At 63.8% G+C, this 46,921-nt stretch carries 44 protein-coding genes (1 of these 44 running past the window's edge); 24 read left to right on the top strand and 20 right to left on the bottom strand.

All coding sequences use genetic code 11. The features are described from left to right. Positions 1 to 589 precede the first annotated feature (589 nt). Positions 590 to 1,933, top strand: a complete 1,344-nt coding sequence (locus Q7O19_RS00915; protein ID WP_303808096.1) for an ammonium transporter — start codon at positions 590 to 592, stop codon at positions 1,931 to 1,933. A gap of 298 nt (positions 1,934 to 2,231) precedes the next feature. On the opposite strand, the gene glnA is transcribed toward Q7O19_RS00915, so the two are convergent. The 6 genes from glnA to Q7O19_RS00885 all read right to left on the bottom strand — a co-directional run bounded on the left by glnA (position 2,232) and on the right by Q7O19_RS00885 (position 7,381). Continuing rightward, the gene (gene glnA, locus Q7O19_RS00910) at positions 2,232 to 3,641 is read right to left on the bottom strand and encodes a type I glutamate--ammonia ligase (protein ID WP_303808094.1); all 1,410 of its coding nucleotides are present in this window, start codon (positions 3,639 to 3,641) and stop codon (positions 2,232 to 2,234) included. Positions 3,642 to 3,680: 39 nt separating this feature from the next. Beyond that, a complete protein-coding gene (locus Q7O19_RS00905) occupies positions 3,681 to 4,019 on the bottom strand; it encodes a P-II family nitrogen regulator (protein ID WP_017667505.1) in 339 nt (112 codons plus the stop codon). A 138-nt stretch (positions 4,020 to 4,157) separates the two neighbouring features. Continuing rightward, on the bottom strand, positions 4,158 to 4,928 hold the full coding sequence (locus Q7O19_RS00900; protein WP_303808093.1) for an SDR family oxidoreductase: 771 nt from the start codon (positions 4,926 to 4,928) through the stop codon (positions 4,158 to 4,160). Further along, a complete protein-coding gene (locus Q7O19_RS00895; RefSeq protein WP_303808091.1) occupies positions 4,925 to 6,562 on the bottom strand; it encodes an MFS transporter in 1,638 nt (545 codons plus the stop codon). The genes Q7O19_RS00900 and Q7O19_RS00895 overlap by 4 nt, the downstream gene beginning before the upstream one ends. Before the next feature lie 61 nt (positions 6,563 to 6,623). Next, positions 6,624 to 6,977: a response regulator transcription factor gene (locus Q7O19_RS00890; RefSeq protein WP_303808089.1), complete on the bottom strand. Its 354-nt coding sequence runs from the start codon at positions 6,975 to 6,977 to the stop codon at positions 6,624 to 6,626. After that, positions 6,977 to 7,381, bottom strand: a complete 405-nt coding sequence (locus Q7O19_RS00885; RefSeq protein ID WP_303808088.1) for an autoinducer binding domain-containing protein — start codon at positions 7,379 to 7,381, stop codon at positions 6,977 to 6,979. Before Q7O19_RS00885 ends, Q7O19_RS00890 begins: the two co-directional genes overlap by 1 nt. 140 nt (positions 7,382 to 7,521) lie before the next feature. On the opposite strand from Q7O19_RS00885, the gene msrA reads away from it, so the two are divergent. Then, entirely contained in the window at positions 7,522 to 8,058 is a 537-nt protein-coding gene (msrA, locus tag Q7O19_RS00880) for a peptide-methionine (S)-S-oxide reductase MsrA (RefSeq protein ID WP_303780991.1), read from the top strand. A gap of 1 nt (position 8,059) precedes the next feature. On the opposite strand, the gene glmS is transcribed toward msrA, so the two are convergent. Both glmS and glmU read right to left on the bottom strand, forming a co-directional pair. Next, on the bottom strand, positions 8,060 to 9,883 hold the full coding sequence (gene glmS, locus Q7O19_RS00875; protein ID WP_303808086.1) for a glutamine--fructose-6-phosphate transaminase (isomerizing): 1,824 nt from the start codon (positions 9,881 to 9,883) through the stop codon (positions 8,060 to 8,062). A gap of 2 nt (positions 9,884 to 9,885) precedes the next feature. After that, complete coding sequence (gene glmU, locus Q7O19_RS00870) at positions 9,886 to 11,226, bottom strand: bifunctional UDP-N-acetylglucosamine diphosphorylase/glucosamine-1-phosphate N-acetyltransferase GlmU (protein ID WP_303808084.1); 1,341 nt, start codon at positions 11,224 to 11,226, stop codon at positions 9,886 to 9,888. Positions 11,227 to 11,330: 104 nt separating this feature from the next. Between glmU and gph the strand changes: the two genes are divergently transcribed. The 10 genes from gph to Q7O19_RS00820 all read left to right on the top strand — a co-directional run bounded on the left by gph (position 11,331) and on the right by Q7O19_RS00820 (position 21,429). Continuing rightward, the gene (gph, locus tag Q7O19_RS00865; protein WP_303808082.1) at positions 11,331 to 12,011 is read left to right on the top strand and encodes a phosphoglycolate phosphatase; all 681 of its coding nucleotides are present in this window, start codon (positions 11,331 to 11,333) and stop codon (positions 12,009 to 12,011) included. Next, complete coding sequence (locus Q7O19_RS00860; protein WP_303808080.1) at positions 12,008 to 13,165, top strand: cell wall metabolism sensor histidine kinase WalK; 1,158 nt, start codon at positions 12,008 to 12,010, stop codon at positions 13,163 to 13,165. The genes gph and Q7O19_RS00860 overlap by 4 nt, the downstream gene beginning before the upstream one ends. Before the next feature lie 124 nt (positions 13,166 to 13,289). Next, positions 13,290 to 14,360, top strand: coding sequence for a substrate-binding domain-containing protein (locus Q7O19_RS00855; RefSeq protein ID WP_369692395.1), 1,071 nt, complete (start codon positions 13,290 to 13,292; stop codon positions 14,358 to 14,360). Beyond that, positions 14,357 to 15,751: a phosphate ABC transporter permease subunit PstC gene (pstC, locus tag Q7O19_RS00850; protein ID WP_303795188.1), complete on the top strand. Its 1,395-nt coding sequence runs from the start codon at positions 14,357 to 14,359 to the stop codon at positions 15,749 to 15,751. Before Q7O19_RS00855 ends, pstC begins: the two co-directional genes overlap by 4 nt. Further along, on the top strand, positions 15,751 to 17,061 hold the full coding sequence (pstA, locus tag Q7O19_RS00845; RefSeq protein ID WP_303808079.1) for a phosphate ABC transporter permease PstA: 1,311 nt from the start codon (positions 15,751 to 15,753) through the stop codon (positions 17,059 to 17,061). Before pstC ends, pstA begins: the two co-directional genes overlap by 1 nt. A gap of 38 nt (positions 17,062 to 17,099) precedes the next feature. Further along, entirely contained in the window at positions 17,100 to 17,846 is a 747-nt protein-coding gene (gene pstB, locus Q7O19_RS00840) for a phosphate ABC transporter ATP-binding protein PstB (RefSeq protein ID WP_303795186.1), read from the top strand. A 37-nt stretch (positions 17,847 to 17,883) separates the two neighbouring features. Continuing rightward, entirely contained in the window at positions 17,884 to 18,594 is a 711-nt protein-coding gene (phoU, locus tag Q7O19_RS00835; RefSeq protein ID WP_303795185.1) for a phosphate signaling complex protein PhoU, read from the top strand. 18 nt (positions 18,595 to 18,612) lie between these two features. After that, positions 18,613 to 19,335: a phosphate regulon transcriptional regulator PhoB gene (gene phoB, locus Q7O19_RS00830; RefSeq protein WP_303782854.1), complete on the top strand. Its 723-nt coding sequence runs from the start codon at positions 18,613 to 18,615 to the stop codon at positions 19,333 to 19,335. Positions 19,336 to 19,457: 122 nt separating this feature from the next. Beyond that, positions 19,458 to 20,354 carry an SDR family NAD(P)-dependent oxidoreductase gene (locus tag Q7O19_RS00825; RefSeq protein ID WP_303808077.1) on the top strand — a complete coding sequence of 299 codons (897 nt, stop codon included), beginning with the start codon at positions 19,458 to 19,460 and terminating at the stop codon, positions 20,352 to 20,354. Beyond that, complete coding sequence (locus tag Q7O19_RS00820; RefSeq protein ID WP_303808075.1) at positions 20,311 to 21,429, top strand: hypothetical protein; 1,119 nt, start codon at positions 20,311 to 20,313, stop codon at positions 21,427 to 21,429. The genes Q7O19_RS00825 and Q7O19_RS00820 overlap by 44 nt, the downstream gene beginning before the upstream one ends. On the opposite strand, the gene Q7O19_RS00815 is transcribed toward Q7O19_RS00820, so the two are convergent. The 4 genes from Q7O19_RS00815 to Q7O19_RS00800 all read right to left on the bottom strand — a co-directional run bounded on the left by Q7O19_RS00815 (position 21,426) and on the right by Q7O19_RS00800 (position 23,837). After that, entirely contained in the window at positions 21,426 to 21,767 is a 342-nt protein-coding gene (locus Q7O19_RS00815; protein WP_303808073.1) for a DUF2794 domain-containing protein, read from the bottom strand. The genes Q7O19_RS00820 and Q7O19_RS00815 overlap by 4 nt on opposite strands. A gap of 31 nt (positions 21,768 to 21,798) precedes the next feature. Then, the gene (gene epsC / locus Q7O19_RS00810) at positions 21,799 to 22,467 is read right to left on the bottom strand and encodes a serine O-acetyltransferase EpsC (protein WP_022680576.1); all 669 of its coding nucleotides are present in this window, start codon (positions 22,465 to 22,467) and stop codon (positions 21,799 to 21,801) included. Positions 22,468 to 22,588: 121 nt separating this feature from the next. Continuing rightward, positions 22,589 to 23,107 carry a carboxymuconolactone decarboxylase family protein gene (locus Q7O19_RS00805; protein ID WP_303782850.1) on the bottom strand — a complete coding sequence of 173 codons (519 nt, stop codon included), beginning with the start codon at positions 23,105 to 23,107 and terminating at the stop codon, positions 22,589 to 22,591. A 181-nt stretch (positions 23,108 to 23,288) separates the two neighbouring features. After that, positions 23,289 to 23,837 (bottom strand): peroxiredoxin, encoded by a 549-nt coding sequence (locus Q7O19_RS00800; RefSeq protein WP_303808071.1) that lies wholly within the window; start codon positions 23,835 to 23,837, stop codon positions 23,289 to 23,291. 122 nt (positions 23,838 to 23,959) lie between these two features. On the opposite strand from Q7O19_RS00800, the gene Q7O19_RS00795 reads away from it, so the two are divergent. The 5 genes from Q7O19_RS00795 to Q7O19_RS00775 all read left to right on the top strand — a co-directional run bounded on the left by Q7O19_RS00795 (position 23,960) and on the right by Q7O19_RS00775 (position 28,633). Then, positions 23,960 to 24,865: a hydrogen peroxide-inducible genes activator gene (locus Q7O19_RS00795; protein ID WP_303808069.1), complete on the top strand. Its 906-nt coding sequence runs from the start codon at positions 23,960 to 23,962 to the stop codon at positions 24,863 to 24,865. Positions 24,866 to 24,904: 39 nt separating this feature from the next. Then, complete coding sequence (locus Q7O19_RS00790) at positions 24,905 to 25,879, top strand: NADPH:quinone oxidoreductase family protein (RefSeq protein WP_303808067.1); 975 nt, start codon at positions 24,905 to 24,907, stop codon at positions 25,877 to 25,879. Positions 25,880 to 25,890: 11 nt separating this feature from the next. Beyond that, the gene (locus tag Q7O19_RS00785; RefSeq protein WP_303808065.1) at positions 25,891 to 27,333 is read left to right on the top strand and encodes an aldehyde dehydrogenase family protein; all 1,443 of its coding nucleotides are present in this window, start codon (positions 25,891 to 25,893) and stop codon (positions 27,331 to 27,333) included. Between the two features lie 74 nt (positions 27,334 to 27,407). Then, positions 27,408 to 28,217: an outer membrane protein assembly factor BamD gene (locus Q7O19_RS00780; protein ID WP_303808063.1), complete on the top strand. Its 810-nt coding sequence runs from the start codon at positions 27,408 to 27,410 to the stop codon at positions 28,215 to 28,217. Then, positions 28,217 to 28,633 carry an MAPEG family protein gene (locus Q7O19_RS00775; protein ID WP_303808061.1) on the top strand — a complete coding sequence of 139 codons (417 nt, stop codon included), beginning with the start codon at positions 28,217 to 28,219 and terminating at the stop codon, positions 28,631 to 28,633. Before Q7O19_RS00780 ends, Q7O19_RS00775 begins: the two co-directional genes overlap by 1 nt. Positions 28,634 to 28,675: 42 nt before the next feature. On the opposite strand, the gene Q7O19_RS00770 is transcribed toward Q7O19_RS00775, so the two are convergent. Next, on the bottom strand, positions 28,676 to 29,338 hold the full coding sequence (locus Q7O19_RS00770; RefSeq protein WP_303780614.1) for an MBL fold metallo-hydrolase: 663 nt from the start codon (positions 29,336 to 29,338) through the stop codon (positions 28,676 to 28,678). 164 nt (positions 29,339 to 29,502) lie between these two features. Between Q7O19_RS00770 and Q7O19_RS00765 the strand changes: the two genes are divergently transcribed. Together Q7O19_RS00765 and Q7O19_RS00760 are read left to right on the top strand one after the other, a co-directional pair. After that, complete coding sequence (locus Q7O19_RS00765) at positions 29,503 to 31,041, top strand: SulP family inorganic anion transporter (RefSeq protein ID WP_303808060.1); 1,539 nt, start codon at positions 29,503 to 29,505, stop codon at positions 31,039 to 31,041. Positions 31,042 to 31,048: 7 nt separating this feature from the next. Beyond that, entirely contained in the window at positions 31,049 to 31,687 is a 639-nt protein-coding gene (locus Q7O19_RS00760; RefSeq protein WP_303808059.1) for a carbonic anhydrase, read from the top strand. Between the two features lie 54 nt (positions 31,688 to 31,741). Here the strand turns inward: Q7O19_RS00760 and Q7O19_RS00755 are convergent, their stop codons facing one another. The 6 genes from Q7O19_RS00755 to Q7O19_RS00730 form a co-directional block, all read right to left on the bottom strand. Beyond that, positions 31,742 to 32,212 (bottom strand): Rid family hydrolase, encoded by a 471-nt coding sequence (locus Q7O19_RS00755; protein WP_303808058.1) that lies wholly within the window; start codon positions 32,210 to 32,212, stop codon positions 31,742 to 31,744. Between the two features lie 90 nt (positions 32,213 to 32,302). Continuing rightward, entirely contained in the window at positions 32,303 to 35,029 is a 2,727-nt protein-coding gene (locus Q7O19_RS00750) for a TonB-dependent siderophore receptor (protein WP_303808057.1), read from the bottom strand. 23 nt (positions 35,030 to 35,052) lie between these two features. Next, entirely contained in the window at positions 35,053 to 35,253 is a 201-nt protein-coding gene (locus Q7O19_RS00745) for a hypothetical protein (RefSeq protein WP_303808056.1), read from the bottom strand. Positions 35,254 to 35,378: 125 nt separating this feature from the next. Further along, positions 35,379 to 35,936 carry a GNAT family N-acetyltransferase gene (locus Q7O19_RS00740; RefSeq protein WP_303808054.1) on the bottom strand — a complete coding sequence of 186 codons (558 nt, stop codon included), beginning with the start codon at positions 35,934 to 35,936 and terminating at the stop codon, positions 35,379 to 35,381. Next, positions 35,933 to 37,630 (bottom strand): amidohydrolase, encoded by a 1,698-nt coding sequence (locus Q7O19_RS00735; protein WP_303808052.1) that lies wholly within the window; start codon positions 37,628 to 37,630, stop codon positions 35,933 to 35,935. The genes Q7O19_RS00740 and Q7O19_RS00735 overlap by 4 nt, the downstream gene beginning before the upstream one ends. A 116-nt stretch (positions 37,631 to 37,746) precedes the next feature. Then, positions 37,747 to 38,877, bottom strand: a complete 1,131-nt coding sequence (locus Q7O19_RS00730) for a PEPxxWA-CTERM sorting domain-containing protein (protein WP_303808050.1) — start codon at positions 38,875 to 38,877, stop codon at positions 37,747 to 37,749. Between the two features lie 268 nt (positions 38,878 to 39,145). Between Q7O19_RS00730 and Q7O19_RS00725 the strand changes: the two genes are divergently transcribed. The 4 genes from Q7O19_RS00725 to Q7O19_RS00710 all read left to right on the top strand — a co-directional run bounded on the left by Q7O19_RS00725 (position 39,146) and on the right by Q7O19_RS00710 (position 44,040). After that, a complete protein-coding gene (locus Q7O19_RS00725; protein WP_303808049.1) occupies positions 39,146 to 40,438 on the top strand; it encodes an acyl-CoA dehydrogenase family protein in 1,293 nt (430 codons plus the stop codon). An 18-nt stretch (positions 40,439 to 40,456) separates the two neighbouring features. After that, a complete protein-coding gene (locus Q7O19_RS00720; protein ID WP_303808047.1) occupies positions 40,457 to 42,391 on the top strand; it encodes a beta-galactosidase in 1,935 nt (644 codons plus the stop codon). Next, a complete protein-coding gene (locus Q7O19_RS00715) occupies positions 42,388 to 43,416 on the top strand; it encodes a DUF2855 family protein (protein WP_303808045.1) in 1,029 nt (342 codons plus the stop codon). Before Q7O19_RS00720 ends, Q7O19_RS00715 begins: the two co-directional genes overlap by 4 nt. A gap of 192 nt (positions 43,417 to 43,608) precedes the next feature. Then, positions 43,609 to 44,040, top strand: coding sequence for a pseudoazurin (locus Q7O19_RS00710; protein WP_303808044.1), 432 nt, complete (start codon positions 43,609 to 43,611; stop codon positions 44,038 to 44,040). Between the two features lie 54 nt (positions 44,041 to 44,094). Here Q7O19_RS00710 and edd read toward each other — a convergent pair whose 3' ends face one another. Next, positions 44,095 to 45,915, bottom strand: coding sequence for a phosphogluconate dehydratase (gene edd / locus Q7O19_RS00705; RefSeq protein WP_303808042.1), 1,821 nt, complete (start codon positions 45,913 to 45,915; stop codon positions 44,095 to 44,097). A gap of 111 nt (positions 45,916 to 46,026) precedes the next feature. On the opposite strand from edd, the gene Q7O19_RS00700 reads away from it, so the two are divergent. Then, positions 46,027 to 46,921: the 5' portion of an amino acid permease gene (locus tag Q7O19_RS00700; protein WP_303808040.1), read on the top strand. The gene runs 377 nt beyond the window's last position; only the first 895 of its 1,272 coding nucleotides appear in the window; its start codon is at positions 46,027 to 46,029; the stop codon falls past the right edge of the window.

The following is a 46,921-nucleotide window of genomic DNA, read 5'->3' as shown; positions in this document are numbered from 1 at the left end:
CCGGGGCGGCGGCGGACGGGCTCGAGCCCCTCCAGCACCTCGATATGGCTGGCATCATAATCGGCGGAGCTTTGCGTGGCAGCGAACAGATCGGACATGGGCACTGTATAGGGCGCAGCCGCGCGGGCCGCCAGCGGCTAGGCCTGTTTGACCGGGTGCGACAATTTTTTTTGGCCGTACGCCATTTCGCGCATTGTTCTGTAACATTGTGCGGTGCACACGGGCCTTGCCAATATGGCGATCCTCCCCAAGGATTTACTAGGGCCGGAACTCAGGTTCCGGCCCATTTTTTTAATGTTTAACGTGGGTTGTTTGGAATCAAGGAAATGGTTCAGCGGCCACATGGGAATGGTGCGCTGCACAAAAAGGCGCGCCATCCTCGTTCTGGATGGGTGGAGCGTGATTCGTCACCCGCAGCCAGCCGGCGGCACTTTGGACCGGAGCGAGCCGGCCGCTGCATCTTCTGCATGAATGCCGCCACCGCCATTTTGCCACTATCGCCGGTCGCCTTGACCATGGTTCAGCAAACGTCTGAACGCTTTATCTGACAGGCGCCCGTCAGAGTTTGAGTGCAGAGGGAAAAATGAGGATGTTCGACAGTTTGCCGGGTTCGGCCAAGCGTGCCGCTGCCGCCCTGCTGCCTGCCCTATTGCTGGCCACGCCCGTCTTGGCTGCTGACGCAGCGCCGGTTCCCGACAAGGGCGACACCGCGTGGATGATGGTCTCCACCTTGCTGGTGCTGCTGATGATCCTGCCCGGGCTGCAGCTGTTCTACGGCGGCCTCACCCGCACCAAGAACATGCTTTCCACCATGACGCAGATCGGCGCCGCCACCTGCTTGGCCATGCTGATGTGGGTGGTGTTCGGCTATTCGCTGACCTTCGGGCCCGAAGCTGTCGGTGCGCTGAAGCCGTTCATTGGCGGCCTTGATAGGCTGTTCCTGGCTGGCATCACACCGACGTCTACCGCGGCGACCTTTACCGCTGGTGTTGTCATCCCCGAATTTGTCTTCGTCTGCTTCCAGATGACCGTTGCAGCCATCACCGTCAGCCTCGTGCTCGGTTCGGTGGTGGAGCGCGTCAAGTTCTCGGCCGTGCTGATCTTCACGCTGGTGTGGTTGCCGATCGTCTATCTGCCGATCGCGCACATGGTGTGGGCCTCGTCGGGCCTGTTCTTCACCATGGGTGCGCTCGATTTTGCCGGTGGCACCGTTGTCCATATCAATGCCGGCGTGTCGGCGCTGGTCGCCGCGATCATCCTCGGTAAGCGCATCGGTTATGGCCGGGAAATCATGGCGCCGCATTCCTTGACGCTCACCTTGGTCGGCACCGGCATGCTGTGGGTCGGCTGGTTCGGGTTCAACGCCGGCTCGGCGCTGGAAGCCAATGGCTCGGCAGCGCTGGCAATGATCAACACGTTTGTGGCCACGGCCTCCGGTGCGCTGGCTTGGCTGGCGGTGGAGAAGTTGGCCGGTCACAAACCGTCGGCGCTGGGCCTGGCGTCGGGCATCATCGCTGGCTTGGTGGCCGTCACTCCGGCGGCCGGCCTTGCTGGTCCGATGGGCGCCATCCTGCTCGGCGCCACGGCGTCAGCGGTCTGCTACGCCGCCGTGACCACGCTGAAGCCGCGCTTCGGCTATGACGATTCGCTCGATGCCTTCGGCATCCACGGCGTTGGCGGCATTGTTGGTGCAGTCGGCACCGGCGTTGTCACCTCGCCGGCGCTGGGCGGGCAAGGGGCTGCGGATTTCGACATGGCTGGCCAGATCGGCGTTCAGCTTGCCGCCGTTGGGACTACGATCGTCTGGGCGACCGTTGGGACTGTGGTGGCGGTGTACCTTGCCAAGGCTGTGACGGGGCTGCGTGTGAGCAGCGACGTGGAGCGCGAGGGGCTCGATCTGGGCGAGCATGGCGAGCGCGCGTATAATCCGTGAGTTGAGCCGGGACGTCGCCCGCCCTTTTGCCCTTTTGTTGCAGCACCCGCTCAGGCTGAGCTTGTCGAAGCCGGTTTGCGCTTGGCCCTGAAGCGCGAGCCTGCGGGAAGGGTGCGGCCGGCGGCAAAGCCGCCGAGTCTGTTTGGGCGATCAAGGTAGAAGGCATGGAAGTGCGTAGCGGAGCCACGCTGTCGGACGAATCAAAAAAGGCGGCCTATGGGGGCCGCCTTTTTCGTTCGCCGTCAGATCTTGCCGGGTTCGGCAAATAGCTGTCGCCATTTGCGCGCCCGGTTGCGATTTACGCGCTGTAGTACATGTCGAATTCAACCGGCGCCGGCGTCATCTCCCACCGCATCACCTCTTCCATCTTCAATTCGATATAGGAATCGATCTGGTCGTCGGTGAACACGCCGCCCTTGGTGAACACGGCGCGGCTCTTGTCCAGAGCAGCCAACGCTTCACGCAGCGAGGCGCAAACAGTCGGCACCTTCTTCAGTTCGCGCGGCGGCAGGTCGTACAGGTTCTTGTCCATGGCCGGGCCGGGGTGGATGCGGTTTTCGATGCCATCAAGGCCCGCCATCAGCAGCGCGGTATAGGCCAGATACGGATTGGCCAGCGCATCCGGGAAGCGCACTTCGACGCGCTTGGACTTGGTTCCGGTGCCGTACGGAATGCGGCACGAGGCCGAACGGTTGCGGCTGGAATAGGCCAGTAGCACCGGGGCTTCGAAACCGGGCACCAAGCGCTTGTAGCTGTTGGTGCCGGGGTTGGTGAAGGCGTTGCAGGCCTTGGCGTGCTTGATGATGCCGCCGATGAAGAACAGCGCCATCTCCGAAAGGCCGGCGTACTGGTCACCAGCGAACAGCGGGGTCTTGCCGTTCCAGATCGACAGGTGGGTGTGCATGCCGCTGCCGTTGTCGTCCTTGATCGGCTTGGGCATGAAGGTCGCGGTCTTGCCATAGGCATGGGCGACCTGGTGCACGACGTACTTGTACACTTGCATGCGATCGGCCGTTTCGACCAACTTGCCGAAGGTCAGGCCCAGTTCGTGCTGAGCGCTGGCGACTTCGTGGTGATGCTTGTCGCAGGGCAGGCCCATTTCCAGCATGGTGGCGACCATCTCGGCGCGCAGATCGACTGCGCTGTCCACCGGGGCGCAGGGGAAATAGCCACCCTTGGCGCGCGGCCGGTGGGCCATGTTGCCCTGCTCGTAACTACGGCCGCTGTTGGTCGGCAGTTCGATATCGTCGAGGTGGAAGAAGCCTTCGTTGTAACCCAGGCCAAAGCGCACATCGTCGAAAACGAAGAATTCGGCTTCCGGGCCGACATAGACGGTGTCGCCGATGCCGCTGGCCTTGAGGTACGCTTCGCCGCGCTTGGCGGTGGAGCGCGGATCGCGGCCATAAAGCTGGCCGGTCGACGGCTCGACGATGTCGCACACCAGGATCATCATCGGGGTGGCCGAAAACGGATCGATGTAGGTCGCATCCAGATCCGGCATCAGGATCATGTCGCTTTCGTTGATCGCCTTCCAGCCGGCGATGGACGAGCCGTCGAACATGAAACCGTCGTTGAGCATGTCTTCGTCGATCACGCCCGACACCATGGTCAGGTGCTGCCACTTGCCCTTGGGATCGGTGAAGCGCAGATCGACCCACTCGATCTCCTTTTCCTTGATCATCGCCAGAATGTCAGCAGCCGTGGTCATCGGATCTTCCCTTGTCTTCTTCTTGGTTGGCTAAAAAATTCAGATCGCGTCGCTGTCGCGCTCGCCGGTGCGGATGCGCACGGCCATTTCGATGGGGGACACGAAAATCTTGCCATCGCCGATACGGCCGGTGCGTGCTGCGTTGGTGATGGCGTCCACCACCCGTTCCACCTGGTCATCGTCCACGACAACCTCCAGTTTCACCTTGGGCAGGAAATCCACCACATATTCGGCGCCGCGATACAGTTCCGTGTGGCCTTTCTGGCGGCCGAACCCCTTGGCTTCGGTGACGGTGATCCCGGACACGCCCACTTCATGCAGCGCTTCCTTCACTTCATCTAGCTTGAACGGCTTGATGACAGCTTCGATCTTTTTCACGATCAACCCTCGCCTGTGATGGCACAGCCACCCGCGCCGCAGTGCAACAACCAGCGGCTCAACGGGATTTCAATGCGCTTTTTGGCATGGCCGCGCTACCGGTATTCTCCCCATATGCTGCCGATTTCCACACCGGAATCACACCGTCGTGGCATATCCGCCATCAACGGTGACGACGCTGCCGCACAGGAAATCGCTGGCCCGGCTCGACAGGAAAAGCGCCACGCCGGCCATGTCGTCCGGCGTGCCCCAGCGCTGCATCGGCGTGGCGGCGCGGAAGGCCTCGCGGAACTCCTCGGCGATGCCGGCGGTCATCTTGGAGGGGAAAAACCCCGGTGCGATGGCGTTCACGCTGATGTGCCGCTTGGCCAGGAATTTGGCCATCATTCGCGTCATGTGCAGCACGCCGGCCTTGGACGCGGCATAGCTGTAGGTTTCCAGATCAGAAACATGCTGGCCATCGATCGAGCCGATGTTGATCACCTTGGCCAGATTGCCAGGGCCGGCGGCGGCCTCGATCAGCGGCGCCAGTTTCTGGGTGAGGAAGAAGACGGACTTCACATTGATGTCCATCACCTTGTCCCAGCCGGCTTCCGGGAACGCGTCAAACTCGGCCCCCCACGAGGCGCCGGCGTTGTTGAACAAGATGTCGACCTTGGGCGTGACAGCGGCGACGGCGGCGGCAAACCGCTCGATCTCGGCCATCTGGCTGAGATCGGCCGGGATGGCGGTGCAGGCCGGGCCGAGCTGGGCGGCGAGGCCTTCGCAATCACTGATTTTGCGGCTGGTGATGATCACGCTGGCGCCGTTCTCGATCAGCGCGCGGGCGATCATCTCGCCGATGCCGCGGCTGCCGCCGGTGACGACGGCGGTCTTGCCGGCGACGCTGAACAGGGATTCGATCTTCACGTGGCAGAGGCTCCGATGATTTCGCCGGCGGCGCGGGCGCGATCGAGCCGAGTGGCTTCGGCCTTGGGCAGCAGGCGGTAGACGAAATAGAGGCAAATGATGGTGAAGGGGGCCATCAACAGCAACGCCAGCACCCCGGTGCCAAGGCTGCCGCTGACCTTCGACACAAAGCCGGTGAACCACGGCCCCAGGCCCAGCCCGAACAGCGTGGTGCCGATGAAGAAGGTGGCTGTTGCCGCACCGCGCATGCGCGGCATCACCAGATCCTGCGTCGTGGCGGCTGCCACACCGACATACATGGAACCAAAAACGGTGGTGGGCGCAAAGCACAGGAAGAAGATCGCCAAATCGCTGGTCGTATACTGCATCCAGATGAACGGCGCTGGCACCAACGTGGCCAGCGCACCCACCATGATGCGCCCGGAAGGATGGCGCTTCTTGGCCCAATCGCCCAGCACGCCGCCAAGGATGGTGCCGACAAAGCCGCCCAGTGCGCCGCCGCCGCCCAGGATGAAGGCCACCGACTCCTTGGTGGCATACCAGGGGATTGGGCCCCCGCTGGCCAGCATCGGTTCAGCAAAGGTGCGCAAGGCATAGGGGGCTGCCCAGAAGCCGACCGAATAGCCGACGAAACTGATCGAACCGAAGCCCAGGATAGTGAGCACGAAGGCCGGCGTGCCCCAGATCATCTCATAGGTCGGCTTGTCGCGGCGCTTGATCGATTGCGCCCAGCTGAGCACGGCATACAGGCCAGTGCCAACGGCAAGGAACTGCGGGATCTCGCCCGTGAAATGCACCAGCGTCGCCACCAGTCCGGCAACCATGGCCAGCACGGCGACATTTTCCATCAGCGCACGGCGACCGAGCAGCGCCATGTTGATGAGGGTGAGCGGCGGGATGACGCTGGCTAGATCGGCGAGGAAATTGCGGATTATCGTCTTGCCCGGCATCGGTACGGGCGGCGGCAGGCCATCTGCGCGGCCGCGGATCGGTTCGATGAGGGTCGCCACCCACAAGGCCAGCAACAGTCCGGGGATGCCCACGGCCATGAACGCCGCCTGCCAGCCGACCAAGCCCAGCGGGCCACCACCGGGATAGGCCGTGTTCCAGCCCTTCACCACCACTGCGCCGATCAGCAGCGAAACGCCGCCGCCGAGATACAGGCCGGCGGCATAAATGGAGATGGCGGTGGCGCGACGGGCCTTGGGGAACCAATCGGAAATCATCGAATAGGCCGACGGGCCGGCCGCAGCTTCACCGACACCAACGCCAATGCGGGCGAGCGAAAGCTGGGTGAAGCTGCCGGCGAGGCCCGACATCGCCGTCATCCCTGACCACAGGGTGAGGCCAAGCGCCAGCAGTCGTGTGCGCACCCAGTTATCCGCCAGCCGGCCGATCGGCACCCCGAACAACGCGTAGAACACCGCAAAGGCCGTGCCATAGAGGAAGCCCAACTGGGCATCGGTGAGATCGAGGTCGCGCTTGATGTCTTCAGCCAGGATCGACAGGATCTGCCGATCAATGAAGTTCATCACATACACTAGGACGAGCAGCGCCAACACATACCAGGCATAAGGACCGCCGACCGGTGGAACCGGCTTTCCGGTCTCAGCATCGTTGTCGTGTTCGGCCATGCGCTGTGCTCACCCCAAGGCTGCCGGGGCGTCTGCGACCCCATTTCAGCGCAAAGGCTTATCAGCCGTCCCGGCGGCTGTCACCCATCACATCGGCAAAGGAAAGCTGGCCATCGAACAAGGCGCGCACCACCAGTTCGGTGCGGGTGGCAACGCCATAGCGCGTCTTGGCGGCCTCAAGATATTTGTGGACCGTGCCGCCCGACAGGCCGAGCAACTGGCCCGCCACCCAGTTGGACTTGCCGCGCGCCGCCAACACCAGGCAATCGAGCTGGCGCTGGGTGAGCTTTGGCCCTTCGGAAGGATCATTGCCTTCCAGTTGCAGCTTCAACCGGCGTGCGGCTCCAAACGCAAAGCAGGCCAGATATTGTGCCGCTGGCAGCGTGTCCGACGGCAGTTCGCGGCCTTGGGCCATCACGAAGCTGACGAGGCCTGGCCGGGCACATGAATCGGCACGGTATAGCCCTCTGCAAGCCCGGCGGCGCGCGCCTGGGTCATGTAGGCCTTGTGGCGGCTGGACAGCGGCATGATGCTATCAAGCCTGCTCCAGGTAAAGGGAGTGACGCTGCGTTCACAGGCCAGCAGCACCGGATCATCGGCGACGCGGCCGCTTGGCACCAGATTGTCGACCCAGTGATCGGGAAAATCGGTGAGCCGCACCGGTCCAAGCCGGTTGGGCGCGTTGATTCGTTGCGCCAGCGCGAAATGGTCGAACTGAAAGGCGCGCGTGGCATCCTTCAGCACCAGACCGATGTCGGTCAGGCTGGGCGCGGTGCGCACGGCGCGCACAAACGTCTGGACATCCTGGAAACTGCTCACACACGCCCCCGTGCACCATCATGCGACGCCCTGCCCGCGCGCGATTGCCTTGCCCCGCTCTTCAGCCGGGCTTATCTCGGGTGCCCCACCACCTACAGATCACTATAGAATCAACACAAGACTTAGACAACGAGGTATATATGACGCATGATATCGCCATCATTGCCGGCGGCTGTTTCTGGTGCACCGAAGCAGTTTTCAATGAACTGAAGGGCATCGAAGCGGTTGAATCTGGCTATATCGGCGGCCACAAGGACATGCCCAACTATGAACAGGTGTGCAGCGGCACCACCGGCCATGCCGAAGCCGTGCGCATTGTTTATGATGCGGACATCATCAGCTATGCCGAACTGCTCGACATCTTCTTCCACACCCATGATCCGACCACGCTGAACCGGCAGGGCGGCGATATCGGCACCCAGTATCGTTCGGCGATCTTCCCACAGAACGGTGTGCAGGCCGGCGAAGCCGAAGCTGCCATCGCCCGCAACCAAGCAAGCTGGGACAATCCGATCGTGACGACGATCGAGCCGAACGCGCCGTGGTGGCCGGCTGAAGCCTATCACCAGCGCTATTTCGAGAACAATGGCACCAAGAACGGCTATTGCGTTGCTGTGGTCGGCCCGAAACTGGCCAAGTTCCGCAAGGGTTATGCAGCCCGGCTGAAGGGCCGGTAACTCACTCCACGGTCACCGACTTGGCCAAGTTGCGCGGTTGATCCACATCCGTGCCCTTGGCCAAGGCGACGTGATAGGCCAGCAACTGCACCGGAATGGCGGTGACCAGAGGGCTGATGAACGGATCGACGGCCGGCAGCGTCACCGCCGTCATCGTACCTTGACCGTGGGTCGCCACGCCTTCTGCATCAGACAGCAGCACCACCTGACCGCCGCGCGCCATCACTTCCTGCATGTTGGAGACGGTCTTTTCAAAGCGCGGACCGCTGGGTGCAATGACGATTACCGGTACATGTTCATCGATCAGCGCGATCGGGCCGTGCTTCAACTCGCCGGCGGCATAACCCTCGGCGTGGATATAGGAAATTTCCTTCAGCTTCAGCGCGCCTTCCAGCGCCATCGGATAATCCGGACCGCGGCCGATATAGAGAATGTCGCGTGCCTTGGCCAAGGTGGGGGCCAGCGCCGCAATCGCGTCTTCGCACTTCAGCGCATTGTTCATCGCCGCCGGCACTTCGGTGAGCAGATGGACGAGGCGGGCTTCTTCGGCCGCATCCACGCGCCCCTTGGCCTTGGCCAGCGCGATGGCGAAGGCGGCCAAAACGGCAAGCTGGCAGGTGAAGGCCTTGGTAGACGCAACGCCAACTTCCGGGCCGGCGTGGGTGGGCAGCAGCAACTGCGTTTCGCGCGCCATTGTCGAGGTGGCGACATTTATGACGGCGGCCACCATCTGCCCGCCAGCCAGCGCATGGCGCAGCGCGGCCAGCGTGTCGGCGGTCTCGCCGGACTGGCTGATGAACAGGCACAGGCCGCCATCCTCATAAACCGGGTCGCGGTAGCGATATTCCGAGGCGTTCTCGATGCTGACCGGCACCCGGGCCAGTTGTTCCAGCCAGTAACTGGCGACATGGCCGGCAAGCAGTGCCGTGCCGCATGCCACGATCTGGACGCGCTTCACATTGGCGAGATCGAATGGCAGTCCGGGCAGGGCGACGGTTTCCGCCAGTGGGTCGAGATAGGCGCCCAATGTTTGCGCCACCACGATCGGCTGCTCGTGGATTTCCTTTTCCATATAATGGCGGTGGTTGCCTTTCTCGATCACCGCGGCACTGGCCGACGAGGTGATAAAGGCGCGCTGCACAGGCAGATCATTGGCGTCAAACATGGCGACGCTGTCAGTGGTCAGCCGCACCCAATCGCCTTCTTCCAGATAGGCAATGCGGTTGGTGAAGGGGGCCAGGCCAAGCGCGTCGGAACCGAGGAACATTTCACCGTCGCCGCGGCCGACCACCAGCGGCGAGCCACGCCGGGCACCGTAGATGACGCCGCGGTGATTGCGGAACAATATGGCAAAGCTGAAGGCCCCGTGCAGCCGCTTGAGCGTTGCCGCCACCGCCGCATCCGGCGTGGCACCGCCGGCCAGCGCCAGCTCCAGCAGGTGGGCGACGACTTCGGTATCGGTGTCGCTGCTCAACGTGCGCCCGGCGGCCAGCACTTCGGCGCGCAGCGCCTTGAAATTCTCGATGATGCCGTTGTGGACCAGGCAGACATTTTCGGTGGCATGCGGGTGGGCATTGTCGCGGGTTGGTGCGCCATGAGTGGCCCAGCGGGTGTGGGCGATGCCGATGCTGCCGGGCAGGGGATCAAGCACAAGTTCGCGGGCCAGGTTGGCCAGCTTGCCGGGCGCGCGGCGGCGGTCCATCACACCATTATGGATCGTGGCGATGCCCGCGCTGTCATAGCCGCGATATTCCAGCCGCCTGAGGCCATCGACCAGCCGATCCGCCACCGGCTCACCTGAAACAATCCCGATGATGCCGCACATGGTTACTTGCCCTTTTTCGCCGACTGGAGCGTGCGGAACCGCGCCGCCCAGCCGGTCTTCTCGCTCTGTTCGGGGCGCACCAGCGCCAGCGCATCGCCGCTCACGTTGCGGGTGACGGTGCTGCCGGCAGCGACAATGGCGCCATCGCCGATCGTCACCGGCGCCACCAGCGCACTGTTCGATCCGATGAAGGCGCCGACGCCAATCACCGTCTGATATTTGAAGAAACCATCATAGTTGCAGGTGATGGTGCCGGCGCCGATATTGGCCTTGGCCCCCACGGTCACATCGCCCAGATAGGTGAGGTGATTGGCCTTGGCGCCGTCGCCCAGCACGGCCTTTTTGGTTTCGACGAAATTGCCGATCTTGGCGCCCTTGCCAAGAACCGTGCCGGGCCGCAGGCGGGCGAACGGGCCGATTTCGCAGCCCTCGCCGATGGTCGCGCCTTCGATATGGCTGTGGGCGCGGATGCGGGCGCCGCTTGCGATCGTCACGCCGGGGCCGAACACCACGAAGGGCTCGATCTCCACATCGGCGGCAATCTTGGTATCGGCGCACAGGAAAACGGTTTCGGGCGCCTGCATGGAAACGCCGGCGGCCATCAGCTCGGCGCGGCGGCGGTTCTGGAAAATCGCTTCCAGCCCTGCCAATTCGGCGCGGCTGTTGGCCCCGGCGACTTCATCGGCGGCGGTCTCGATCACCACGCAGGCGCGGCCATCGCCCAACGCCAGGCCCGCCACGTCGGGTAGATAATATTCGCCCGCGGCATTGTTGTTGGTGACGCGGGCGAGCAGCGGGAACAGATCGGCGGCACGCACTGCCATCAGGCCTGAATTGCACAAGGTCTCGGCGCGTTCGGCAAGCGTCGCGTCCTTGTATTCGACCATTTTCCGGATCGCGCCAGCTTCCGCGATCACGCGGCCATAGGCACCCGGTTCGGCCGGGCGAAAGCCCAGCACCGCTACCGCCACGTCTTCGGTGAGGGCATCCAGCAAGCGCTGCATGGTCGCCGCCGGCACCAGTGGCGCGTCACCATAGAGCACCATTATCTTGCCGTCGAAACCAGCCAGTGCGGCGCGCGCCTGCAAAACGGCATGACCGGTGCCATGCTGCGGCTGCTGCACGACCACATCTGCCTTGCCGACGACTTCGGCTTCAACCTGTTCCTTCAACGCGCCGACCACGACCACCGTGCGGGCCGGATTGAGTATTGCCAGGCTGTCGGTCAGGTGGCGCAGCATCGGCTTGCCGGCGATGGTGTGCAACACCTTGTGGCGAGCCGATTTCATGCGCGTGCCCATGCCGGCGGCAAGAATGATGGCGGCAAAGGGGGCAGTGGACATCACATCAGCAGCCCTGCCATAACGGCTGGGGGTTGAAAAGTGCCGCCACCCGGCGCAACGCCTGTAGCAGTGCTGAAACAATAGAAGTGCATGATTTTCCGTTCGTGACTTTGCCCCGATCCATCCTGTTCGATCTCGACGGCACGCTCGTCGATACCGCCCCCGATCTCGCCGGCGCGATGAACCATGTGCTGGCCGCCCATGGCCGGCCGCCGCTGCCGGTGGACGGTGTGCGCCACCTGGTTGGCCACGGTGCACGGGCGCTGGTGACGCGCGGGCTGGCTGCCACTGGCGATCCGGCGCTGCACCTGGTCGAACCGTCGATGCCGCTGTTCTTGGCACATTATGCCGCCAACATCGCCAATGATTCCCGCCCATTCGATGGCGTGGACGCAGCGCTGGATGCGCTGGCCGATGCCGGCTGTCTGCTCTCCATCTGCACCAACAAGCCCACCCATCTTGCCCGGGTGCTGGTCGATGCGCTCGGCTGGCAGGGACGCTTTGCTGCCGTGATCGGGGCCACCAGTGTCGAACGGCCCAAACCCGATGCCGGCCATGTCTTTGCGACGCTGGCAGCGGCGGGCGGCGCGGCGGATGATGCGGCGTTCGTGGGCGATTCCGCCACCGATGTGGGTGCGGCGCGCAATGCCGGCCTGGGAATCGTGCTAGTCAGCTTCGGTTACACCGGTCGGCCGGCGCATGAACTGGGCGGCGACGCGGTGATCGATCATTATGATGCGTTGCTGCCGGCGCTCAGGGGCCTTGGACGGGGACTGGCGCGTTGAGCGGGGCGCTGGAACTGGCACTGGCGGTGCTTGCTGCGCTGTTGCTGGGTTTCGTGCTCGGCCGCATGAGTGCGCCCGATCCGGGGCCGCCGGTGCTTCCCCCCGCACCGCCACCGCTGCCACCGCCGCCGTCATCGCCTGACCGTATCCACATCGAAAGCCTAAACGATGCGGCGCTTCTTACCCGTGGCCCGCTGGTGGAGGCCGCCAATGCGGCCGCCCGCGCCCTGTTCGGCAACCGGATCGTCGGCAGTGATCTGCGGCTGACAGTACGCCACCCGGCGCTGCTCGATGCCGTGGAAGCGGTGATGGCCGGGCAGACGGCCGAAGACCGTGAACTGGCTGGTCTTGGCAGCGGCAACCGCAGTTTCCGCCTGCGCGTGGTGGGGGATGGCGCCGATGACGACCCGATCCGCTGCCTGGTGCTGCTGGATGACATCACCCAGTCCAAGGTGACCGAGCGCATGCGCGTCGATTTCGTCGCCAATGCCAGCCACGAATTGCGTACCCCGCTGGCCACGCTGGCCGGCTTCATCGAAACATTGCAGGGCCCGGCGGCCGAGGATGAACCGGCGCGCCAGCGTTTCCTCACCATCATGGCCACCGAAGCCGATCGCATGCGCCGCCTGATCGACGATCTGATGAGCCTGTCGCGCATCGAGCTCGACAAGTTCGTGCGCCCCACCCAGCCGCTCGACCTGAAGGGCCTGGTGGCCGAAGTGGGCAGCACGCTGGCCATGCGGCTGGAAGGCGATAGCCGCGCCCTTCTCATCGACGAACCCTACGAGCTGCCGCGCGTGACCGCCGATCGCGACCAGGTGCTGCAGGTGCTCTACAATCTTATCTCCAACGCGCTGAAATATGGCCGCAGTGGCACCCCGATCCGGGTCAGCCTGGCCATTGCCGCCACTTCGCCGGGCGGCAGCGTAAAGGTGACGGTCGCCGATGAAGGTGATGGCATCGCGCCCGAGCATCTGCCGCGGCTGACTGAGCGTTTCTACCGCGTTGATTCCCAGCGCAGCCGCACGCTTGGCGGCACTGGGCTGGGGCTGGCCATCGTCAAGCATATCGTGGAACGGCATCGCGGCCGGCTGGAGATCGACAGCCGGCTGGGCGAGGGCACAAGCGTGTCGTTCACCCTGCCGATTGCCTGAAACCATCCACAGGCGACGTAATAAAAATGTCACTAAATCGTCATATGGCCCACATCCGACGGTCATAAAGGCCCTCCCAGCGGGGCAGAAGGACGGGGCGGCGAATCGCCCGGCCATGAGCCCCATGAGGATGAATTTCTTGCCGCCGATCCGCGTGTCTGCTGCCTTCGGCCTCGGCCTGGCTGCCCTGTTGGCGGTCGGGCTTGCGGGCTGTTCGGGCGGCAGCCGTACGCAGATCCGCATCGTTGGCTCCTCCACCGTCTATCCCTTCACCACCGCTGTCGCTGAACAGTTCAAGCGCAAGTGGACGGAATTTCCCGCGCCGATCGTGGAATCTACCGGCACCGGCGGCGGTATCAAGCTGATGTGTGCCGGCCTTGGCGCGCAATTCCCCGATGCCGCCAATGCCTCGCGCCGCATCAAGAAGAGCGAAGTCGAGGATTGCGCCAAACATGGCGTGAAGGGCCTGATCGAATTGCAGGTGGGCATTGACGGCCTGGTCATCGCCCAGGCCCGCGAAGCCAATTTCCCCTCGCTCACCGAACGCGATGTCTATCTGGCGCTGGCCGCCAATCCGTTCGGCAAGGGCCCCAACAAGGCACGGACGTGGCGCGATGTGAACCCGGCGCTGCCTGATATCCGCATTGAGGTGATCGGCCCGCCGCCGACCAGCGGCACGCGCGACAGTTTCAACGAGCTGTACATGCTCAAGGGCTGCAACAGCGAACCGGCGATGAAGGCCCTGAAAAAGAGCGACGACGACGCCCACAAGCAGATCTGCGAGAAGGTGCGCGAAGATGGCGCCTATGTCGAAGGCGGCGAGAACGACAATCTGATTGTGCAGAAGATTTCCGCCAATCCGCAGGCGCTGGGCGTGTTCGGCTTTTCCTTCATGGAAGAGAATAGCGACCGGGTGAAGGATGTGCCGTTGTCGGGCGTCACGGCCACCTATGAGAATATCTCCAGCGGCAGTTTCCCGGCCGCGCGCCCGCTCTATCTGTACGTGAAGGTCCAGCATGTGCCAGCCGTGCGCGGCATGCGCGAGTTTCTGGCCGAGTATGCGCGGGAATCGACCTGGGGCCGCACCGGCTATCTCGCCCGCAAAGGCTTGGTGGCGGCGCCGGAAGCCATTCGCCGTGCTGGCGAGGCGACCGCCCGTGAACTGACGGCGATGGACGAAGGTGGGCTGCAATGAGGCTGCTGATTGCCTTCGCGCTGGTGCTTGGTCTTGCTGGTCTGGCTTATCTGGCCGGCCGTGCCCGCGGCAATCGCATGGTAACGGTGGCGGGCGGCCGCATGGGAGCGGTGCATTCGCGCCCGGTCTATCACGGCGCCTATGTGGCGGTGCTGGCGCTGGCGCCGGCGCTGCTGGTGCTGGCCGGCTGGGGCATCATGGGCGAAGGTCTGATCGAGGGCCAGGTGCTGGGCAGCCTTTCTGCTGTCGAACGCCCGGCCTCCGGCAACGACAGTGAAGCGCTTATGAACGAAGTGCGCGGCCTGGTGAACGGCGATCTTCCGCAGGCCTTCAACCCACTGGCACCGCGGCTGGCGCCGGTTTACGCGGCGGCGCGCACCAACGGTGACCTGCTGGCTGGGGCGCTGGCAGTGGCCTTGCTGGCGATGGGCGGTCTTTGGGGTTTTTCGCGCCTGCGCCCGGACTTCCGCGCCCGCAACCGAGTTGAAGCCCAGGTGCGTGCGTTGCTGCTGATCGCGTCGGTCGTGGCGATCTTGACAACCTTCGGCATCGTGCTGTCGTTGATCTTTGAATCGATCCGCTTCTTTCAATTGGTGTCGCCAGTGGAATTCCTCACCGGTTTGCAGTGGAGCCCACAGACGGCGATCCGCGCCGATCAGGTTGGCTCCACTGGTGCGTTCGGGGCGGTGCCGTTGTTTTGGGGCACGATCTTCATCGGCGCCATCATCGCCATGGCAGTGGCCATCCCGCTGGGCCTGATGTCGGCCATCTATCTCACCCAATATGCCGATCCGCGTGTGCGGAAGTGGCTGAAGCCGATCCTGGAATTGCTCGCCGGTGTGCCCACAGTTGTTTACGGCTTTTTCGCCGCGCTTACCATCGCGCCGCTGGTGCGCAGCTTTGCCGTGGCGCTGGGGATGACCAATGCCTCCTCCGATTCCGCGCTGGCTGCCGGACTGGTGATGGGGGTGATGATCATCCCGTTCGTGTCCTCGATGGCCGATGATTCGCTCGCCGCCGTACCGCGCGCCATGCGTGATGGCAGCCTCGCCATGGGTGCCACCCCGTCGGAAACCGTGAAGAAGGTGCTGGTGCCTGCCGCGCTGCCGGGCATCATGGGCGGCGTGCTGCTGGCTGTGAGCCGCGCCATCGGTGAGACAATGATCGTGGTGATGGCGGCAGGGCTTGCGGCCAATCTCACAGCCAATCCATTCAGCAGCGTCACCACTGTCACAACCCAGATCGTCGCGCTTCTTACCGGCGATCAGGAGTTTGACAGCGCCAAGACGCTTTCGGCCTTCGCGCTGGGGTTGGTGCTGTTCGTGATGACTCTGGTCCTCAACATCTATGCGCTCGCCGTGGTGAAGCGCTATCGCGAGGCTTACGAGTGATGGCGACCCTTGCCGCTCCCGCTGCGCCCATTGCCGAGCGCCAGCCCACCGACTGGACGACGCAGGCCATGCGGTCGCGCATCGCCGCGCGCTATCGCGCCGAGCGCAATTTCCGTCGCCTGGGCGCTGCCGCGTTGGTGATCGCCGCCAGCTTCCTCGCCTTCCTGCTGTTCACCATCGTGCGTGACGGCTGGACCGGGTTCCAGCGCACCGAAACCCGCATCGAGGTGCAGTTTGATGCCGCCACGCTGGGCGTTGATCCGGCCGCTGTGGCGGGCCCGCAAGGGCAGGCGCTGCTGGCCCGTGCCGATTACCAGGCGCTTCTGCTCAAGGCCGCCGAGCAATTGGGCCCGGCCGATGACACGCTGTCGGATGCCGCCTGGATGGAACTGCGCGAAGCGCTGATGGAAAATCCTGCACTGCTCGGCAAGCGCGCCAGCCTGTGGGTGCCGGTGCGATCGTCGATCGACCTGTTGGCAAAGGGCAAATATGATCTGGCGGCACCCGCTGAGAGCCGCGGCGTAACGGATCGTGAAGTCTCCGATTGGCGCCGGCTTGAAGGTCAGGGCCGGCTGCGCACCGGCATCAACACCACCTTCCTGTCTGGCGCCGATTCCACCGAACCGGAACTGGCCGGCATCGGCGGCGCAGCGTTGGGTTCGCTGCTTACGCTGGCGGTCACCATCGCCATCGCCTTCCCGTTGGGGGTGTTTTCGGCGGTGTGGCTGGAAGAATTCGCGCCCAAGGGCCGGTTGGCCGACATCATCGAACTGTCGATCAACAATCTCGCTGCCGTGCCGTCGATCATCTTCGGCCTGCTGGGCCTTGCCTTCTTCCTCAATTTTGCCGGGATGCCGCGATCGGCGCCGCTGGTTGGCGGCATCACCCTGGCGCTGATGATCATGCCGGTGATCGTGATTGCGTCGCGGGTGGCGATCAAGGCGGTGCCACCGTCGATCCGCGATGCCGCGCTGGGCATTGGTGCCTCGCCCATCCAGGTGGTGTTTCACCATGTGCTGCCGCTGGCGCTGCCCGGCATCATGACCGGCACCATTATCGGCATCGCCCGCGCGCTGGGGGAAACCGCGCCGCTGCTGCTGATCGGCATGCGCGCCTTCGTCACCGATGTGCCTCAGGGTTTCACCGCGCCAGCCACGGTGTTGCCGATGCAGGTGTTCTTGTGGTCGGACGATGTGCAGCGCGGCTTTGTCGAGAAAACCTCGGCTGCCATCATGGTGCTGATGCTGGTGCTGATCGCCATGAACAGCCTGGCCATCTATCTTCGCAACCGTTTCGAGAGGCGCTGGTGAACCAGAACCCTGCCATTGGTCACAACACCGTCCCCAAGATGACGGCACGTGACGTCAACGTGTTCTATGGCCAGAAACAGGCTATCAAGAATGTGTCCATCGACGTGTCTGCCGAACATGTGACGGCGTTCATCGGGCCTTCGGGCTGCGGCAAGTCCACCTTCCTGCGCTGCCTCAACCGCATGAACGACACGGTGGACGGCGCCCGCGTGGAAGGCCGCATCGAGCTGGATGGCCAGGATGTCTATGCCAGCGGCATGGACGTGGTGCAGCTGCGCGCCAGGGTTGGCATGGTGTTCCAGAAGCCCAACCCGTTCCCCAAGTCGATCTATGAAAACGTCGCCTATGGCCCGCGCCTGCATGGCCTGGCGCGATCCAAGACCGACATGGACGAGATCGTGGAAAGCGCCCTCAAGCGCGCCGGCCTGTGGGACGAAGCCAAGGATCGGCTGAACGAAAGCGGCACCGCCATGTCGGGCGGGCAGCAGCAGCGCCTGTGCATCGCGCGCGCCATCGCGGTTGATCCCGAAGTGATCCTGATGGACGAGCCCTGTTCGGCGCTCGATCCGATCGCAACGGCGCGCATCGAGGAACTGATCGACGAACTGCGCGGCCGCTATGCGATCGTCATCGTCACTCATAACATGCAGCAGGCGGCCCGCGTCTCCCAGAAGACGGCTTTTTTCCATCTTGGCACGCTGGTGGAGTATGATGACACGTCATCGATCTTCACCAACCCGAAAGCGACCCGCACTAAGGACTATATTACCGGCCGTTACGGCTGATCCGCCCCCGATCAGCCGCCCCTGAAAGGCAAAAGTCATGGCAGAATTCGCCGCCCACACTGTCAAGAGCTTCGACGAGGATATCGCCCAGTTGCGCGCGGTGATCACCCGCATGGGCGGCCTGTGCGAATCCCAGATCGCTGAAAGTGTGGACGCGCTGATGAGCCGCAATGCCGAAGCGGCGCAAATCATCATCGAGAATGACAATCGCCTCGATGCGCTGGAAGCCGAGGCCGAGGCGCTGGCGGTCCGCATCATCGCGCTGCGCGCCCCGCTGGCCGATGATCTGCGTGAGATCGTGTCGGCGCTGAAGATTGCCGGCGTACTGGAACGCATCGGTGATTACGCCAAGAATATCGCCAAGCGGTCTGCGGTTATTGCCCAGTCGCAACCGGTTGGCCCAGCGGTGATCATCCCGGAAATGGCCCGGTTGGTGGTGGAAATCATCCGCGACACGCTCGATGCCTTCGTCGATCGTGATCCGGTCAAGGCGCTGGCGCTGCTGCAGCGTGATCAGCAGGTGGACGAATATTACAACTCGCTGTTCCGCGCGCTGCTCACCTTCATGATGGAAAATCCGCACTACATCACGCCGTCCACCCATCTGTTGTTCGTCGCCAAGAATCTGGAGCGGATCGGCGACCACGCAACGTCGGTGGCCGAGATGGTTTATTACTCCGTCACTGGTCAGCGTCCGGCCGAGCGGCCGAAGAATGATTTCACGTCAACAGTTTACAGCCCCGAATAACCCCCAGGAGATCGCCCCATGCGCGCCAAGATCCTGCTTGTTGAAGATGACGCCAGCCTTGTTGAGCTGGTGACCTATAATCTTGAAAAGGAAGGCTTTGACGTGGTCCGCACCGGAGATGGTGAGGAAGCGTTGACCCTGGCCGAAGAGGAGAAGCCCGATCTGGTTATCCTCGACTGGATGATCGCCAATCTTTCGGGCATCGAAGTCTGCCGCCGCCTGCGCCGCGCGCCGGCCACCGCCAATCTGCCGATCGTCATGCTTACCGCCCGCGGTGACGAGGCGGATCGTATCCGCGGCCTCGAAACCGGTGCGGACGATTACATGACCAAGCCGTTTTCCCCGCGCGAGCTCGTTGCGCGTATCCGCGCGGTGCTGCGGCGTCTGCGCCCGGCCCTGCAGGGCGGCGCGCTGGAATTTGCCGGCATCGCCATGGATACGACCGCTCATCGGGTGACCCGCGACGGCCGCACCGTGCAGCTCGGCCCCACGGAATTCCGCCTGCTGCGCCATTTCCTCGAGCATCCCGGCCGTGTGTTCAGCCGGGAACAATTGCTCGATGCCGTGTGGGGCCGCGATGTCTATGTGGAACAGCGCACCGTTGACGTGCACATTCGCCGCCTGCGCAAGGCCGTGAACGCCGGCCCGGGCGGCGAGGAACTGGCCGATCTGATCCGCACCGTGCGCTCGGCCGGCTATTCGCTGGACGCAACGCCAGTGGCGGCGCAAGTGGCCGCCTGATCGGCCCGTTCTGGCGTTTTGCCTCTGTACCGTAGTGGCGGAATCGCTTTGCAGCACCGGCCTGCTTGGTTAAACGGCCCTTCTGCGAACATGATTCCAACAATTCGAGGGTACAGCATCTCATGACCATCAGCTTTGAAGGGCGTGTTGCCATTGTTACCGGCGCCGGCGGCGGCCTGGGCCGGGCCTATGTGCTTGATCTGGCGCGGCGTGGCGCCAAGGTGGTCATCAATGATCTGGGCGGCGCCCGCGATGGTTCGGGCGCGTCGCTCTCGGCGGCGCAGGCCGTTGTGGATGAAATCACCGCGTTCGGCGGCGAAGCCATGGCCAATGGCGCCAGCGTCACCGACATGGCGGCTGTGGAAAAGATGGTCGCCAACGTCAAGGAACGTTGGGGCCGCATCGATATCCTGATCAACAATGCCGGCATCCTGCGCGACAAGACATTCGTGAAGATGGCGCTGGACGATTTCCGCACCGTGATGGACGTTCACCTGATCGGCAGTGTCAACTGCACGAAGGCTGTGTGGGAATTGATGCGCGAGCAGGGCTATGGCCGCATCTTGATGACGACGTCGTCCACCGGGCTGTACGGCAATTTTGGCCAGGCCAATTATGGCGCGGCCAAGCTGGCCCTGGTGGGCCTGATGAAGACGTTGGCGCTGGAAGGTGCCAAGTACAACGTGCATGTGAACACCATCGCGCCGCTGGCAGCGACCCGCATGACCGAGGATCTGATGCTGCCGGCCATGCTGGAAAAGCTGGGCCCGGAAACCGTGGTGCCGGCGTCGGTCTATCTGGTGTCGGAAGAAGCGCCGACCAACGTGATCCTCAACGCTGGCGGCGGTGGCATCGAGCGCGCCTACGTGACGCTCACCCGCGGCATCCATCTTGGGGCCGATGAGCTGACCGCCGAAAACGTGGCGGCGCGCTTTGCCGAGATCAGCGATCGTACCGGTGAAGTGGCGCCGGACAATGGCGGTGCGCAGGCGGCGATGGCGCTGGGCGGCGGTCGCTAACCGCTGGGTGATCGAAGAGCGCGATCTTGATGCCGCCGTGGCGGCAGGTGTGCTGGATGCCGAAACCCGCGAACGGTTGGTGACCTTCACGCGCGATTTGCGCCGCGGTACCGCAGGCGGTGACGAGGAATCGTTCCGCCTGCTCACCGGCTTCAACGATATTTTCGTGGCGATCGCCATTGGCATGTTGCTGCTGGCGATCAGCGCCATCGCCCTGCAAGTGTCTGAACTGGCATCGGCTGTGGCTGTGGCCGTGACCAGCTGGGGCCTGGCGGAATATTTCACCCGCCAGCGCCGCATGGCGTTGCCCAGCGTGTTGCTGCTGCTCAGCTATTCCGTCGCCGCCTTCATGACGGTTCTCGCGATCTTTGGCGGGCTGGCCGAGCTGCGTCTTGGCGCCACCAATGGCAATATCCTGCAAGCCAGCGCCATGTTGACTGCGGCCGGGGTGCTGACAGTCGCCGCGGCTGCCGCGCACTGGTGGCGGTTTCGCGTGCCTATCACTGTAGCGGCCGGCGCCGGCGCCTTGAGCCTGACGGTAATCAGCCTGACCGGTGGCATCATCGGCCCGGCCTTTGCCGTTGTCGGTACCAATATTCTGACGCTTTTGGTGCTGATCTGCGGCGTTGGCGTCTTCACGCTGGCAATGTGGTATGACAGCCGCGACCCCGCGCGCATCACGCGCCGTTCCGATATTGCCTTCTGGCTGCATCTGCTGGCGGCGCCCATGCTGGTGCACCCGCTGTTCACTGGCACCGGGCTGAGCGCGTCGGGAGGCCAACCAGAAACAGCCATACTCGTGGTCGTGGCCTTTGCCATTCTAACGCTGGTTGCGCTGGCCATTGATCGCCGGGCATTGATCGTGTCGGCTATTGGCTATGCTATCTACGCCATCCAGACGTTGGTAGGGCAGGGCAGTGATTTGTCGATCGGCAGCAACGTCGGTCTCCTGCTGGTAGGCTTGATGCTGGTCTTGCTCTCGGCCGGTTGGCGGCGGGCGCGGGCGCTGCTGGTGCCGCGGCTGCCGGTGGGCCTGCGGGCAAATCTGCCCACCATCGCCCAGGCTAACCGCTAACCCTCCACGGCTTTCAGCAACCGCCGTTCCACCACGGCCAGCACGCCGGCCAGTTCATGGCCGCGTTTCAGCACCACGCCGCCTTCGCCATACAGCACCCATTCGCCCTGGCGCTGCCGCAGCGAGGGGTCTTTCACCAGCCGCACCTCGGGATTTTCTGCAGAGCGGCGGAAGGCGGAGAAGCTCGCCACTTTCGCCCCCAGTTCCAGCGCATAATCGCGCCACAGGCCGGCGGCGACCATGCGGCCATACAGCGACATGATCCGGTCAAGCTCGATACGGGTGAAAGCGACCTGGCGAACGGCTGCGGTCGCGGTCAGCGGGATGACAATGCTCACGCCCAATGTTTGGCGCGGCGCTATGGAGAGGTCAACCGGCCTTGCGCGTGTCTTCGCGGGTCAATTCGTCCAGCCGGCTTTTCAGCACCTCCATCTCGCAGCGCAGGAGTTCCAGCTTCTGGGTTTCCGGATCGAATTTCTGCGCGCATGGCGTGCCATAGGGCAGGAATGGCTTCACATAGTCCTCGGCCGCCATCACCACCGGCTTGGCGGGTATGCCGATCATGGTCGCGCCTTCCGGCACATCACGCGTCACCACCGCATTGGCGCCGATACGAGCCTTCGCGCCGACGGTGATCGGGCCCAGCACCTGCGCGCCGGAGCCGACGATGGCGCCATCCAGGATGGTGGGATGGCGCTTGCCGCCCGTGCCGCCAGCCGGATCGGTGCCGCCCAGCGTCACGCACTGATAGATGGTCACCTCGTCACCGATCTCGGCGGTCTCGCCGATCACCACGAAGCCGTGATCGATGAAGAAATTGCGGCCGATACGGGCACCTGGGTGGATGTCGATGGCGGTGAGGAAGCGGCTGAAATGATTGACCAGTCGCGCGGCGAAGAAAAAGTGCCCGCGGAACAGCATATGGGCGATGCGGTGCAGCCCAAGCGCCCAGACGCCGGGATAGGTAAGGATTTCCCAGCGCGAACGCGGCGCCGGATCGCGCTGTTTCACCGAGTCGAGATAGGCGATCAAACCCATGGCGGTTCTCCGGCTGGCCAGAAAGCGGCTACCGATTTGAGCGTCACTTAATCCAATTCAAACAAAAAGGCCAGTCATCCCACGCGGGATGACTGGCCCTTCATGTTGACCAAGCAGGGCCTTACAGCGCCTGAAGCGTTCGGGCGACGGCATGCACCACGGCGGCGATGCGCACCGCGGCCTGGATCTTGTCGGCGCCGATGCCGTGTTGGGCCAGTACCTTGTCATGCGCGTCGATGCACATGCCGCAGCCATTCACGGCCGAAACCGCCAGGCTGTAGAGCTCGAAATCGGCCTTCTCGATGCCCGGAGTGCCGATCACGTTCATGCGCAGCTTGGCCGGCATCGTCTTGTAGTCCGGCCGCGACGCCATGTAGGTGAAGCGATAGTAGATGTTGTTCATCGCCATGATGCTGGCAGCGGCCTTGGCAGCATTCAGCGCTTCGGGGCTGAGCTTGGCGGCGGCTTCGGCTTCGGCCGCATCAATGAGCGGCTTGTGCGCGCAGGCATGGGCCACCGCCACGATCGTGCCCCACTTCTGCTGATCGCTGAGCAACTGCTCGGTCAGCAGGCTGGAGACGTTGAGGCGCAGATCCTTGGCGTAATCCGGCAGGGTTTTTGCGAGTTCGGAAAAGATCATGGGGGTTCCTTTCCCCTCGGTGGGGGAGGGCAGAATTGAGGGGAAGGGGGCCGCGGCAAAGCCGCGGCCTGACGTCAGACGGGTCACGGTTGGCGGCTGAGGCCGCCACCCGCGCCCGCTGGCCGGCCTTGCTGGAGTCGGTGGATAGCGCCGGGGCACTATCCACTCGCCCGGCAGCGGCTTACGCGGCTGGCTTCAGCGTGTCCTGGCCTTCGGTCCAGTTGCACGGGCACAACTCGTCGGTCTGCAGCGCGTCGAGGATGCGCAGCGTTTCGGCCGGGTTGCGGCCGACGTTCAGGCCGTTCACGGTGATGTGCTGGATCACGTTTTCCGGATCGATGATCAAGGTGGCGCGCAGCGGCACACCGGCGCCAGCAACGATGATGCCCAGCGCGTCGGCCAGCAGCTTGCTGTTATCGGCCAGCCACGGGAAATCGCAGGCGGCCAGACGCTCGTCGCTCTTGCGCCAGGCGAAGTGCACGAAATCGGTGTCGGTCGAAGCGCCGATCAGCACGGCGTCACGATCAGCAAAATCGCCCTTCAGATCGCCATAACCGATGATTTCGGTCGGGCAAACGAAGGTGAAATCCTTCGGCCAGTAAAACAGGATCTTCCACTTGCCAGGATAAGCCGTGGTGATGTCCAAAGATTCGCCGTTCGGCAGCGCCGCAACGCCCTGCTGCACGGGGAGATCGAAGGACGGAACTTTATCGCCAACAGTGAGAGCCATGAGATGAATCCTTGGTTTGGGGGGGTGTAAACGGGAACCAGCGAGCGCCAGCACGGTTCCATTGGCCTTGCACGAGATAGAAATCCAATCGATAATATCGCTATTATCAATCGAGTTTGTCGATGACGGCATTCCTGCCCACACTGAAACAGCTGCAGTATCTCACCGCGCTGCACATCCACGGCCACTTCGGCCGCGCCGCCGAAACCTGCTTTGTCACCCAGTCGACCTTGTCGGCGGCTCTGGCCGAATTGGAATCGCTGCTGGGTGTGCGGCTGGTGGAGCGCAACCGTCGGGTCGTGCGCTTCACGCCGATGGGCGAACGGGTGGTGTCCAAGGCCTATGTTGTGCTGCGCGAGGCCGATGAACTGGCCGGGCTCACCGTGGGTGGAGACAAGCCGCTTTCCGGCCCGCTGCGCCTTGGCGTCATCCCCACCATCGCGCCCTATCTGCTGCCACGCGCGCTGCCCAAGGTGCGGGCCGATTGGCCCGATCTGAAACTGCACTTGCGCGAGGAGATGAGCGGCCCGGCGACCGAAGCACTGGCGCGCGGCATGCTGGATGTGGTGCTGCTGGCGCTGCCGTGGGACACGGCGGGGCTCAGCGTGATGCCGCTGTTCGATGATCCCTTTTTCTTGGTGTTCCGTCCCGGCGATCGGCCCGATCCGCCGCCGGCCGTCGCGCCTGATGCTATTGATCCGCACCATCTGCTGCTGCTGGAAGACGGCCATTGCCTGAAGGAACAGGTGCTTTCGGCCTGCGGCCGTCCGGAGTTGCGCGCCGATCCCGCCCATCGCGGCACCAGCCTGGTAACATTGGTGGAAATGGTGGCCGGCGGCCTGGGCCAGACCCTGCTGCCGAAACTGGCGCTGGATGCCGACATCCTCACCCACGGCAACCTGATCGCGCGGCCGGTTTCGGGCAACGCCGCGCGCACCGTGTCGCTGGTGTGGCGTCACGGCTCCCCGCGCGAAGCCGAATTCCGTCTGATGGGCGAATCATTAGTGGCAGGATTGGCGCTGTCGTAAGCCGCGGCTATTGTCGGGCGAAACTTGGGAGAGCATCACATGAAGGCCGTGCTGTGCGTTGAACATGGGCCACCGGAAAAGCTGGTGGTGAGGGACGTGCCAACGCCGGAGCCGGGCCGTGGCCAGGTGCGCATCAGCGTGAAGGCGGTGGGGGTGAATTTCCCCGACACGCTGATCATCCAGAATCTCTATCAGTTCAAACCGGCGCTGCCGTTCAGCCCCGGCGGCGAATGCGCCGGCGTGGTGAGCGCGGTGGGTGAGGGCGTGGCTGATATCGCCGTGGGCGATGAAGTGATCGCCATGACCGGCCACGGCGCCATGGCCGAGGAAGTGATCGCCAATCGCGGCCAGATCGTGAAGATGGCGCCGGGCATGCCGTTCGACGTCGCCGCCGGTTTCACCATGACCTATGGCACCAGCCACCACGCGCTGAAACAGCGCGGCGCACTGAAACCGGGCGAGACGCTGCTGGTGCTGGGCGCGGCGGGCGGCGTCGGCCTTACTGCCGTTGAACTCGGCAAGGTGATGGGCGCCAAGGTGATCGCCGCAGCATCGTCGGACGAGAAACTGGCGCTGTGTCGCGAGATGGGCGCCGACGAGGTGATCAACTATGCCACCGAAGACCTGAAGGAGCGCATCAAGGCGCTGACCAATGGCCGCGGGGTTGATGTGATCTACGATCCGGTTGGCGACCGTTATGCCGAACCGTCCTTCCGCGGCATCGCCTGGAATGGCCGCTATCTCGTCATCGGCTTTGCCGCCGGCGCCATCCCGGCACTGCCGCTCAACCTGCCGCTGATCAAGGGCGCCAGCATCGTCGGCGTGTTCTGGGGCGCGTTCACCCAGGCCGAACCGGCGCTGCACCAGCAGAACATGGAAGAACTGCTGCGCTGGTATGCCGAAGGGAAGTTGAAGCCGCATGTCTCGCGGCATTTCGCGCTGGATGAAGGCGCTGACGCCATCCGCTGGATGATGGACCGCAAGGCGCTGGGCAAGATCGTCCTGACCGTCTGAGGAGAGAAGCGATGGCGCTGCGCGACACCTATCCGCTCTATGTGGCCAATGTGCCGGAGCAGCCCAATGCCGATCTGGTGGTGACCGACAAGTTCACCGGAAATCCCGCCACGCGCGTCGCCATGGCCGATGCCGCCACCATCGATCGCGGCATCGCGGCGGCGGTGGCAGCGGCCGAGCCGATGGCCCGCATGGCGAGCTTTGAACGGCAGGCGGTGCTTGCCCATTGCGTGAAACGCTTTACCGAACGCGCCGACGAACTGGCGCAGGCCCTTTGCATCGAGGCCGGCAAGCCGATCCGCGATTCGCGCGGCGAGGTCGGACGGTTGATTGATACCTTCCGCATCGCGGCGGAAGAAAGCGTGCGGATGACGGGCGAGGTGCAGCCGCTCGACATTTCAGCGCGCGCCAAGGGCTATCAAGGGATGTGGAAACGCGTGCCGATCGGCCCGTGCAGCTTCATCAGCCCTTTCAACTTCCCGCTGAACCTTGCCGCGCACAAGATCGCGCCGGCCATCGCGGTGGGCTGTCCGTTCGTGATGAAACCGGCCAGCCGTACGCCACTCGGGGCCATCATCATCGGGGAAGTGCTGGCTGAAACCGATCTGCCGCCCGGCGCTTTTTCGATCCTGCCGGCCCACCGGGAAGGCGCGGACCTGTTCACCACCGACGACCGGTTGAAACTGCTCAGTTTCACCGGATCGCCCGATGTGGGCTGGGATCTGAAGGCCCGCGCCGGCAAGAAGAAAGTGGTGCTGGAACTGGGCGGCAACGCGGCTGTGGTGATCATGCCCGATGCCGATCTGGATGATGCCGCCGATCGCACCGTGTTCGGCGCCTTCTACCAATCCGGCCAGTCCTGCATCGGCGTGCAGCGCATCCTGGTGCATGATGATGTGTACGATGCGTTCAAGGCCAGGCTGGTCGAACGCACCGCCAAGCTGATCGCCGGGAACCCCAGCGACGAGAACACCTTCATCGGCCCGATGATCGACGTGAAGGAAGCCGCCCGACTGGACGACTGGATCAAGGAGGCGGTGGCCGGCGGCGCCAAGCTGCTGTGCGGCGGCCAGCGCGACGGCGCGATGCTGGCGGCGACCCTGCTGGAAGATGTGCCACGCGGCGCGAAGCTCAACACCGAAGAAGCCTTCGGCCCGGTCGCCTTCTTCACCCGCTTCAAGACGTTCGATGAAGCCCTGCACATCGTGAATGATAGCAAGTTCGGCCTGCAGGCTGGCATCTTTACTCGCGATCTGTTCCAGATGCTGAAGGCTTGGGACGTGCTCGATGTCGGCGGGGTCGTGATCAACGATGTGCCCAGCTACCGGGTCGACAACATGCCCTATGGCGGCGTGAAGGATTCTGGCCTGGGCCGCGAAGGCGTGCGGTTTGCCATGGAAGACATGACCGAGATCCGGAACCTGGTGATCAGGCGGCGGCCGCAGGACATGTGAGGCGGCAGCCAGCCCCCATTCATCCTTTCACACGCACCTTCCCCCCCAACATCCATCCTGCTAGTGGTGCTTTCATGCCCCGTCTGAACCGCTCCGCGCTTGCCTTGCTGCTGCTCACACCGCTGGTGCTCACCGCCTGCGGAGGCGGCCGCAAGGCCAAGAAGGACCAGAGCTATATCGCGCAGGATGTGGAGACGCTGTATAGCGCCGCGCGCGAAACGCTGGCGAAGCGCCAGTATCGCCTTGCTGGTGCGCAGTTCGACGAAGTGGAGCGTCAGCATCCCTACAGCGTGTGGGCCCGCCGCGCACAGCTGATGTCGTCCTTCGCTTATTATGCGGCGGGCGAATATCAGGAAGCCATCGGCGCCGCTCAACGCTTCCTGTCGCTGCACCCCGGCAGCCGCGAGGCGCCCTATGCCTATTACATGGTGGCCTTGAGCCACTACAACCAGATCATGCCGGTCAACAAGGATCAGAAGACCACGCAGCAGGCGCTGGACTCACTGGGGGAGCTGATCCGCCGCTATCCCAACACCGATTATGCCGCCGATGCCCGCTTGAAGATCGATCTGGCCCGCGATCACCTCGCCGGCAAGGAGATGGAGATCGGGCGTTTCTACCAGAGCCAGGGCCTGTATCTGGCGGCGATTGTCCGGTTCCGCACCGTGATCGACAAGTTCGACACCACCAGCCATGCACCCGAAGCGTTGCACCGGCTGGCCGAATCCTACCTCGCCATGGGCATCCCGGAAGAGGCCACCAAATCGGCCGCCGTGCTGGGCAATAATTATCCGGAATCCAAGTGGTACCAACGCAGCTACAAGCTGATCGGCCGCTGGGTACCGGAAGCGCCCAGAAAGTTGGCCAATCAGGGCGGTCGTTGATGCCGATACCGGCGACCCTGATCACCGCCGGGCTGCTTGGTCTCGTTTTCCTGGCGCTCACCATCCGCGTTGTTGGACGCCGCGTCTCTGGCAAGATCATGATCGGTGATGGCGGCGACAGCCAAATGCTGGAACGCATCCGCGCCCACGCCAATTTCACCGAACATGTCCCGCTCACCCTCCTCCTGATGGCGGGTATCGAGATCGCCGCCGGCCATCATGCGCCGTGGCTGTGGATTTCGGGCGGCCTGTTGGTGCTGGCCCGCATCGCCCATGCCATTGGCATGAGCCGGCCATCGCCCAACCCGTTCCGGGCCGGCGGCGCACTGATCAGTTGGGGGCTGATCCTGGGGCTGTCCTTATGGGCGCTGTGGTTGGGGTTGGGGCTTCAGCCGCCATCTCCCAACTATATTTAACTTTTGCGGATCGCATTTTCCGAGCCGCGAAGCTGAAAATGCTCAGCCAAGCATCCGATCCGCCACAAAGGCATTGGCCTGGCGTTCGCGGCCAAAGGTGCTCATCGGGCCGTGGCCGGGCACGAACGCCGTTTCATTGCCCAACGGCCACAACTTGGTGGTGATGGCTTCCACCAGATCGTTGAAATTGCCCTTGGGGAAATCAGTGCGGCCGATGCTGCCCTGAAACAGCACATCGCCCACAATGGCGAGCTGCGATGGCGCGTGGTGAAACACGACATGGCCGGGCGTGTGGCCGGGGCAGTGATAGACATCCAGCACCAGCTCGCCCACCGTCACCTGGTCGCCATCGTGCAGCCATCTGTCGGGCGTGAACGCCTCGGCGCCGGGCACGCCGTAAGCGGCGCCTTGCGCGGGGTTCATGTCGATCCAGAACTTGTCATCGGGGTGGGGGCCCTCGATCGGCACGCCCAGATCGCGCGCCAGCACCGCGGTTAGACCGCAATGATCGATATGGCCGTGGGTGACGAGCAGTTTCTCGATGGTCACGCCATTGTCGGCGGCGACCTGCTTCAACCGATCTAGATCGCCGCCCGGATCGGTGAAGGCGCCGCGCATGGTTTTCGTGCACCATATCAAGGTGCAATTCTGCTGGAGCGGCGTGACCGGCACGATGATGGCTTGCAGGGGCGGCTTGGCTGTCATGCCGCCATCAGTGGCGAATCCGTCGGCCCCATGCAAGTCGGGACGAACATTGCGGTTCCGTAATGACGAATTGCGGCACAGGGCTGCTATCCATTGCTTGTCTGTAATGAACGAGGCGCTGGATGCAGGAAAAATCAGGTGTGCTTTCCAGTTGGCGGCAGGACGTGCCGGCTTCAATCGTTGTGGCGCTGGTGGCGCTGCCCTTGTGCCTGGGGGTGGCGCTGGCGTCCGGTGCGCCGCTGATGGCGGGGCTGGTGGCCGGTATTGTCGGCGGCATCGTGGTCGGTGCGCTCAGCGGCTCGCCCCTGTCCGTGTCCGGTCCGGCGGCCGGCCTCACCACCATCGTGCTGGCCGGAATCACCAGCCTGCCCAATTTCGAGGCGTTCCTGCTCGCTGTCTGCCTGGCCGGGGTGCTGCAACTGATCTTTGCCGCGACGCGCGGCGGTGTGATTGCCGAATTCGTGCCGGGCGCGGTCATCACCGGCATGCTGGCGGCCATCGGCCTGATCCTGATCCTCAAGCAATTGCCGCACGCCGTCGGCTATGATCGCGATCCCGAAGGTGACATGGGCTTCGTGCAGCCCGATGGTGAAAACACGCTCACGGCGCTCAGCCATATCCTCAGCAACAACATCCTGTGGGGCGCTGCGCTGATCGCAGTGGTCAGCCTGGCCTTCCTGTTCTGGTGGGACAAGGCCAAGCCCAAGGATGGCCCGCTCAAACTGTTGCCCGGCCCGTTGGTGGTGGTGCTGTTTGCCGTGGGTTCCAACGAAGCCTTCCGCCAGTTTGCGCCCGAACTCCATATTGCCGCCAGCCACCTGGTGCAGGTCCCAGTTTCGGCAACGCCCTGGGCGCTGGCCGATCAGATCCGCCTGCCGGATTTCGGCGCCATCACCAATCCCAAGGTGTGGACGCTGGCACTGACATTGGCCATCGTGGCCAGCTTGGAATCGCTGCTCAGCGTCAAGGCCGTCGATGAACTCGATCCCAAGCGCCGGGTGACCGACAAGAACCGCGAACTGCTGGCGCAGGGGGCGGGCAATCTCGTCTCCGGCATGCTCGGCGGCCTGCCGGTCACTTCGGTGATCGTGCGGTCATCGGCCAATGTCGAAACGGGGGCGGATTCGCGGCTGTCCACCATGTTGCACGGCACCTGGCTGCTGCTTGGCCTGGCGTTGATGCCGGCCATCCTCAACCTCATCCCGCTGTCGGCGCTGGCCGCGGTGCTGATCGCTACCGGCTACAAGCTGGCCAAGCCGGCGCTGTTCCTGCAACGCTGGAAACAGGGGCTCAGTCAGTTCATCCCTTTCGTGGTGACGGTGCTTGCGATCCTGTTCACCGATCTGCTGGTGGGCATCGCCATCGGGCTGGTGGTGGGCATGGGCTTTGTCATCTGGCGGTCCACCGGCAACATCATCACCTATGTCGAATATGGTGAAACCGTGATGGTGCGGGCGCGGCGCAATCTCTATTTCATGCACAAGCCGGCGTTGCAACAGGCGCTGGAACGGGTGCCGGAAGGTACGTCGCTGCTGATCGATCTGTCGGCCACCTCCTATGTCGATCTCGATTGCATCGACATCATCAACGGTTTTGCCAAGGCAGCCCAGTATCGCGGCATCGACGTGAAGATACGCGCCGATCACACCCGCAAAGCGGCCGACAAGATCAACGCCCCCATCACCCGCGCCCGCGCGACCTGAGGATCCCATGAAGGAAGTCGATCAACTGCTGCTGTCGAACCGGGCCTGGGCCGCCGAAATGCTGGCCGAGAACCCCGAGTTCTTCAACCGCAACGTCAACTGGCAGCGCCCGGCCTTTCTGTGGATCGGCTGTTCCGACAGCCGGGTGGCGCCAGATCAGATGACCCAGGCGGTGCCCGGTGGCCTGTTCGTGCATCGCAACATCGCCAATCTTGTCTATCCTGATGATCGCAACCTGATGGCCGTGCTGTATTATGCCGTGAACGTGCTGGAAGTGGAGCATGTGGTGATCTGCGGCCATTATGGCTGCGGCGGTATTCAGGCGGCGTTGGACGGCGCGCCAGAAGGCGCGATTTCCCACTGGCTGGAACATGCCCGCCAGGTGCTGAACGATCACCGCAGCGAGATCGAGGCGCTGCCGGAAGGCGAGGAGCGGGTGAACCGGCTGGTGGAAGTGAATGTGCGCGACCAGTTGCTGCATTTGGCCGGCGCCGGCCCGGTGCAGAAGGCATTCCAGGCCGGCCGGTCGCTATCCCTGCACGGCTGGGTTTATGATCTGCGCGATGGCCATATCAAGCCGCTGATGCGCATCGATAAGGACACGGTCCTTTCCGAAGTGCCCAAGCCGGAACGCGTGCTGGTGTAATGCAAAGGGGCCGCCGCGTCGCCGCGACGGCCCCTGAATTGCGTTGTGCCGCGGTTACTTGGCAGCGATCACCGTCAGCTCCACCAGGAACTGCGGGCCAGCCAACGCGCTGATCTGCATGGTGGTGCGGGTGGTGGTGGTCGGGTTCTCGGCATTGTTGAAGAACTCGGCGAACCCGGCGTTGAAGCCGGCGAAGTCCATCTTGCCGTCCATGCCGGGCGCGGCGACCAGATAGGCATCCATGCGCACGATGTCCTTCATGGTCATGCCGTGCGCCGCCAGCAGTTCCTTGATCTTCTTCAGCGTGCTGATCGTCTGGGTCTTGGTGTCACCATAATCGCTGCCGCCCGGCGCGGCTGGCGATGCGAGGTTGCCCGACAGATAGACGGTGGTGGCGCCGGCCTTGACCTTGGCGGCGGTGAGAATGCGGCCGCCGGCGGGGCCGACCTTTTCGACGTTCTGGGCGAACGCCGGTGCGGCAATCGCCATGGCCAGGGCGGCAGCTGCAAGCGTGAACAATTTCATGGATCAGGTCCTCTTCGGTTGCAAAAAGAAGCGGGCGGCAGGATTGCCCTGCCGCCCGCTGTTGGCAAGCGATATCGCTTGCGCCTCCGCTTAGAACTTGGCAGTGGCGCGCACGTACCAGAAGCCGCCCGCCTGACCCAGCGGCGAGGAGCCGGGGTAGAGCGAACCGTTGGCCTGGCCGCCGGTGGACGGATAGGCGTTGCGGGTTTCGACATCCGGGTAGTTGTTGAACAGGTTTTCGACGCCCACCGCGAGACGATAATTCTCGGCGATGGTGAACCCGGCTTCGAGATCGATGCCAATTTCGGCACCGAAGGTCTTGCCCCATTCAGGTATACCCGCGGCGGCATTGGGCGCCGGATAGCGGGCGCGGAAGGCAACCGGATCAACGCCAGCGGGCACCGAACCCACCGGCAGGAAGTAGGAGGTGAACTTGCCGAAGTAGTTGGCACGCATGGTCAGATCAAACGCACCGCTGGTGTAGTTGGTGCTCAGCACAGCGCGCCAGCGCGGGTTGCTGTCCTCGATGTTGCCCTTGCGGGTGTTGTCGATCAGGCTCAGCACCCGGGTGTCCGTCGGCCGGATCGCCGACAGGACGATGGACCGGCGATCGATGACCTTGGTCTTGTTGTAGTTCACCGCCAGGCTGCTGTTGAAGCGGCCGATGCCCGTATCCATCCGGTGCGACAACACAATGTCGAAGCCCCGGGTGCGGGTGCGGAAGCCGTTGGTGAAATAGTTCACCTGGCCAAGATCAAGCGCGGTGGGCAGGCCCAGCGCCAGCAGCGCCTGCTGGTCGGCGCCGGTCACGGTCACCGAAGAGGTGATGCCGATCCGATCCTTCACGACGATGTTGTAGGCGTCGAACGTCAGGTTGAAGCCGCTGCCCGGGGTGATCACGAAACCACCCGAGAAGCTGGTCGATTTTTCCGGCTTCAGTTCCCGGGCGCCGTAAAATTGCGCCGAGATGCTGTCCGGACGGGCGGTCTGTGTGGCCACCGGCACCGGGCTGCCGGACGGGAAGCCGGTCTGGGTGTTCTGGGTGAACTGCTGGCCCGGCGTCGGCGCGCGGAAGCCAGTCGACGCGGCACCGCGCAAAGCGATGACATCGTTGATGGCCCAACGGGCGCTGAACTTGCCGTTGAAGGTACTGCCGAAGTCGTTGAAATAATCGTAGCGGGCAGCCAGGCCGAGATCGAGGCCTTCAACCGCTTCGGCTTCGAAATCGAGGTAGGCCGAATAGTTGTTGCGGCCGCCTTCAGCCACGTCGCTTGGACCGAAGCCGGGGAAGCCGTTGGCGCCCACGGCCTTGGTCACGTTGAAGGTGGTGCCGTTGGCGCGCTGCACCAGCTGCGAACCGAAAATGCCCGGTTCCCACGAGGCGCGGTCACCTAGGCCGACGGCGAAAGCTTCGCGGCGGAATTCAAGACCGGCGGCTATGAACAGCGGCTTGTAGAAGCCTATATCGGTTTCATAGCTGAAATCGGCGTTCAGGTTGTATTCCTGCTGCGTGACCTTGCCGAGGTAGAAATCGGTCGGCGACGACGGGCCCAGCGACGGGTTCAGCGTGTCATACATGAAGTAACGGATCTGGTTGCGTCCGTAAGACGCAGTCACATCATATTTCAAGCCGCCTTCGGTGGAGCCCTTGTAGCCACCGACGATCGACAGATCCTCGATCGAAGCTTCGAACACCGGCACGAAGCCGTTGGGGAATATTGAGGTTTCCGTGAAGGTGCGGCCGGTTTCGCTGAAGATGGCGCGACCCGACACCGGATCGGTGCCGATGCGATCGAGATACCACAGCGAGTTGATCGACTTGGAGAAGGTGCCAGTGCCCGGACGCAGTGGGATGTCCGCCGCGCTTACGGCGATCGGGCGGCGATAGTTGAAGTCGTTGGACTGGCGTTGCCAGCCATAGTTGCCGAAGGCATAGACTTCATCACCATCGCCAACCGGCACGGCGGCGTTCCACACCACGCGATAGGCGCGGTTGGACGGCTGGCCGAGCTGGTTGCCCGTGGGACGCGGCGGCTTGATGCCTGCAGCGATCAGCGGGGCGATTTCCGGACGCGGCACCGAACGATCGAACACGTTCTGATCGATGAATTCGCCAGTGATGTTAAAGAAACCGCCATCACCCAGCTTGAAACCGGCGTTGGCGCTGATCTGCAGGTCTTCACCGTCGCCACGATAGGTCTGACCATAACGCGCAGCCAGGTTGTAGCCGGAATCGGCGCGGTTGAGGCCGATGTTAATCACGCCGGCGATGGCGTCCGAACCGTACTGGGCGGCGGCACCGTCGCGCAGCACTTCAATGCGGCTCACTGCCGGCGAGGAAATTTGCGAGAGATCGGGGCCCTGCGAACCCGCGTTCAGCGAATCGCCGGTCACCTGCACAAGCGCCGAACGGTGCATGCGCTTGCCGTTGATCAGCACGAGGATCTGGTCAGCCGGCAGGCCGCGCAGGTTCGGCGGACGCACGAAGGCCGACGCATCGCCCAAGAGGTTGCGGTTCTGGTTGAACGACGGCACTAGCGTTTTCAGGATGCTCTGCAGCTGCGGCGACGGCTGGGCCTTGAAATCGTCGGCGCTGAACACGTCGATCGGCACGGCGCTTTCGGCCACGGTGCGATCGGTACGGCGGGTGCCAGTCACGATGATCGTGGTGTCTTCCTTCGAACCTTCTGCCGCGGCGGCTTCCTGGTCATCGGCTGCAGCGAGGGCCGGTGCGGCCATGCTCGCCAGCACAAGGGCGACCATCGAGGTGGCCAGCTTCAGATCAACCCTTTGGGTCTTGTCGTTCAATCGCATCATGTTAGTCCCCTGGTTAAAATTCGTCATGCCCAGTCGCCGGTTGCTGCGAAGCGATCCTTCCCGCCGCTCAGCAGTTCCGACCCTTTCAGGCCGCACCGAATCGGCAAACGGTCATGGCCGCCGCCGATCCCCGTTACCAACTCACTGGCAATGCCCACAGGTATTTTCCCGAGAGACCCGAATTTGAGCCCTGCAAGCAAATGCCGATGGGCGTTTTCAAGCACCAATATCTCCTTGCCTGACATACGCCACTCGCGCACCCCGATAAATGGCCGCAGGGCTGTTGCCGCAATGATACAGTTGGCGAGCGTTGCATTGGCGCAACAGTTCGCTTCTGCAACGGGCCATTTCAGGCAGGGAATGTCTTTCCCATTGGCACGAAGCGCACCGCCACCCCGCCGTAATCCAGATCGATTGGCGCCTGGCCGGCATAGCCATGGGCGGCATAGAAGGGCTCGCCGGGCAAAGTTGCCATGAGTTCTGTGCGGGTGAAGCCGGCGGCTGCGGCTGCGTCTTCGCAGGCCTTGAGCAGTGCCGCCCCCACTCCGCGCCGGGCGGCGTGCGGCGCCACGAAGAAGGCGCGGATCTTGGCGGCATCGCGCGACGGATCGAGCAGGCCGGATTTGCGTCCGGCAAATTTGTCCCCACCAAAGAGCGTCGCGCGCTTGCTCCAGCCGCCGCAGCCCAGCAGGTCGCCCGCGCTGTCTTCCACCAGCAGATAGGTGCCATCCGCCACCAGTTCCGAATCGACGCCGAACACATGGGCGATGGCGGCTTCGGTTTCCGCAGGCGTATAGAAGCCCTGGCTCAGGATGCGGGCCGAAGCGGTGATGATGGCTTCCAGCGCCGGGATTTCGGCGGGCTGTGCCGGACGAATGTGCAGATTGGTCATGGTTGCAAGGCTCATGCCCGATACTGGCTGCGCCCGTCCACCACGGTTTCGATGATGGGAATATCCTTGATCCGTTCGGGCTTCAACACCGTCGGGTCCTCGGCCAGCACGACATAATCGGCCAGCTTGCCGGCGGTCAGGCTGCCCTTGATGGCTTCTTCCTTCGCTGCCCAAGCGCCGTTGAGGCTGTTGATACGGATGGCTTCCAGCACGGAAACGCGCTGGTTGGCACCCCAGGTTTCGCCGTTCCAGCCGGTGCGGGTCACCATGCCCTGAATCCCCATCAGCGGCGCGAACGGGCCGGGGAAGAAATCGCTGCCGGCGCAAACCTTGATGCCGTGATCAAGGAAATCGCGGAAGGCCATGGCGTTGGCCATCCGGTCGGCGCCGTAAAATCCGAACTTGTCGCTGTTGTAATAGGCGTAACTCGTGAACGGTGCCGGCACCGCGCCCAACGCCGCCATGCGCTTCAGCAGTCCCGCGTTGACCAGCGTGCAGTGGGTGATCTTGGGCCGCAGATCCTTCACCGCCAGTTTCGCCTGCGCGCGTTCAAAGGCCGTCAGCGCCATGTCGATCGCCACATCGCCATTGGCGTGGATATTGGGCTGGATGCCGGCGCGCACCACCTTTTCCACCCACGCATCCAGCACGTCCTGCGGTTCCGTCACATTGCCATAATAGGCCGGGGTGCGGCCGGCATAGGGCGTGGACAGCGCCATGGTGCGTTCCGAAAAACTGCCATCGGCGGTGTGTTCGGCGGTCGCGCCCAGCCGGATCCAGTCATCGCCGAACCCGGTTTTCAGGCCGGCGGCGATCATCTGGTCCACCATCTTGCCTTGCGCTTCATAATTCACCCGGTGTTTCAGCCCACCGGCCGTGCGTACATCCTGGATCGCTGCCAGATCGCCGCCCTGGTGGTGCACCGTGGTCAGGCCATAACGGCTGAAGGCGCCGCTGATGTGCGCCATGCCGGCCCGCATGCGCTTGGCCTTTTCGGCGGCATCCAGCACAGGGCGCTGGCCCTTTTCTTCCACCAGATCGATGGCGTTATCGGTGATGCGGCCCGAAAGCCGGCCATCGGGCAGCCGATCGAAGGTGCCGCCGGGCGGGTTGGGCGTGTCCTTCGTCACCCCGGCCAGCGCCAGCGCCAGGTTGTTCACGAACACGGTATGGCCGCCGCGATGGCGCACCATCACCGGGTGCGTGGTGCTGATCTTGTCCAGATCATCCACCGTCAACTGCCGGCCATCCTTCACCTTGGTATCGTCGTGGAAAAAGCCTTCCACCCAGAAACCGGCCGGTGTCTTCGCGGCCTTGGCCTTCAACTTGTCGATGATGGAGGCGATGGTGACGAATTCCACCTCGAACGGATTGCCCACCAAGGTTTCATACAGCAGGACGTCGCCGATCGGGTGGTTGTGGCAATCGATGAAGCCCGGCACCACGCAGGCGCCCTTCAGATCGATCATGCGCGTGCCGGTGCCAGCCAGGCCCTTCACCGCATCATCGCCCACCGCCATGATGCGGCCGCCCTTGATCGCCATCGCCGTGGCGGTGGGCAGGGCATCATCCATGGTGATCAGCCGGCCATTGTGCAGGATCGTATCGGCATCCCGTTCATGCGCGGCGGCACGGGCGGCCCAATTGGCCCACAGCGGCGTGGCCATGGCGACTGCAAGCAGGTGGCGGCGATTGGCGTGGATGGTCATCGGCTGGTCCCCCAAGTCGGCATCGTCGCCTCGCAATCCATGAAGTGCAAGAGGCAAGAAAAAGGGCGGAGCCGGCCCCCGCCAACCCCGCCCACTTCGCGACGAGCGAAATCAGTTCAGCCGGGCTGCCCCACGGCGCGGCGGCGGGCGATGCTGCCGACCAAGCCAAAGCCCAGCATCATCATCCAGCTGGCCGGTTCCGGCACCGGATCGAACACATTGCCAGACACGGCCAGGTTCAGCTGATAGCTGCGGGCGCCCACGCTGCCGGCCGGGGCGAAATCGATGAAATTGAAGGTGAAGATGTCGTTGACCGCGCCCACGGCGAGCGGATCGAAGGTCATCGAATAATTGTTGGTCAAGCCGCCATCTAAGCCATTGTTGAACGTGGTGATGTTGCTGGTCAACTGGCTGTTGTTGGTCGATCGGCTGATCGAGGTCAGGCTGAGCCCCGCCGAATTGATGTTGCCGATGTTGGTGATGGTGAAATTGAGCAAGGCCGGGCCGCTGTTGACCAGCAGCGTGCCAAAGTTCAGTGAGCTGCTGGTCACGGTCGATCCGGTGCTGAACGACGGATTGGCGAAGTTCAGATAATCATAGGCAATGCTGTACGTGTTGTTGGCCGTGGTGGTGCTGCCAAAGGTCATGAACGATTGCGCCGTGCCGTTGGCGGCGTTGGCGTTGGTGGTGACCCGGGTGCTGCCCGTGGCCGCGTTGGCGAAACCGATGGTGCCCGTGCCGGCATAGGCGGCCAGATTGGCGGTGGGCACGGCCGTGGTGCCCGAAATCGTCGCGGTGGTGGATGTGGCGGTGTTGTTGCCCGGGCTGTTGGCGCAGTTGCCGCCCCAGCACGACCGCGACACGGTTTGTGCCGTGGAGTTGAAGGTGACACCGGCGATCGTTACCGAACCGGTTTGCGTGACGTCGGCCGTGACCGTGCGGCCACCGGTACCGCCGGTGCTGCCGCCAACCTGCGCCGTGGTGAACACGCTGGTGTTCACCGTTGCGCGGGCACCGACCAGGATCCCGGTGTTGGTGTTGAACTGGGCCACGTTGACCGTTGTGCCGGGGCTAGAGCCGATCGCGGTGAATGTTGAGCTCGGCGCGTTGACCGTGGCCGTCTGCAGATTGGTGGAGAACCGTGCCTTGGTTGTCGAAACCGTGGTGGTCAGCGGCGTGACCGCCATCGCCGCACTTGCCATGCCGACAACCGCCATGGCCGAAATAATCTTCGCGAAACTGTTCACTTGACCCGTCTTTCCTGGTCCCGACCCCTTGGGACTTGCCCGCAGGAAAGCAAGAAACGTGCCAAGCGTGATAAATCAGCTAAAGTATTGAGAAAAAACAATAGTTAAGAAAGGATTTACATCCATTGTGTAAGCCAGCCCGACAAAACTTGCGCCAGAATGACGCAAAGTCCGCCGTTGCCGCCGCCGCTTGCACTCCCCCAATCAACCAGTTTTGCCGCGGCGGCTGCCGGCCCACAGTGGCGGGGAAAAAAGGGAGGAACGACCCATGGATTTCGCGTTGCCCGCCGATCTGATTGGCTATCTGGCCGAGCTTGACGCCTTCATCGAAGCCGAGATCAAGCCGCTGGAGCAACAGGACGACAATATCCGTTTCTTCGATCACCGCCGCGAATGGGCGCGCACAGATTTTGAGCACGGTGGGTTGCCAAGGCGCGAATGGGAATTGCTGTTGCGCGAAGCCAGCATGCGGGCCGACAAGGCCGGCCACTGGCGGTTTTCGGCGCCGAAGAAATATGGCGGCAAGGATGGTTCCAACCTGTGGATGGCGGTGATCCGTGACAAGTTCGCCGCCAAGGGCCTGGGCCTGCACAATGATCTGCAGAACGAACACAGTATTGTGGGGAATTTCCCATTCGTCGCCATGTTCGAAAGTTTCGGCACCCAAGCGCAGCAGCAGGAGTTCATCCTGGGCGGCTTTGCCCGCAACCGGATCACTGCCTTCGGCCTGACCGAGCCTGATCACGGCAGCGACGCCACCCACATGGAAACCACCGCCGTGCCGGAGACCCGTGACGGCGTGGAGGGCTGGCTGATCAACGGCGAGAAGATGTGGACGACAGGCATGCACGTCGCCACCCACTGCGCCACCTTCTGCCGCACATCAGGCGCGCCCGGTGCGGCGCGCGGCATCAGCTGTTTCCTGGTGCCCACCGACACGCCCGGCCTGAAGGTGGAAGAATATCTGTGGACCTTCAACATGCCCACCGATCACCCGCGGGTGAGCTTCACCAATGTGTGGGTACCGGATTCGACGCGGCTGGGGCCAGCCGATGGCGGCCTGTCGCTGGCGCAGAGCTTTGTTCACCAGAACCGCATCCGCCAGGCGGCCTCGTCGTTGGGCGCGGCCACCTTCTGCGTGGAAGAGAGCGTGAAATACGCGCGGACCCGCAAGCCGTTCGGGGAGGCACTGTCGAAGAACCAGGCCATCCAGTTCCCGCTGGTCGAACTCGCCACCCAGTGCGAAATGCTGCGCCTGATGATCTACAAGACCGCGTGGGACATGGATAACATGCCCCACGAGGCCATCGAGAGCCAGCTTTCGGACAAAATCTCCATGTGCAACTATTGGGCCAACCGGCTGGTGTGCGAAGCCGCCGATCGGGCGATGCAGGTGCACGGCGGCATCGGGTACAGCCGGCACAAGCCGTTCGAACATATCTTTCGGCACCACCGTCGCTATCGCATCACCGAAGGGTCGGAAGAGATCCAGATGCGCAAGGTTGCGGCCTATCTATTCGGTTATCTCGGCCCCAGAAATAAGCTTTTCGCCGATTTGTAAGCGTGGCAAGCATGCCCCATGAAACTGGGCGTCTGCTGGTATCCCGAACAATGGCCGGAGCCGCTCTGGGCCAGCGACGTGCAGCGAATGGCGGCGCTGGGCCTGTCGTTCGTGCGCATTGGCGAATTTGCCTGGAGCCGGATCGAGCCTGAACCCGGCCGGTTCGAGTGGGACTGGCTTGATCGTGCGGTGGAACTTGCCCGTGCGGCGGGGCTGGAGGTGGTGATGGGCACGCCCACCGCCACGCCGCCGAAATGGCTGGTGGATGCGCATCCGGAGATACTGGCCAAGGGCCGCGACGGGCAGGTGAGGGGCTTCGGTTCGCGCCGGCATTATTGTTTCTCGTCAGACGTGTATCTGGAGCAAGCCAAGCGCATCACGGCATTGATGGCGGATCGTTATGGCCAGCACCCGGCCGTGGTGGCGTGGCAGACCGACAATGAATACGGCTGCCATGACACGGTGGTGAGCACGTCCGATGCGGCCAAGGCGGCGTTCCGGCGCTGGCTGGCCGAACGTTATGGCAGCGTGCAGGCCCTGAATGCGGCGTGGGGGCTAAGCTTCTGGAGCCAGGAGTATCGCAGCTTCGACGAGGTAGACACGCCGTTCGGCACCGTCACGGAAAGCCACCCGGCGCACCGGCAGGACTGGCAGCGTTTCTCCTCGGCCATGGTGGAGCGCTTCAACGCCGCCCAGGTCGAAATCCTGCGCGCCGCCTCGCCGGGGCGGGATATCGTCCACAATTTCATGGGGCTGTTCACGGAATTCGATCACTTCAGCGTCGGCCGCCAGCTCGATGTGGCGACATGGGACTCCTATCCCATCGGTTTCCTGGGGCAGGGGCCGTTCAGCGCCGCCGACAAGGCGCGATATCTGCGCACCGGCCATCCCGACCTCGCCGCCTTTCACCACAGCCTCTATCGCGCCTGCGGGCAGGGGCGCTGGTGGGTGATCGAACAACAACCGGGGCCGGTGAACTGGGCGGCGTGGAACCCGGCGCCGGCCAAGGGCGCCGTCGAACTCTGGGGCTGGGAAGCCGTCGCCCACGGCGCCGAGCGCATGAGCTGGTTCCGCTGGCGGCAGGCGCCAACTGGGCAAGAGGCGATGCACGCCGGGCTGAACCGGCCGGACAACCAGCCGGCGGCGGCATGGCCGGAAGTGGAGGCATTGGCCGCCGGTCTGGCCGCGCTTGGCCCGCTGCCGCCACGCGGGCGCAGTGATGTGGCGCTGATGTTCGATTATGACAGCGTGTGGGCGGTGCAGAGCCAGCCGCAGGGCCGCGATCAGGATGTACTGGCCACCGCGATGGCTTGGCACACGGCGGCGCGGCGGTTGGGCCTGAGTGTCGATATCGTGCCGCCGGATGCTGATCTGGCGGGTTACGGCATGGTGTTGCTGCCTACACAAATCTTTCTGGATGAAGGCCTTGCGCGCCGACTTGTGGTTAGCGGCGCAACTATACTGGCTGGCCCGCGCACCGGTTCCAAGACCCGCGATTTCGCCATTCCCGTCGGCCTGCCGCCCGATGGACTGAGGGCGTTGATCGACGTGACCGTGGCGCGAGTGGAAAGCCTGCCGCCTGGCATGGTGCTGCCCGTTGGCAACGCAGGCCAAGTGACGGGCTGGATGGAGGATGCCGAGGCCGGCGCCGCCGTCGAAACGCGCCTTGCCCTCGATGATGGCCGCGGCCTGTGGTTTGCGAGCCAAGCAGCGCATTATCTCGCCGGGCAGGTGGATGAAGGCCTGCTGCGCCGCGTCCTAACGGAAGTTGCCGTTGTCGCTGGCCTCCAACCGCGCGATCTTGGCCCGGATGTACGGGTGGAACGGCGCGGCGCGCTCTGCTTCCTGTTCAACTATGGCCACCAGCCTTTTGCAACTGAAGAAGATGTGGTGATCGGAAGCAAATTGGTGCCGCCCGCCGGCGTCGCCATCTGGAAGGATGAAGCCCCATGACGACGCTTGCTGCCAAGATTGGCGCTCTGGCCGAAACCGCAGCGCTGGCCGATCCCGGCCCGCTGGCCGACGGCGAAGCGCGCTTTATCGTTGAGCATTTCGCGCTCACTGCCAACAACGTCACTTATGCCGTGCATGGTGAGGATTTCGCTTATTGGCGTTTTTTCCCGGCGCCGGAAGGTCACGGGATTGTCCCCGTCTGGGGCTTCGCCCGCGTGACCGAAAGCAAGGCCGAAGGGATCAGCGAGGGCCAGCGTTTCTTCGGTTACTGGCCAATGGGCGCGGTTGCGGTGCCCACCCCGGTGCAGGTTTCGGCCCACGGCTTCACCGATGGCGCCGCCCACCGCGCTGGCCTGCCGCCTTTCTACAACCGCTACAGTCCGGCCAGCCCGGCCTGGGGCGATGAAGCGCTGCAGTGCCTGTTCCGCCCGCTCTATGCCACCAGCTTCCTCATTGATTGCCTGGTGGCGACACGGCCGGTCGATACGCTGATCCTGTCCTCCGCCTCCTCGAAAACCGCGCTCGGCGTGGCACAGGCGGCGAAGGGCCGGCAGCGCGTGGTTGGTCTCACGTCGCGGGGCAACAGGGAATTCTGCGAAAAGACGGGCTATTTCGATCAGGTGCTCAGTTACGACGAGATTGCGCAGGTGGGGGGTGACGCCATCGCCTTCATCGATTTTTCCGGCCATGGCGGCGTGCGCAGCGATGTCCACACCCTGTTGGGTGAGCGACTGAAGGAAAGCCACATCGTCGGCGACACCCACTGGCAGAGCCCCAACACCAACGAATTGCCCGGCCCGGTCCCGCAGCTGTTCTTCGCCCCCACCGTGGCGCAAGATCGGGTGGCGGAATGGGGCCCGGCTGGCTTTGAACAGCGGCTGGGTGAAGCCTGGGGCCGCTTTGCCGCCACCTTGGGCTGGTTGCGGGTGGAGCGCGTGACCGGCGATGCCGCCGCTGCCAAGGCCTGGGCCGAACTGGTGGCGGGCCGCATCGATCCGGCGGCCGGGATCATCGCCAGTCTTTGATCCATTCAGCTTGGTGAAAGCGCGGTGACGCCAATGTCCCACTCATGGAATGGGGTTTGGACACTAAGTCGCAAGTTCCCATCTTGAGTGCACCGCTTTGCGCGCGTAAGGACCACGTCCAAGCGATCCGGCGCACCCGCCCGGGCGTGTGAGAAACCTGCCGGCATCTCGCCGGCGCGAGGAGAATAACCGATGAAGATTCTGGGTTTTGTCGCCGCTGCCCTGATGATCGCCGCTCCGGCCGCCGCCAAGGAAATCACCGTAAAGATGCTGAACAAGGGTGCCGAAGGCGCCATGGTGTTCGAACCGGCGTTCGTGAAGGCCGCCCCTGGCGACACCGTTAAGTTCGTGGCCACCAACCCGGGCCACAACGCGCAGACCATCGCTGGCTTCCTGCCGGCCGGTGAAGCCGAACAGAAGGGCGCCATGGGCAAGGATTTCGTGCTGAAGGCCGGCAAGCCGGGCGTGTATGGCATCAAGTGCCTGCCGCATTTCTCCATGGGCATGGTTGCCCTGGTGCAGGTCGGCAACGGCCCGTCGGCCAACCTCGCTGCCGCCAAGGCCGTGAAGCTGTCGCCGCTGGCCACCAAGCGCATGGCTGCCTACCTGGCTCAGGCCAAGTAATCGCCCACCAGCGATGATGAAGCGGCCGGGGTGGCAACACCCCGGCCGTTTTCGTTAGAGGCCCGCCGCCTTCAGCATCGCGGAAGCGCCAGCTTCCGCATCATCGCTGCCTGAGCGGAAGAAGGCGAAGAGTTCCCGCGCTGTGCCCGGCCCCGAAGCATCGATCGTCGCCGCTGGGCGGGACAGGAACTCTGCGGCATCCACCAGCACATCCAGTTGCCCCTGCCGCGCGCAAAGGCGGATCACGTCACCATCGCGCACCCGCGCAATCGGCCCGGCGGCCATGGCTTCCGGGCAGAGGTGGATGGCCGCCGGCACCTTGCCCGATGCGCCCGACATGCGGCCATCGGTCACCAGCGCCACCTTGTGCCCGCGATCCTGCAGCACGCCTAGCGCTGGCGTCAGCTTGTGCAGTTCGGGCATGCCATTGGCCTGCGGGCCCTGGCCTCGTACCACCACCACCACGTCACGGTCCAGTTCGCCAGCCTTGAAGGCGGCCTGCACGCTCTCCTGATCCTCGAACACGCGCGCCGGAGCTTCGATCGTCCAGCGTTCTTCGTCCACGGCGCTGGTCTTGAAGATGGCGCGGCCCAGATTGCCTTTTACCAGCCGCATGCCGCCATCGGCGCGGAACGGGTTGGTGGCGGCGCGCAGGATGCTCTCGTCGCGGCTTTCCGGCACGTCGCGCCACACGAGGCGTTCGCCGTCCATCGCCGGATCGCGGACATAGTCGGCCAGGCTGTCCCCACCCACGGTCGGAATATCGCCGTGCAGCAGCCCCGCATCGAGCAGGGTGCGAATGGTGAAGGCCATGCCGCCCGCCGCGTGGAACTGATTCACATCCGCTGCGCCGCCGGGATAGACGCGGGCCAGCAGCGGCACGGCGCCCGACAATTCGTCAAAATCCTGCCAGTCAATCAGCACGCCCGCCGCCCGCGCGATAGCGGGCAAATGGATGGCATGGTTGGTCGAACCGCCGGTGGCCAGCAAGCCGACAATGGCGTTGACGATGGCGCGTTCGTTCACACAGATGCCCAGCGGGCGTTCCTCCGGCTGGTTCAGCGCGATCTTTGCCAGCCGGTGCATGGCCGCACGGTTCATGGCGGTGCGCAGGCCGGTGCCGGGATTGACGAAGGCAGCGCCCGGCACGTGCAGGCCCATCACCTCCATCATCATCTGGTTGCTGTTCGCCGTGCCATAGAAGGTGCAGGTGCCGGGGCTGTGGTAGCTTGCGCTTTCGGCCTCCAGCAGTTCGGCGCGGCTGGCCTTGCCTTCGGCCGCCAGCTGCCTGATGCGCTGCTTTTCCTTGTTGGGCAGGCCGCTGGGCATTGGCCCGGCCGGGACGAAGATCATCGGCAGATGGCCAAACCGCAGCGCGCCGATCAGCAGGCCCGGCACGATCTTGTCACAGATGCCGAGCAGTGCGACCGATTCGAACATGCCGTGGCTCAGCGCCACCGCCGTGGCGAGCGCGATGCTATCGCGGCTGAACAGGGAAAGCTCCATGCCCACCTGGCCTTGCGTCACGCCATCGCACATCGCCGGCACGCCGCCGGCCACCTGCGCCGTGGCGCCGACTTCGCGGGCAAACAGCTTCAATTGCGGCGGATATTGGCCATAGGGCTGGTGGGCAGACAGCATGTCATTGAAAGCCGTGACAATACCAATGTTGACGCGCGCGCCGGCCCTGATCGTCGCCTGATCATCCAGTGCTGCGGCAAAGCCGTGGGCAAGGTTGGAGCATGACAGCCGCTCCCGGCCCATGCCGTTCTCACGTTCGCGGCCGATATGATCGAGATAGCGGGCGCGGCCGGCGCGGCTTTTCTCGATGATGCGGTCGGTGACGCGGGCGAGAGTAGGGTGCAGAGCCGTCATATGCTTAGCATACGCAGCAACACCGGGCTTGGGCAGATGGAATAGCGCTGCCCAAAAGCAACTCGTTGACGGCCAGGCAGCTAGCGGGCAGCAACAGCGAGTGGGGGACGCATGACCGACACCAAAAAGCAAATGGGCCTGGTTGCCGCGCTGGCGCTGGTGGTTGGCAACATGGTGGGTTCCGGCGTGTTCCTGCTGCCGGCAACGCTGGCGCCTTATGGCTGGTCGGCGATGGGCGGCTGGGTGATCGCGCTGGCCGGCACGCTGGCGTTGGCCGGCTGCTATGCCGCGCTGTCCCGGCAGATGCCCGGCACCTGCGGGCCGCATGCCTATGTTGAAAAGGCGTTTGGCCCCAATGCCAGTTACATTGCGGCGTGGAGCTACTGGATCGGCGTCTGGGTTGGCAACGCGGCGCTGGCGGTGGCGGTGGTCTCCAATCTCACCGTGATCTGGCCCGGCCTGGCCGGCGATCCGCTCTTGAGCGCGCTCGCCGCCGTTGGCGTGCTGGTACTGGTGACGGCAATCAACCTGGCTGGCGTTGGCGCCGCCAGCTTTGTGCAGCAGGCCACCACCGTCCTGAAACTCACGCCGCTCATCGCCGTGCTCGGCATCGCGGCCTGGCTGCTGTTCACCAAGGGCAGCGCCGCCGTGGTCAACCCGCCGTCGGCCATGGAATCCGATGGGGTGATCACCTCGGTCACGCTCACCATGTGGGCGTTCCTGGCCTTTGAATCGGCCACGGTGCCGGCCGACAAGATCCGCCGCCCGGAATTCACCGTACCGGTGGCGACCATCGTGGGCCCGCTGCTTGCCGGCGTGCTCTACATGGCGATTTCGGCGGCAATGATCGCGCTAGTGCCGGCCGATGCGCTGGCCAAATCCAACGCGCCCTTTGCCGATTTTTCCGCACCGTTCATCGGTTCGCAGGCCGCGGCGCTGATCGGCGTGTTTGCCGCCATCTCGGCACTGGGCACGGTGAACGGCCTCACCCTCACGGCGGCCGAAC

It is taken from the genome of Sandarakinorhabdus limnophila DSM 17366, from assembly GCF_945882885.1.
Taxonomy (GTDB): Bacteria; Pseudomonadota; Alphaproteobacteria; order Sphingomonadales; family Sphingomonadaceae; genus Sandarakinorhabdus; species Sandarakinorhabdus limnophila_A.
The sequence above is the reverse complement of the archived record's forward strand: the minus strand, read 5'-3'. Positions and strand labels throughout refer to the sequence as shown.

Excerpts from the sequence above, each read along its gene's own strand:
- Q7O19_RS00915 (WP_303808096.1), top strand. The coding sequence starts at position 590 with ATGTTCGACAGTTTGCCGGGTTCGGCCAAGCGTGCCGCTGCCGCCCTG.
- glnA (WP_303808094.1), bottom strand. The coding sequence starts at position 3,641 with ATGACCACGGCTGCTGACATTCTGGCGATGATCAAGGAAAAGGAGATC.
- Q7O19_RS00895 (WP_303808091.1), bottom strand. The coding sequence starts at position 6,562 with ATGGCCGAACACGACAACGATGCTGAGACCGGAAAGCCGGTTCCACCG.
- Q7O19_RS00890 (WP_303808089.1), bottom strand. The coding sequence starts at position 6,977 with ATGGCCCAAGGCCGCGAACTGCCGTCGGACACGCTGCCAGCGGCACAA.
- msrA (WP_303780991.1), top strand. The coding sequence starts at position 7,522 with ATGACGCATGATATCGCCATCATTGCCGGCGGCTGTTTCTGGTGCACC.
- glmS (WP_303808086.1), bottom strand. The coding sequence starts at position 9,883 with ATGTGCGGCATCATCGGGATTGTTTCAGGTGAGCCGGTGGCGGATCGG.
- glmU (WP_303808084.1), bottom strand. The coding sequence starts at position 11,226 with ATGTCCACTGCCCCCTTTGCCGCCATCATTCTTGCCGCCGGCATGGGC.
- Q7O19_RS00855 (WP_369692395.1), top strand. The coding sequence starts at position 13,290 with ATGAGGATGAATTTCTTGCCGCCGATCCGCGTGTCTGCTGCCTTCGGC.
- pstC (WP_303795188.1), top strand. The coding sequence starts at position 14,357 with ATGAGGCTGCTGATTGCCTTCGCGCTGGTGCTTGGTCTTGCTGGTCTG.
- pstA (WP_303808079.1), top strand. The coding sequence starts at position 15,751 with ATGGCGACCCTTGCCGCTCCCGCTGCGCCCATTGCCGAGCGCCAGCCC.
- pstB (WP_303795186.1), top strand. The coding sequence starts at position 17,100 with ATGACGGCACGTGACGTCAACGTGTTCTATGGCCAGAAACAGGCTATC.
- phoU (WP_303795185.1), top strand. The coding sequence starts at position 17,884 with ATGGCAGAATTCGCCGCCCACACTGTCAAGAGCTTCGACGAGGATATC.
- phoB (WP_303782854.1), top strand. The coding sequence starts at position 18,613 with ATGCGCGCCAAGATCCTGCTTGTTGAAGATGACGCCAGCCTTGTTGAG.
- Q7O19_RS00825 (WP_303808077.1), top strand. The coding sequence starts at position 19,458 with ATGACCATCAGCTTTGAAGGGCGTGTTGCCATTGTTACCGGCGCCGGC.
- Q7O19_RS00820 (WP_303808075.1), top strand. The coding sequence starts at position 20,311 with ATGGCGGTGCGCAGGCGGCGATGGCGCTGGGCGGCGGTCGCTAACCGC.
- epsC (WP_022680576.1), bottom strand. The coding sequence starts at position 22,467 with ATGGGTTTGATCGCCTATCTCGACTCGGTGAAACAGCGCGATCCGGCG.
- Q7O19_RS00805 (WP_303782850.1), bottom strand. The coding sequence starts at position 23,107 with ATGATCTTTTCCGAACTCGCAAAAACCCTGCCGGATTACGCCAAGGAT.
- Q7O19_RS00800 (WP_303808071.1), bottom strand. The coding sequence starts at position 23,837 with ATGGCTCTCACTGTTGGCGATAAAGTTCCGTCCTTCGATCTCCCCGTG.
- Q7O19_RS00795 (WP_303808069.1), top strand. The coding sequence starts at position 23,960 with ATGACGGCATTCCTGCCCACACTGAAACAGCTGCAGTATCTCACCGCG.
- Q7O19_RS00790 (WP_303808067.1), top strand. The coding sequence starts at position 24,905 with ATGAAGGCCGTGCTGTGCGTTGAACATGGGCCACCGGAAAAGCTGGTG.
- Q7O19_RS00785 (WP_303808065.1), top strand. The coding sequence starts at position 25,891 with ATGGCGCTGCGCGACACCTATCCGCTCTATGTGGCCAATGTGCCGGAG.
- Q7O19_RS00780 (WP_303808063.1), top strand. The coding sequence starts at position 27,408 with ATGCCCCGTCTGAACCGCTCCGCGCTTGCCTTGCTGCTGCTCACACCG.
- Q7O19_RS00775 (WP_303808061.1), top strand. The coding sequence starts at position 28,217 with ATGCCGATACCGGCGACCCTGATCACCGCCGGGCTGCTTGGTCTCGTT.
- Q7O19_RS00770 (WP_303780614.1), bottom strand. The coding sequence starts at position 29,338 with ATGACAGCCAAGCCGCCCCTGCAAGCCATCATCGTGCCGGTCACGCCG.
- Q7O19_RS00760 (WP_303808059.1), top strand. The coding sequence starts at position 31,049 with ATGAAGGAAGTCGATCAACTGCTGCTGTCGAACCGGGCCTGGGCCGCC.
- Q7O19_RS00755 (WP_303808058.1), bottom strand. The coding sequence starts at position 32,212 with ATGAAATTGTTCACGCTTGCAGCTGCCGCCCTGGCCATGGCGATTGCC.
- Q7O19_RS00750 (WP_303808057.1), bottom strand. The coding sequence starts at position 35,029 with ATGATGCGATTGAACGACAAGACCCAAAGGGTTGATCTGAAGCTGGCC.
- Q7O19_RS00740 (WP_303808054.1), bottom strand. The coding sequence starts at position 35,936 with ATGAGCCTTGCAACCATGACCAATCTGCACATTCGTCCGGCACAGCCC.
- Q7O19_RS00735 (WP_303808052.1), bottom strand. The coding sequence starts at position 37,630 with ATGACCATCCACGCCAATCGCCGCCACCTGCTTGCAGTCGCCATGGCC.
- Q7O19_RS00725 (WP_303808049.1), top strand. The coding sequence starts at position 39,146 with ATGGATTTCGCGTTGCCCGCCGATCTGATTGGCTATCTGGCCGAGCTT.
- Q7O19_RS00720 (WP_303808047.1), top strand. The coding sequence starts at position 40,457 with ATGAAACTGGGCGTCTGCTGGTATCCCGAACAATGGCCGGAGCCGCTC.
- Q7O19_RS00715 (WP_303808045.1), top strand. The coding sequence starts at position 42,388 with ATGACGACGCTTGCTGCCAAGATTGGCGCTCTGGCCGAAACCGCAGCG.
- Q7O19_RS00710 (WP_303808044.1), top strand. The coding sequence starts at position 43,609 with ATGAAGATTCTGGGTTTTGTCGCCGCTGCCCTGATGATCGCCGCTCCG.
- edd (WP_303808042.1), bottom strand. The coding sequence starts at position 45,915 with ATGACGGCTCTGCACCCTACTCTCGCCCGCGTCACCGACCGCATCATC.